This is a genomic window from Streptomyces sp. NPDC047880, from assembly GCF_040706515.1.
Lineage (GTDB): Bacteria > Actinomycetota > Actinomycetes > Streptomycetales > Streptomycetaceae > Streptomyces.
The window spans coordinates 1-57,671 of record NZ_JBEZOK010000013.1; the positions used below are offsets into that span (position 1 = coordinate 1).

At 71.3% G+C, this 57,671-nt stretch carries 50 protein-coding genes, 1 tRNA gene and 2 pseudogenes (1 of these 53 running past the window's edge); 11 read left to right on the top strand and 42 right to left on the bottom strand.

Annotated features, from left to right (window positions below):
• Positions 1-262 precede the first annotated feature (262 nt).
• The 17 genes from nusB to AB0937_RS20335 form a co-directional block, all read right to left on the bottom strand.
• Positions 263-697 carry a transcription antitermination factor NusB gene (gene nusB, locus AB0937_RS20255; RefSeq protein ID WP_366713436.1) on the bottom strand — a complete coding sequence of 145 codons (435 nt, stop codon included), beginning with the start codon at positions 695-697 and terminating at the stop codon, positions 263-265.
• A gap of 2 nt (positions 698-699) precedes the next feature.
• Entirely contained in the window at positions 700-1,266 is a 567-nt protein-coding gene (gene efp / locus AB0937_RS20260; RefSeq protein WP_030843148.1) for an elongation factor P, read from the bottom strand.
• Positions 1,267-1,319: 53 nt separating this feature from the next.
• Complete coding sequence (locus AB0937_RS20265) at positions 1,320-2,435, bottom strand: aminopeptidase P family protein (RefSeq protein WP_366713438.1); 1,116 nt, start codon at positions 2,433-2,435, stop codon at positions 1,320-1,322.
• A gap of 180 nt (positions 2,436-2,615) precedes the next feature.
• Entirely contained in the window at positions 2,616-3,473 is an 858-nt protein-coding gene (locus AB0937_RS20270; RefSeq protein WP_366713439.1) for a Pro-rich N-terminal domain-containing protein, read from the bottom strand.
• Between the two features lie 165 nt (positions 3,474-3,638).
• Entirely contained in the window at positions 3,639-4,730 is a 1,092-nt protein-coding gene (aroB, locus tag AB0937_RS20275) for a 3-dehydroquinate synthase (protein ID WP_366713440.1), read from the bottom strand.
• Positions 4,727-5,242: a shikimate kinase gene (locus tag AB0937_RS20280; protein ID WP_366713441.1), complete on the bottom strand. Its 516-nt coding sequence runs from the start codon at positions 5,240-5,242 to the stop codon at positions 4,727-4,729. The genes aroB and AB0937_RS20280 overlap by 4 nt, the downstream gene beginning before the upstream one ends.
• Complete coding sequence (gene aroC, locus AB0937_RS20285) at positions 5,239-6,423, bottom strand: chorismate synthase (protein ID WP_366713442.1); 1,185 nt, start codon at positions 6,421-6,423, stop codon at positions 5,239-5,241. Before aroC ends, AB0937_RS20280 begins: the two co-directional genes overlap by 4 nt.
• 141 nt (positions 6,424-6,564) lie before the next feature.
• Positions 6,565-6,978 carry a hypothetical protein gene (locus AB0937_RS20290; protein ID WP_366713443.1) on the bottom strand — a complete coding sequence of 138 codons (414 nt, stop codon included), beginning with the start codon at positions 6,976-6,978 and terminating at the stop codon, positions 6,565-6,567.
• Positions 6,979-7,029: 51 nt separating this feature from the next.
• On the bottom strand, positions 7,030-7,857 hold the full coding sequence (locus AB0937_RS20295; protein ID WP_366713445.1) for a shikimate dehydrogenase: 828 nt from the start codon (positions 7,855-7,857) through the stop codon (positions 7,030-7,032).
• 11 nt (positions 7,858-7,868) lie between these two features.
• Positions 7,869-9,587, bottom strand: coding sequence for an endolytic transglycosylase MltG (gene mltG / locus AB0937_RS20300; RefSeq protein ID WP_366713446.1), 1,719 nt, complete (start codon positions 9,585-9,587; stop codon positions 7,869-7,871).
• 123 nt (positions 9,588-9,710) lie between these two features.
• A complete protein-coding gene (gene ruvX / locus AB0937_RS20305) occupies positions 9,711-10,175 on the bottom strand; it encodes a Holliday junction resolvase RuvX (protein ID WP_366713448.1) in 465 nt (154 codons plus the stop codon).
• Positions 10,176-10,192: 17 nt separating this feature from the next.
• A complete protein-coding gene (gene alaS / locus AB0937_RS20310) occupies positions 10,193-12,865 on the bottom strand; it encodes an alanine--tRNA ligase (RefSeq protein ID WP_366713449.1) in 2,673 nt (890 codons plus the stop codon).
• Positions 12,865-13,227, bottom strand: coding sequence for a hypothetical protein (locus tag AB0937_RS20315; RefSeq protein ID WP_362240247.1), 363 nt, complete (start codon positions 13,225-13,227; stop codon positions 12,865-12,867). Before AB0937_RS20315 ends, alaS begins: the two co-directional genes overlap by 1 nt.
• Before the next feature lie 9 nt (positions 13,228-13,236).
• Positions 13,237-13,677, bottom strand: a complete 441-nt coding sequence (locus AB0937_RS20320) for a DUF948 domain-containing protein (protein WP_104778781.1) — start codon at positions 13,675-13,677, stop codon at positions 13,237-13,239.
• Between the two features lie 176 nt (positions 13,678-13,853).
• The gene (gene rpsD / locus AB0937_RS20325; protein ID WP_010046470.1) at positions 13,854-14,468 is read right to left on the bottom strand and encodes a 30S ribosomal protein S4; all 615 of its coding nucleotides are present in this window, start codon (positions 14,466-14,468) and stop codon (positions 13,854-13,856) included.
• 305 nt (positions 14,469-14,773) lie between these two features.
• Complete coding sequence (locus AB0937_RS20330; protein ID WP_366713451.1) at positions 14,774-16,126, bottom strand: replication-associated recombination protein A; 1,353 nt, start codon at positions 16,124-16,126, stop codon at positions 14,774-14,776.
• 56 nt (positions 16,127-16,182) lie between these two features.
• Positions 16,183-16,839 (bottom strand): vitamin K epoxide reductase family protein, encoded by a 657-nt coding sequence (locus AB0937_RS20335; RefSeq protein ID WP_366713453.1) that lies wholly within the window; start codon positions 16,837-16,839, stop codon positions 16,183-16,185.
• A gap of 142 nt (positions 16,840-16,981) precedes the next feature.
• Here AB0937_RS20335 and AB0937_RS20340 point away from each other — a divergent pair.
• Together AB0937_RS20340 and AB0937_RS20345 are read left to right on the top strand one after the other, a co-directional pair.
• Positions 16,982-17,512 (top strand): annotated as a pseudogene (locus AB0937_RS20340) (ABC transporter ATP-binding protein); the annotation flags it as partial.
• A gap of 380 nt (positions 17,513-17,892) precedes the next feature.
• A pseudogene (locus AB0937_RS20345) lies at positions 17,893-18,189 on the top strand (LuxR C-terminal-related transcriptional regulator); the annotation flags it as partial.
• 52 nt (positions 18,190-18,241) lie between these two features.
• On the opposite strand, the gene hisS reads toward AB0937_RS20345, so the two are convergent.
• Both hisS and AB0937_RS20355 read right to left on the bottom strand, forming a co-directional pair.
• Entirely contained in the window at positions 18,242-19,504 is a 1,263-nt protein-coding gene (gene hisS / locus AB0937_RS20350) for a histidine--tRNA ligase (RefSeq protein ID WP_366713454.1), read from the bottom strand.
• A gap of 11 nt (positions 19,505-19,515) precedes the next feature.
• The gene (locus AB0937_RS20355; protein ID WP_366713456.1) at positions 19,516-20,223 is read right to left on the bottom strand and encodes an MBL fold metallo-hydrolase; all 708 of its coding nucleotides are present in this window, start codon (positions 20,221-20,223) and stop codon (positions 19,516-19,518) included.
• Between the two features lie 167 nt (positions 20,224-20,390).
• Between AB0937_RS20355 and AB0937_RS20360 the strand changes: the two genes are divergently transcribed.
• Together AB0937_RS20360 and AB0937_RS20365 are read left to right on the top strand one after the other, a co-directional pair.
• Positions 20,391-21,236 carry a peptidylprolyl isomerase gene (locus AB0937_RS20360; protein ID WP_366713458.1) on the top strand — a complete coding sequence of 282 codons (846 nt, stop codon included), beginning with the start codon at positions 20,391-20,393 and terminating at the stop codon, positions 21,234-21,236.
• A 135-nt stretch (positions 21,237-21,371) separates the two neighbouring features.
• Positions 21,372-22,601: a DUF349 domain-containing protein gene (locus AB0937_RS20365; RefSeq protein ID WP_366713459.1), complete on the top strand. Its 1,230-nt coding sequence runs from the start codon at positions 21,372-21,374 to the stop codon at positions 22,599-22,601.
• A 72-nt stretch (positions 22,602-22,673) separates the two neighbouring features.
• Here the strand turns inward: AB0937_RS20365 and relA are convergent, their stop codons facing one another.
• From relA to pgsA, 15 genes are all read right to left on the bottom strand, one after another.
• Positions 22,674-25,196 carry a GTP pyrophosphokinase gene (relA, locus tag AB0937_RS20370; protein WP_366713460.1) on the bottom strand — a complete coding sequence of 841 codons (2,523 nt, stop codon included), beginning with the start codon at positions 25,194-25,196 and terminating at the stop codon, positions 22,674-22,676.
• A gap of 202 nt (positions 25,197-25,398) precedes the next feature.
• Positions 25,399-25,938: an adenine phosphoribosyltransferase gene (locus tag AB0937_RS20375; RefSeq protein WP_366713461.1), complete on the bottom strand. Its 540-nt coding sequence runs from the start codon at positions 25,936-25,938 to the stop codon at positions 25,399-25,401.
• Positions 25,935-27,038 carry a protein translocase subunit SecF gene (secF, locus tag AB0937_RS20380; RefSeq protein WP_366713462.1) on the bottom strand — a complete coding sequence of 368 codons (1,104 nt, stop codon included), beginning with the start codon at positions 27,036-27,038 and terminating at the stop codon, positions 25,935-25,937. The genes AB0937_RS20375 and secF overlap by 4 nt, the downstream gene beginning before the upstream one ends.
• A gap of 1 nt (position 27,039) precedes the next feature.
• Positions 27,040-28,806 carry a protein translocase subunit SecD gene (gene secD, locus AB0937_RS20385; protein WP_366713463.1) on the bottom strand — a complete coding sequence of 589 codons (1,767 nt, stop codon included), beginning with the start codon at positions 28,804-28,806 and terminating at the stop codon, positions 27,040-27,042.
• 132 nt (positions 28,807-28,938) lie between these two features.
• Positions 28,939-29,430 carry a preprotein translocase subunit YajC gene (gene yajC / locus AB0937_RS20390; protein ID WP_366713464.1) on the bottom strand — a complete coding sequence of 164 codons (492 nt, stop codon included), beginning with the start codon at positions 29,428-29,430 and terminating at the stop codon, positions 28,939-28,941.
• Positions 29,431-29,615: 185 nt separating this feature from the next.
• Entirely contained in the window at positions 29,616-30,686 is a 1,071-nt protein-coding gene (gene ruvB, locus AB0937_RS20395; RefSeq protein ID WP_366713467.1) for a Holliday junction branch migration DNA helicase RuvB, read from the bottom strand.
• 37 nt (positions 30,687-30,723) lie between these two features.
• A complete protein-coding gene (gene ruvA / locus AB0937_RS20400) occupies positions 30,724-31,329 on the bottom strand; it encodes a Holliday junction branch migration protein RuvA (RefSeq protein ID WP_366713468.1) in 606 nt (201 codons plus the stop codon).
• The gene (gene ruvC, locus AB0937_RS20405; RefSeq protein WP_366713470.1) at positions 31,326-31,865 is read right to left on the bottom strand and encodes a crossover junction endodeoxyribonuclease RuvC; all 540 of its coding nucleotides are present in this window, start codon (positions 31,863-31,865) and stop codon (positions 31,326-31,328) included. Before ruvC ends, ruvA begins: the two co-directional genes overlap by 4 nt.
• A 198-nt stretch (positions 31,866-32,063) precedes the next feature.
• Positions 32,064-32,816 carry a YebC/PmpR family DNA-binding transcriptional regulator gene (locus tag AB0937_RS20410; protein ID WP_366713472.1) on the bottom strand — a complete coding sequence of 251 codons (753 nt, stop codon included), beginning with the start codon at positions 32,814-32,816 and terminating at the stop codon, positions 32,064-32,066.
• Positions 32,817-32,864: 48 nt separating this feature from the next.
• On the bottom strand, positions 32,865-33,473 hold the full coding sequence (gene pdxT, locus AB0937_RS20415; protein ID WP_366713474.1) for a pyridoxal 5'-phosphate synthase glutaminase subunit PdxT: 609 nt from the start codon (positions 33,471-33,473) through the stop codon (positions 32,865-32,867).
• A gap of 13 nt (positions 33,474-33,486) precedes the next feature.
• A complete protein-coding gene (gene pdxS / locus AB0937_RS20420; protein WP_361119336.1) occupies positions 33,487-34,392 on the bottom strand; it encodes a pyridoxal 5'-phosphate synthase lyase subunit PdxS in 906 nt (301 codons plus the stop codon).
• A gap of 136 nt (positions 34,393-34,528) precedes the next feature.
• The gene (locus AB0937_RS20425; protein WP_366713476.1) at positions 34,529-35,071 is read right to left on the bottom strand and encodes a hypothetical protein; all 543 of its coding nucleotides are present in this window, start codon (positions 35,069-35,071) and stop codon (positions 34,529-34,531) included.
• A gap of 66 nt (positions 35,072-35,137) precedes the next feature.
• Positions 35,138-36,301 carry a glycosyltransferase family 4 protein gene (locus tag AB0937_RS20430; protein WP_366713477.1) on the bottom strand — a complete coding sequence of 388 codons (1,164 nt, stop codon included), beginning with the start codon at positions 36,299-36,301 and terminating at the stop codon, positions 35,138-35,140.
• The gene (locus tag AB0937_RS20435) at positions 36,298-37,206 is read right to left on the bottom strand and encodes a phosphatidylinositol mannoside acyltransferase (RefSeq protein WP_366713479.1); all 909 of its coding nucleotides are present in this window, start codon (positions 37,204-37,206) and stop codon (positions 36,298-36,300) included. The genes AB0937_RS20430 and AB0937_RS20435 overlap by 4 nt, the downstream gene beginning before the upstream one ends.
• Complete coding sequence (gene pgsA, locus AB0937_RS20440; protein ID WP_366713480.1) at positions 37,203-37,967, bottom strand: phosphatidylinositol phosphate synthase; 765 nt, start codon at positions 37,965-37,967, stop codon at positions 37,203-37,205. The genes AB0937_RS20435 and pgsA overlap by 4 nt, the downstream gene beginning before the upstream one ends.
• A gap of 219 nt (positions 37,968-38,186) precedes the next feature.
• Here pgsA and AB0937_RS20445 point away from each other — a divergent pair, with 219 nt between their 5' ends.
• Positions 38,187-40,385: an elongation factor G-like protein EF-G2 gene (locus AB0937_RS20445; RefSeq protein WP_366713482.1), complete on the top strand. Its 2,199-nt coding sequence runs from the start codon at positions 38,187-38,189 to the stop codon at positions 40,383-40,385.
• Positions 40,386-40,556: 171 nt separating this feature from the next.
• Positions 40,557-42,224 (top strand): hypothetical protein, encoded by a 1,668-nt coding sequence (locus AB0937_RS20450; protein WP_366713484.1) that lies wholly within the window; start codon positions 40,557-40,559, stop codon positions 42,222-42,224.
• Between the two features lie 137 nt (positions 42,225-42,361).
• Here the strand turns inward: AB0937_RS20450 and AB0937_RS20455 are convergent, their stop codons facing one another.
• From AB0937_RS20455 to AB0937_RS20470, 4 genes are all read right to left on the bottom strand, one after another.
• Positions 42,362-42,922 (bottom strand): HIT domain-containing protein, encoded by a 561-nt coding sequence (locus AB0937_RS20455; RefSeq protein ID WP_366713485.1) that lies wholly within the window; start codon positions 42,920-42,922, stop codon positions 42,362-42,364.
• A gap of 66 nt (positions 42,923-42,988) precedes the next feature.
• Entirely contained in the window at positions 42,989-44,965 is a 1,977-nt protein-coding gene (thrS, locus tag AB0937_RS20460; RefSeq protein ID WP_366713487.1) for a threonine--tRNA ligase, read from the bottom strand.
• 167 nt (positions 44,966-45,132) lie between these two features.
• Positions 45,133-46,350, bottom strand: coding sequence for a hypothetical protein (locus tag AB0937_RS20465; RefSeq protein WP_366713488.1), 1,218 nt, complete (start codon positions 46,348-46,350; stop codon positions 45,133-45,135).
• Positions 46,347-46,913, bottom strand: coding sequence for a DUF4365 domain-containing protein (locus tag AB0937_RS20470; RefSeq protein WP_366713490.1), 567 nt, complete (start codon positions 46,911-46,913; stop codon positions 46,347-46,349). Before AB0937_RS20470 ends, AB0937_RS20465 begins: the two co-directional genes overlap by 4 nt.
• A gap of 169 nt (positions 46,914-47,082) precedes the next feature.
• Between AB0937_RS20470 and AB0937_RS20475 the strand changes: the two genes are divergently transcribed.
• Positions 47,083-47,811, top strand: coding sequence for a 3'-5' exonuclease (locus tag AB0937_RS20475; protein WP_366713676.1), 729 nt, complete (start codon positions 47,083-47,085; stop codon positions 47,809-47,811).
• A gap of 85 nt (positions 47,812-47,896) precedes the next feature.
• Here AB0937_RS20475 and AB0937_RS20480 read toward each other — a convergent pair.
• Positions 47,897-47,968, bottom strand: a tRNA-Val gene (locus AB0937_RS20480).
• 39 nt (positions 47,969-48,007) lie between these two features.
• Positions 48,008-48,454: an SRPBCC family protein gene (locus AB0937_RS20485; protein ID WP_366713491.1), complete on the bottom strand. Its 447-nt coding sequence runs from the start codon at positions 48,452-48,454 to the stop codon at positions 48,008-48,010.
• A 97-nt stretch (positions 48,455-48,551) separates the two neighbouring features.
• Here AB0937_RS20485 and AB0937_RS20490 point away from each other — a divergent pair, with 97 nt between their 5' ends.
• The 4 genes from AB0937_RS20490 to AB0937_RS20505 all read left to right on the top strand — a co-directional run bounded on the left by AB0937_RS20490 (position 48,552) and on the right by AB0937_RS20505 (position 54,591).
• Positions 48,552-50,936 carry a hypothetical protein gene (locus tag AB0937_RS20490; protein ID WP_366713493.1) on the top strand — a complete coding sequence of 795 codons (2,385 nt, stop codon included), beginning with the start codon at positions 48,552-48,554 and terminating at the stop codon, positions 50,934-50,936.
• 207 nt (positions 50,937-51,143) lie between these two features.
• Positions 51,144-52,805 (top strand): helix-turn-helix domain-containing protein, encoded by a 1,662-nt coding sequence (locus AB0937_RS20495; RefSeq protein ID WP_366713494.1) that lies wholly within the window; start codon positions 51,144-51,146, stop codon positions 52,803-52,805.
• A gap of 248 nt (positions 52,806-53,053) precedes the next feature.
• Positions 53,054-54,373: a diaminopimelate decarboxylase gene (locus AB0937_RS20500; protein WP_366713496.1), complete on the top strand. Its 1,320-nt coding sequence runs from the start codon at positions 53,054-53,056 to the stop codon at positions 54,371-54,373.
• A gap of 11 nt (positions 54,374-54,384) precedes the next feature.
• Positions 54,385-54,591 (top strand): hypothetical protein, encoded by a 207-nt coding sequence (locus AB0937_RS20505; protein ID WP_366713498.1) that lies wholly within the window; start codon positions 54,385-54,387, stop codon positions 54,589-54,591.
• 52 nt (positions 54,592-54,643) lie between these two features.
• Here AB0937_RS20505 and AB0937_RS20510 read toward each other — a convergent pair whose 3' ends face one another.
• Positions 54,644-57,379, bottom strand: coding sequence for a Tat pathway signal sequence domain protein (locus AB0937_RS20510; protein WP_366713499.1), 2,736 nt, complete (start codon positions 57,377-57,379; stop codon positions 54,644-54,646).
• Between the two features lie 113 nt (positions 57,380-57,492).
• A protein-coding gene (locus tag AB0937_RS20515; RefSeq protein ID WP_366713500.1) for a hypothetical protein crosses the window boundary here: on the bottom strand, positions 57,493-57,671 show its end. Its footprint extends 451 nt past the window's final position; only the last 179 of its 630 coding nucleotides appear in the window; its start codon lies beyond the right edge, outside the window; the stop codon is at positions 57,493-57,495.

The following is a 57,671-nucleotide window of genomic DNA, read 5'->3' on the forward strand; positions in this document are numbered from 1 at the left end:
ACCTCCCCCGAGGCCCTGCGCGGGCCGGTGGGCGTCCCCCCCGCCCGCCGTCCCCCGCGCGGGGGGCCCCCCCCCGCCGCGCCCCGCCCGGCGCGCGGCCCCCCTCACCCCCCGGGCGGGGGGGGCCCACACCCTCTTTGTATCCCCCCCCCCCCCGGCGGCGTTGTGCGGCGCTGACAGGCCTGCGCCGGGCCCAGGACGTCCGGGAACGCCGGAGGGCCCGCAGCGGTGACGCTGCGGGCCCTCCGGCATGTGGTCCGCCTCAGACCTCGTCGCGGCGGAGCGAGGGCTTGAGTTCCTTCAGACGGCCGAGCAGGCCGTTCACGAACGAGGGCGACTCGTCCGTGGAGAACTCCTTCGCCAGCTGCACCATCTCGTCGAGGACGACGGCGTCCGGCGTCGCGTCGACCCAGATCAGCTCGTACGCGCCGAGCCGCAGGATGTTGCGGTCGACGACGGGCATCCGGTCGAGGGTCCAGCCGACGGCGTACTGCGCGATCAGCTCGTCGATGCGCTGCGCGTGCTTCGCGTAGCCCTCGACCAGCTCCATCGTGTACTCGCTGACCGGTGGCTGCCGGGTGTCCGCCCGGGACAGGCGGATCCAGTCCGCGAGGACGGTCAGCACGTCGGCGCCGCGCTGGTCTGCCTCGAAGAGGATCTGGAAGGCGCGCTTACGGGCCGTGTTGCGGGCAGCCACGGTTAGCTGTTCACCCGGCCGAGGTAGTCGCTGGTGCGGGTGTCGACCTTGATCTTCTCACCGGTGGTGATGAAGAGGGGCACGTTGATCTGGTGGCCGGTCTCCAGGATGGCGGGCTTGGTGCCGCCGGTGGAGCGGTCGCCCTGGACGCCCGGCTCGGTCTCCTGGATGACGAGCTCGACGGCGGCGGGCAGCTCGACGAAGAGCACCTCGCCCTCGTGCTGGGCCACGGTGGCGGTGAAGCCCTCGATCAGGAAGTTGGCGGCGTCGCCGACGGCCTTCTTGTCGACGTGGAGCTGGTCGTAGGTCTCCATGTCCATGAAGACGAAGTACTCGCCGTCCATGTAGGAGAACTGCATGTCGCGCTTGTCGACGGTGGCCGTTTCGACCTTGACGCCGGCGTTGAAGGTCTTGTCGACGACCTTGCCGGAGAGCACGTTCTTGAGCTTGGTGCGCACGAAGGCCGGGCCCTTGCCGGGCTTGACGTGCTGGAACTCGACGACGGACCAGAGCTGGCCGCCTTCGAGCTTGAGCACCATGCCGTTCTTGAGGTCGTTCGTGGAAGCCACGGTTGCGGAATCTCCTGGACTGACGTACGACCCCGGGGCACGCACCTGCCTGGCTACAGGGCGAGCAGCTCCTTGGTCGTGATGGTGAGTAGCTCGGGTCCGCCGTCCGCCTCGGGGCGGACGACGAGCGTGTCATCGATCCGGACACCGCCCCGGCCCGGGAGGTGGACCCCCGGTTCGACGGTGACTGGCACGCAAGCGTCCAGTTTACCCATGGCCGCGGGACTCAATTGAGGGTCCTCGTCGATTTCGAGCCCCACGCCGTGTCCGGTCAGGACCGTGAGGCCCTCCGTGTACCCCGCGGAGTCCAGGACCTGGCGGGCGGCGCGGTCGACGTCCCGGCAGGCGGCGCCGGGCACGAGGCTCTCACGCCCGGCCCGCTGGGCGGCGAAGACGAGGTCGTACAGCTCGATCTGCCAGTCCGCGGGAGCGGTGCCGATGACGAAGGTGCGGCCGATCTCGCAGCGGTAGCCGCGGTAGGTCGCGCCGAGGCAGACGGAGAGGAAGTCGCCCTCCTCGACCCGGCGGTCGGTGGGCCGGTGCCCCGGGCGGCCGGAGTTCGGGCCGGTGGCCACGGACGTCGGGAAGGCCGGTCCGTCCGCCCCGTGGTCCACGAGCCGTCGCTCGAGTTCCAGGGCGAGATGGCGTTCGGTGCGGCCGACGAGGATCGACTCCAGCAGTTCGCCGAGGGCCTGGTCGGTGATCTCCGCGCCGATGCGCAGGCAGGAGATCTCCTCCTCGTCCTTGACGACCCTGAGCTGCTCGACCGCGCTGCCGAGGCACGCCAGGCGCAGCGTCGGAGCGACCGAGCCGAGTGCGCGGTGCCGGGCCACGGTGAGGTGGTGCTCCTCCACGGCGAGGGAGTCGGCGTTCTGGCCCTCGGCGAGGCGGGCGGCCGCTACGGCCGGATCACCGCCGTCCGCTCCGGGAAGGGTGTGGACGCGCAGGGCTTCGTCGGGACGCTCCTGCGTGGGGCGGTCGGCCGCCGGTCCGGCACAGACCAGGAGGTCCTGTTCCTCGGTCCGGCCCAGCAGCAGGACGGCGCCGTGCGGGGCGGCGCCCGCGAGATAGCGCACATTGGCGGGGCGGGAGACCAGCGCCGCCGCGCTGCCGCCCGCGTTGCAGTAGTCCCTCAGACGCGTCCGGCGGGCCGCGTACACCTCTGACATGACCCGAGCGTATGAGCTCCGCCGGGTCGGCGCCGGTTGAGGGCGTCTGAGTGGGCGGTGGCTGATGTGTCCGGGTGGGTGGGGACGCTGTCCGGGAGGGGTCGTACCGCGCCGGGGCTGTATGCCGTCCGCGGCGGTGTGCGGGCTTGTCGCGCAGTTCCCCGCGGCCCTACGGGGCGCTCACCATTGGGGTGGGCTGGCGATGGAGCGGGCCAGGACCTCGTCCAGTACGCGTGCCGTCTCCGGGACGTCCAGCTGCGAGTTGTCGATGATCGGCAGCCCGGATCCGTACCAGCCGGCCATGCGGCCGTGGATGCGGGCGACCTCCTCGTCGGACAGCCGTCGGTTGCCCGAGCGCTCCGCGTTGCGTTCGAGGACGATGTCCAGCCCGGGGAGGAGCACGACCGGCAGCAGGCCCGGCCCCACGTGGCGCTTCCAGCCACCGAGGCCGACGACCGGGCGGTCGGGGAAGACCGCGTCGTCGAGGATGCACGAGATGCCGTTGGCCAGGAAGTTGCGCGCGGCGAAGCCGCAGGTGCGGCGGGCCAGGCGGTACTGGGCCTCGGAGTTGTCGTTCCACCCGGACTGGGGGTCGGCGAAGCCGGAGCGGACCCACTCGCGTACGTCGTCGAGGCTGATGTGGGCCGTGGGGACCCGGCGGTGGTCCGCCCAGTACTTGGCCACGCTGGTCTTGCCGGCACCCGCGGGGCCTATGAGCAGCACCGCGAGGGTCGTACCGGCGGGGTCGGGAACCGTCGCGGCGGGCGGAGCCATGGGCATGGCGACCGGGCCGCCCGGAGGCAGCGGTACGTGGCCGGTGGTCTCCGGCGCCGGCGGGGCGGTGGCCGAGGCCGGTCCGGGCGGGGGCGCCGGATATCCCGGGGCAGGGGCCGGGGGCGGCGGGGGGACGGGCACGGAGCCCTGGTGGGCGCCCGCGTTCGGCGGGCCCGGGTGATGTGCGGCCGGCGACCAGCCCGTGGCCGGTCCGTGCCCCGGCTGATGGGGCGGCGGCAGCGGAGAACCCACTGCGTGCTGCATCCGGTGCCACTCCGTCTCGTACAGGCGATGGTCGCTGACAGCGGGGGCGGAACCCGCGTGCTACCGAACGGTACCGCCCCCGGTCGTCGATGTGTGAACGGCCGGGGGCGGCCCGAAGTGCCCGGCGCCGTAAGGTGATTTCGGGCGGAAGGCGCGCCGGAGGACTTACTGCCCCACTTCGCCGTACGCAGCGAGCAGCACGGCCGGGTCGGGTCCCTCCAGGACGGTGGGCTTGGCCAGACCGTCGAGGACGATGAAGCGCAGCAGGTTGCCGCGGGACTTCTTGTCGACCTTCATGGTCTCCAGCAGCTTGGGCCACTGGTCGTAGCGGTAGTGCAGGGGCAGTCCGACCGCTTCGAGGATCGTGCGGTGCCGGTCGGCCGTCGCGTCGTCCAGCCGGCCCGCCAGGCGCCCCAGTTCGGCCGCGAAGTGCATGCCGACGGAGACCGCCGCGCCGTGGCGCCACTTGTAGCGCTCGTTCTTCTCGATGGCATGGCCCAGCGTGTGGCCGTAGTTGAGGATCTCGCGCAGGCCGGACTCCTTCAGGTCCGACGACACGACGTCGGCCTTGACCCGGATGGAGCGCTCGATGAGCTCGGCGGTGTGGGGACCGGCCGGGGTGCGGGCGGCCTGGGGGTCCGCCTCGATGAGGTCCAGGATCACCGGGTCGGCGATGAAGCCGGCCTTGATGACCTCCGCGAGCCCGGAGACGTAGTCGTTGACCGGCAGGGAGTCCAGCGCGGCCAGGTCGCAGAGCACACCGGCGGGCGGGTGGAAGGCGCCGACGAGGTTCTTGCCCTCGGCGGTGTTGATGCCGGTCTTGCCGCCGACGGCCGCGTCCACCATGGCGAGCACGGTGGTCGGGATGGCGATCCAGCGCACCCCGCGCAGCCAGGTGGCGGCCACGAACCCGGCGAGGTCCGTGGTCGCGCCGCCGCCGACGCCGACGATGACGTCCGTGCGCGTGAACCCGGACTGGCCCAGCGCCTTCCAGCAGTAGGCGGCGACCTCGGCGGTCTTGGCCTCCTCGGCGTTGGGCACCTGGACGGCGACGGCCTCGTAGCCCTGCTCGGCCAGGTCGGCGCGCAGCGCCTCACCGGTCTCGGCCAGGGCCTCGGGGTGGACGATCGCGACCCGCTGGGCCTTGTCGCCGATCAGTCCGCCGAGTTCCCCCAGCAACTGCCGGCCCACCAGGACCTCGTAGGGGTCGGTGCCCGCCGTGCCGCCGACCTGGATCCGCGTCACTGCCTCGCTCATGCTTCCTTCAACTCCAGTGCGTCCAGGGCGGCTTCGGTGACCTCTTCGGGCGTGCGCCCGTCGGTGGCGACCACGGCCGTGGCGACCTCTTCGTACAGGTGGCGGCGGGCCTCCATCAGCTCGCGCCACTGCTTGCGCGGGTTGACCGCGAGCAGCGGGCGGGCGGCGTTGAGGCCGGTGCGCTTGACCGCCTCCTCGACGTCCATCGACAGGTACGCCACCCGCTGCCCGGCGAGCAGTGCGCGCGTGCCGGCGTCGAGGATCGCGCCGCCGCCCAGGGCCAGGACGCCGTCGTGCTCGGCGATCGCCCTGCGCACGGCCGCCTTCTCGATCGCGCGGAAGGCGGGCTCGCCCTCGTCGACGAAGATCTCGGCGACGGTCCTGCCCTGCTCGGCGACGATGTCGTCGTCGGTGTCCCGGTAGGAGACGCCGAGCCGCTCGGCCAGCAACTGCCCGACGGTGGACTTGCCGACGCCCATCGGGCCGACCAGGACGACCAGCGGGCCGCTCATCGGATGGCGAGGTTGTCGAGGTACGACGTGACGTTGCGGCGGGTCTCGGCCACCGAGTCGCCGCCGAACTTCTCCGCGACCGCGTCCGCGAGCACCAGGGCCACCATGGCCTCGGCGACGATGCCGGCGGCCGGGACCGCGGACACGTCGGAGCGCTGGTGGTGCGCCTGCGCGGCCTCGCCGGTGGTGACGTCCACGGTCTGCAGGGCGCGCGGCACGGTCGCGATCGGCTTCATCGCCGCCCGGACCCGCAGCAGTTCACCGGTGGTCAGACCGCCCTCGGTGCCGCCCGAGCGGCCGGAGGTGCGCCGGATGCCCTCGCCGGTCTTCACGATCTCGTCGTGCGCCTTGGAGCCGGGGATCCGCGCCAGCTCGAAACCGTCACCGACCTCCACACCCTTGATCGCCTGGATGCCCATGAGGGCACCGGCCAGCCGGGCGTCGAGCTTGCGGTCCCAGTGCACGTGCGAACCCAGGCCGACGGGCACGCCGTACGCCAGGATCTCCACCACGCCACCGAGGGTGTCGCCGTCCTTGTGGGCCTGGTCGATCTCCGCGACCATCGCCTTCGACGCGTCGGCGTCCAGACAGCGCACCGGGTCCGCGTCGAGCTTCTCGACGTCGGCGGGCGTCGGGTACACACCCTTCGGCGCCTTCGCCGCGGCCAGCTCCACCACGTGCGAGACGATCTCGACGCCGGTGGTCTCCTTCAGGTACGAGCGGGCCACCGCGCCGAGGGCCACGCGGGCCGCCGTCTCCCGCGCGGAAGCGCGCTCCAGGATCGGCCGGGCCTCGTCGAAGCCGTACTTCTGCATGCCCGCCAGATCGGCGTGGCCCGGGCGCGGCCGGGTCAGCGGAGCATTACGCGCGAGACCGGCCAGGATCTCCGGGTCGACCGGGTCGGCGGCCATGACCTGTTCCCACTTGGGCCACTCGGTGTTGCCCACCATGATCGCGACCGGGGAGCCGAGGGTGAGGCCGTGCCGGACGCCGCCGAGGAAGGTGACCTCGTCACGCTCGAACTTCATCCGGGCACCGCGTCCATAGCCCAGGCGCCGCCTCGCGAGATGGTCCGCCACCATGTCCGTGGTGATCGGCACGCCGGCGGGAAGGCCCTCCAGCGTCGCGACGAGTGCGGGACCGTGGGACTCCCCCGCGGTCAGCCAGCGCAACCTGCTCAACGGTGCTCCTCAGTGCTCGCGCTCTGGTACTGCCCTGCGTACGCGCCTCGTCGCGTACGGCGACGGCGTGACCGGGTGCGCGGCCCGGTCCACCGTCTCCGATCCTCCCACGCCGGGGCCCTCCGCCCGGCGGCCGGTCCATCAAGCGGACGCGTTCGCGGACGGACCCTCGCCCTGACGCTGCTGCGGCGCGTACGCCCCGAGGAAGTCGGCACCGCTCGGCTGCCGCGCGGGCTCGGCCGGCTGCGGGGCGTACGCCCCCAGGTGGTCGGCACCGCTGCCCTGCCGTGCCGGCTGGGTCTGCTGCTGGGGCGCGTACTGCCCCAGGTAGTCCGCGCCGCACCCCTGACCGTACTGGGCGGCGGCGTGCACCGGCTGTCCGTTCCGGACGGCACGCCGGTAGGCGATCTTGCGCTTGATCTTGACGACCCAGGAGGCCACGACGGCGAGCACGATCAGGGCGAGCACCGTGATCTGCACCCAGTCGGGCAGGAATCCCAGCAGGGACTCGAATATCTGGGACTTTACGGACGCCTGAGGCAGGCCGGTGGACATGACGGACGTTCCCCTCCCCTGTTCCGCCCCCTGCGGAACCGAGAGCGGATCTTATCGGTCGGCGAGAGCGCGCTCGCCCGCTTTTCTCATGGCGTCCAGGGGCGCCGGGGCCAGCCCCGTCATCTGCTCGACCTGGAGCACGGCCTGGTGCACCAGCAGGTCGAGGCCGCTGACGACGGCACCGCCGTACGCCGACCAGCGGGCGGCGAGGTCGGTGGGCCAGGGGTCGTAGAGGACGTCGAAGAGGGCCGCCGGGCGCTCCGGTACGGACCGGGCGAGGGCGTCGGTGACCCCGGCGGGCGTGGTGCTGATCACCAGCGGCACGCGCAGGGCCTGCTCGGCGTCCGCCCAGTCGGCGATGCGGACGGCGACGTCGAGCCGCTCGGCCCACCGCCGCATCTCGGCGGCCCGGGCCTCGCTGCGCACGTAGACGGTGATCTCGCCCGGGCAGATCCGGGACAGCGCGGCCAGCGCGGAGGAGGCGGTGGCGCCGGCGCCGAGCACGGCTGCGGCGTCCACCTTGTCGATGCCGTGCTCGCGCAGGGCCGCGACCATGCCGGGGATGTCGGTGTTGTCGCCGATGCTGCGGCCGTCCTCGGTGCGGACGACGGTGTTGACCGCGTCGACCGAGGCTGCGGTCTCGCTGATCTCGTCGAGCAGGGGGATCACGGCCCGCTTCAGCGGCATGGTCAGCGAGAGCCCGGCCCACTCGGGTCCGAGCGCCTCGAAGAACCCTGGCAGCCCGGCCTCGTCCACCTCGAACCTGTCGTACGACCAGCCGGCCAGGCCCAACTCCTGGTAGGCGGTGCGGTGCAGGACAGGCGAGAGCGAGTGGGCGATCGGGGAGCCGAGCACGGCGGCTCGACGTGGTGCGGCCATCAGGGGCTTCCTCAGTTGTTCCGCGAGGCGTTGAACTGGTCGACCAGCTTCTGGTGTTCGGCGTTCGTCTTCGTGAACTTGCTGGTCTTGCCGTCGAGCGAGATGAAGTAGTACCAGCCGTCGTCCGTCGGGTTCAGGGCGCCCTTGACGGCGTCCTCGCCCGGGTTGTCGATCGGACCGGGCGGCAGGCCCTTGTGGAAGTACGTGTTGTACGGGTTGTCGTAGTTCCGCAGTTCGCTCAGGCTCAGGTCGATCTTGCTCTGGTTCTTGATGTAGTTGTACGTGGAGTCGAACTCCAGCATGCCGTTGGTCTGCGGGTTCCCGGGCTTCATGCGGTTGTAGACGACCTCGGCCATCTTGCGGAAGTCGTCGTGGCTGGTGCCCTCGGCCTGGACCAGGCTGGCGATGGTGACGAGCTGCCACGGGTCCTCGAGTCCGAGGCTCTCGGCCTTCTTCTCGACCCCGAGCTTGTCGTACGTCGCGGTGGCCCGCTCGACCATCTGCTTCAGGACGTCCGCGGGCTTCTGCCCCTCGCTCACGCCGTAGCTGGAGGGGTAGAGGAAGCCTTCCAGCGGGTCCTTGACCTGGGCGTGGTCCTGCGCCCACGCGGGCAGTCCGAGCTTCTTGTAGTCCTTCTTGGCGACCGCTGCCGTGGTGCCCGCCTTGACGTCCAGCCGCTTGTCGATCAGGCGGTAGACGTCGGCGTTGCGCCGGCCCTCGGCGATGATCAGGTTGTCGCGGCTCTTCGGACTGAGCATCAGTTCGACCGCGCTGGCGGCCGACATTTGCTTCTGCAGCGTGTACACGCCGTCCTGGATGCTCCGGCCCTCGGGGTTGCCGGCCTGAGCCGAGACGAAGGCGTCGACGCTCTTGACGACACCGGCGGACTTCAGCGCCCGCCCGATCGCGTACCCGTCCGCACCCTTGGGGATCTCGACGGAGACCTGCTGCCCGTTGCCGCCCCCCGCGAAGTCCGGGGCGTCGCCGAAACGATCCTGGTAGAACTGGTAGCCGAAGTAGCCGGCGCCTGCCAAGCCGCCGCCGAGGATCACGGCGACCAGCAGGCAGGCCATGCCGTTGCGGCGCTTCTTCGGTGTGCCGCCGCCGCGTCCCCGTTTGCCGTCGCGGCCGCGAGGCCCCTCCGGCCCGTCGCCGTCGTCCTCGTCGTCCCCGCCCGCGAAGAAGGCGTGTTCGCCCTGGTCGGGGCCGGGGTCCCAGTCGGTCTCCGGTTCCGACGCGGGTTCGACCCCGCGCCGGCCGGGCGGCTCGGGGGGTGGATAGGCGTCAGGCGTGCCGTAGTAGTCCTGCCGGCCCGCGTCGTACGCACCGGCCTGCTGTCCGTACGGGTCCTGGGGATCACCGGGGTACGAGACCTGCTGGTGAGGGCCGGTGGTCCAGCCGCCGGTGTCGTACTGCTGCTGGTGGTAGCCCTGGTCCTGCTGATGTCCGGGGCCCTGGGGGCCGGGGTACTGCTGGTGCCCGTGGGACTGTGCCGCGTACTGCTGGTCGTAGGGGTACTGCTGCTGCGGCTGACCGTATCCGGACTGCTCACCGGTGCCCCAGTCGCCGTACTGCGGCTGCTGCGGCTGCTCTGGATAGTGCTGCGGCTGGCCGCCGTGGGGGGACTGCTGACCCTGATGGGCCTGCTGGCCGCCCCATCCGCCGTCCCCGTACAACGGGTCCTCCGGATGCCACGGTTCGGAGCCTTGGCCCCGGCCATACTCAGTCATCGATCCCCTAGAGCCGCGAGGCGACGGTCACGCGGCTTCCGGCCCCGGCTCCCGTCCCGCCTCTTTACTGTGCGGCGGCTGTTCGAATGCCGTCGCATCGCGCGGAACGTTACCGTATCGCGATCACATGACCACTTCGACGCCTTCGCCGGGTGCTTCACCTGACATCCGTTCGGATTCGAGGGCCTGTTGCAGGATGATCACGGCTGCTGCCTGGTCGATGACGGACCGGCCCTTCTTGGACTTCACGCCGGAGGCGCGCAGTCCCTGGCTGGCCGTCACCGTCGTCATGCGCTCGTCCACGAGTCTCACCGGAACCGGTGAGATCATGCGGGCCAGTTCCTGGGTGAAGCCCCGGACCTTGACCGCGGCCGGGCCCTCGCCCCCCTTGAGGGAGCGCGGGAGACCGACCACGACCTCGAGGGGCTCGTACTCCTCGACGAGTTGCTTCAACCGCCTCTGAGCTGCGGGGATGTCACGCCCCGGGACCGTCTCCACCGGGGTGGCGAGGATCCCGTCGGGGTCGCACGAGGCGACCCCGATGCGGGCGTCCCCGACGTCGATCGCGAGCCGACGTCCTCTGCGCATGCTGTCCGGCCCGTCTCTTACTTGGCGGTCTCGGTGACCAGACGCTCCACGGCGTCCACGGCGTCACCGATGGCGGCCGGGTTCTGGCCACCGCCCTGGGCGACGTCCGGCTTGCCGCCTCCGCCGCCGCCGAGGGTCTTGGCGGCCGTACGGACGAGGTCGCCGGCCTTCAGGCCGCGCTCACGGGCGGCCTCGTTGGTGGCGATGACCGTGAGCGGCTTGCCGTTCGCCACCGTGAACAGGGCGACGACGGCGGCCCGTCCGCCCTGGATACGTCCGCGCACGTCGAGGACGAGCTTGCGGAGGTCGTCGGCGGTCGTGCCGTCCGGGACCTGACCGGTCACGACAGCAACGCCACGGACGTCCTTGGCGGACTCGGCGAGACCTGCGGCGGCCTGGAGGACCTTCTCGGCGCGGAACTTCTCGATCTCCTTCTCGGCGTCCTTCAGCTTGCCGAGCATGGCGGAGACCTTCTCCGGGAGCTCCTCCGGGCGGCCCTTGATCAGCTCCTGGAGCTGGGCGACGACCGTGTGCTCGCGGGCGAGGAAGTTGTAGGCGTCCACGCCGACCAGGGCCTCGATGCGGCGGACACCGGAGCCGATGGACGATTCGCCGAGCAGCTTGACCAGGCCGAGCTGGGCGGTGTTGTGCACGTGCGTGCCGCCGCACAGCTCCTTGGAGAAGTCGCCGATGGTGACCACGCGGACCCGCTCGCCGTACTTCTCGCCGAACTCCGCGATGGCGCCCTGCTTCTTGGCCTCGTCGATGCCCATGACGTCGGCGCGGACGTCGAGGTCGCGGGCGAGCACCTCGTTGATCTTCTGCTCGACGTCGGTCATCACGGCCGTCGGGACGGCGGACGGGGAGCCGAAGTCGAAGCGGAAGCGGCCGGGCTGGTTCTCGGAACCGGCCTGGGCGGCCGTCGGGCCGAGGGCGTCGCGCAAGGCCTGGTGGGTCAGGTGCGTGGCGGAGTGGGCGCGGGCGATGGCCTTGCGGCGGCGGTCGTCGATGGCGGCGTGGGCCTTGGCACCGACGGTGACCTCGCCGACCTGGACGACGCCCTTGTGGACGTAGACCCCCGGGACCGGCTTCTGGCAGTCGCGAATCTCGATGACGGCACCGGAGTCGACCTTGATCTTGCCGGTGTCGCCGATCTGGCCGCCGCCCTCGGCGTAGAAGGGCGTGCGGTCGAGGACGATCTCGACCTCGTCGCCCTCGGTGGCGGCCGGGGAGGAAGCGCCGTCGACGAGGATGCCGACGATCGTGGACTCGCTCTCGGTGTCGGTGTAGCCGATGAAGTCGGTGGCACCGGCCTGGTCGGCGATCTCACGGTAGGCACCGGCACCGGCGTGCCCGGTCTTCTTGGCCTGGGCGTCGGCCTTGGCGCGCTCCCGCTGCTCCTTCATCAGGCGGCGGAAGCCCTCCTCGTCCACGGAGAGGCCCTGTTCGGCGGCCATCTCCAGGGTGAGGTCGATCGGGAAGCCCCAGGTGTCGTGGAGCAGGAAGGCCTTGTCGCCGGGCAGGACGGTGGAGCCGGCGGCCTTGGTGTCGGTGACGGCCGTGTCGAGGATGTTGGTGCCGGCCTTCAGCGTCTTGAGGAACGCGTTCTCCTCGGCCAGGGCGACCTTCTCGATGCGCTCGCGGTCGGTGATGAGCTCGGGGTACTGCTGGCCCATCATCTCGATCACGGTGTCGATCAGGTCCTTCACGACCGGACCGGTGGCGCCGAGCAGGCGCATGTTGCGGATGGCGCGGCGCATGATGCGGCGCAGCACGTACCCGCGGCCCTCGTTGCCGGGGGTGACACCGTCGCCGATCAGCATGACCGAGGTGCGCATGTGGTCGGTGACCACGCGCAGGGAGACGTCCGAGTCGTGGGCGTCGCCGTAGCGGACGCCGGTCAGCTCGGTGGCCTTGTTGATGACGGCCATCGAGGTGTCGATCTCGTACATGTTCTGCACGCCCTGCAGAATCATGGCGAGGCGCTCGAGGCCGAGGCCGGTGTCGATGTTCTTGCTGGGCAGTTCGCCGAGGATCTCGAAGTTGTCCTTGCCGATGCCCTCACCCCGCTCGTACTGCATGAAGACGAGGTTCCAGATCTCCACGTACCGCTCGTCGTTGACGGCGGGGCCGCCCTCGACGCCGAACTCGGGGCCGCGGTCGTAGTTGATCTCGGAGCAGGGGCCGCAGGGGCCGGGGACGCCCATGGACCAGTAGTTGTCCTTCATGCCGAGGCGCTGGATGCGCTCCTTCGGCACCCCGACGACCTCGTGCCAGATGCGCTCGGCCTCGTCGTCGTCCTTGTAGACGGTGATCCACAGGCGCTCGGGGTCGAGGCCGTAACCGCCCTTGTCCTGGGCGCTGGTGAGCAGCTCCCAGGCGTACTTGATGGCGCCTTCCTTGAAGTAGTCGCCGAAGGAGAAGTTGCCGCACATCTGGAAGAACGTGCCGTGCCGGGTGGTCTTGCCGACCTCTTCGATGTCCGGCGTGCGCACGCACTTCTGCACGCTGGTGGCGCGGGCGAAGGGCGGCTTGACCTCGCCCAGGAAGTAGGGCTTGAAGGGCACCATGCCGGCCGGGACGAGGAGCAGAGTCGGGTCGTCCGCGATGAGCGACGCCGAAGGGACGACGGTGTGACCGCGCTCCTCGAAGAAGCTCAACCAGCGGCGGCGAATCTCAGCCGACTCCATCAGTGGTCCTCATTCCGGTTGTACGGGTACGTCTGGTACGTCTGGTGCTTCGAACCGTCGACGTACTTGGGGTTGTTGCGGTTCTCGATGGCGATGTGCCGCCGGGGCGCGGGGAGTTCGGGATTCTCGTTGATCCCGAGGGCGTCGCCGAGTTCGGCCTCCCGCACGGCCATGTTGTCCCGGACGTCGAGCGCGAAGCCGACCGCACGGTCCTTGATGCGGTGACCGGCCTCGAGCGCCTTGTTCCCGGCGGTTCTGGCAAGGCTTTCGGGGGTCAGCTGCTTCAGCTTGCGATTGACCTTGGTGGTGGCCCACACACCGGCGGCGACGCCCGTGGTGAACCAGAAGGTACGGCGGAACATCGCTGGCTCTCAGTCCCTCTTCCCTCGGGCGCTGCGCCGGGTGACCGTGCGGCCCACGATCACGGTACGCCTGGACGCCTTGGCGGGCACGTCCTCCTTGCCGCCGCCGAGGGCCCGGCGCACGCCGTAGCCGAAGGCCGCGACCTTGACCAGGGGGCCGCCGAAGGTGGAGGCGACGGTGGTCGACAGCGCGGAGGCGTTCGACGTGACCTCCTGGACGTCGGAGGCGATGGAGTCGACCCGGTCGATCTGGGTCTGCGCGGAGCGCACCGCCGCGGAGGCGTCGGCCAGCAGCGGGACGGCCTGGTCGGTCACGTCCGCCACGAGCTTGGTGGTCGCCTTGAGCGTCTGGGCCACCCTCGCCAACGCGACGGCGAGGAAGGAGACCAGGATCGCCCAGAAGACGGCCACCAGGATTCCGGCAACCTCTCCACCGGACACTGTGTGCACCCGCTCCCTGAAACGTGCCTGAACATCGAAAAAGTCGTGCGACGAGCCTATCGCGCCGGGGGTGGCGCTCCGTACCGGATTACCCCCGGCAGCGGGTCCATCGCGAAAGCCCGCCGCCTCGCCCGCCTGGAGGGGCGGGGAGACGGCGGGCTGGGGTACCGCGTGCCTGCCGTGGATCAGCGGGCGTAGTACTCGACGACGAGCTGCTCGTCGCAGATCACCGGGATCTCCTTGCGGTTCGGCTCGCGGTCCAGGCGGAACGCCAGGGCCTTGAGGTTCACCTGGAGGTAGCGCGGGGTCTCACCGTCGGGGGCGAAGCCACCCTCACGAGCGATCGTGAAGAGGGTCTTCTCCTTGGAGCGCTCACGGACCTGCACGACGTCGTCCGGACGGACGCGGAAGGAGGGCTTGTCGACCTTCTTGCCGTTGACCGCGATGTGGCCGTGGACGACCATCTGACGGGCCTGGTAGATGGTGCGGGCGATGCCCGAACGCAGGACCAGGGCATCGAGACGACGCTCGAGCTCGATGATCAGGGCCTCACCGGTCTTGCCCTGGACCTTGGAGGCACGCTCGTAGGCGCGGACGAGCTGGCGCTCGGACACGTCGTACTGCGCGCGCAGACGCTGCTTCTCGAGCAGACGGACCTTGTAGTCCGAGTTCTGCTTGCGGCCGCGGCCGTGCTCACCCGGCGGGTAGGGACGGGCCTCGAAGTACTTGACGGCCTTCGGGGTCAGCGCGATGCCGAGGGCACGCGACTTCTTGACCTTGGGGCGGGACTGGTTCGCCACTGTTTTTCGCTTTCGTTGTATCGGCTTGTCAGGGTTGTGGGAGGTCGCATCCGCAGCCGGGGAAACCCGCCTGGGACCCTGCCGGGCCCGGGTGGGCAGCCGCTCCCCTGGTCTGGGCACATACGTGCAGCACGCGAGTGGCCCACCGACCGCTCCCGTCACACGACGGGTGGTGGTGGGCTGCCCGCGACACCGTTCGACGGTGCGCGACGCTCCTGGAGCCGATCCCGGAGGATCGGGACTCCGGCCGGCTGTCCCGTTCTGACTGCACGGGACGCGGCACTCCGGACGAGTTTACAGGGTGCTCAGGACCGCTTTCGACCGAGGTTCTTCCGGGTCCACTCCACGGCGTCCGCGTAGCGCGCCTCCGCGCCGTGCCGGGTCGGCTCGTAGTACTCGCGGTTCTTGAGCTCGTCCGGGGCGTACTGCTGGGCGGCGATGCCCTCGGGCAGGTCGTGCGGGTAGACGTAGCCCTGGCCGTGGCCGAGCTTGGTCGCGCCCCTGTAGTGGCTGTCCCGCAGGTGGGCGGGCACGGGTCCGGCGAGGCCCTTGCGGACGTCCTCCAGGGCGGCGCCGATCGCGGTGGTGGCGGCGTTGGACTTGGGCGCCAGGGCGAGGGCGATGGTGGCGTGGCTGAGGGTGAGGGCGGCCTCGGGGAAACCGATCATGGCAACGGCCTGGGCGGCGGCGACCGCGGTCTGCAGAGCGGTCGGGTCGGCCAGGCCGATGTCCTCGCTGGCGGAGATCATCAGGCGCCGGGCGATGAAGCGGGGGTCCTCGCCGGCCTCGATCATCCGGGCCAGGTAATGCAGGGCCGCGTCGACGTCGGAGCCGCGGATGGACTTGATCAGGGCGCTCGCCACGTCGTAGTGCTGGTCGCCGTCGCGGTCGTACTTCACGGCGGCCCGGTCGACCGTCTCCTCCAGGGTGGTCAGGCCGATCTCCGCCTCGCCCTTGTCGAGGGCGGCCCCGGCGGCCGCCTCCAGGGCGGTCAGGGCGCGGCGGGCGTCACCGCCGGCGATGCGCAGGAGGTGGTTCTCGGTCTCCTCGGGGAGGGTGACGGCCTCCTTGAGACCGCGCTCGTCGGTGAGGGCGCGGCGGACGAGGCTCCTGATGTCGTCGTCGGTGAGCGGTTCCAGCGTGAGCAGCAGCGAGCGGGACAGCAGGGGCGAGATCACCGAGAAGTACGGGTTCTCCGTCGTCGCGGCGATGAGCGTCACCCAGCGGTTCTCGACGGCCGGGAGCAGGGAGTCCTGCTGGGCCTTGCTGAAGCGGTGGATCTCGTCGAGGAAGAGGACGGTCTCCTTGCCGTACCCGCCGGAGGCGCGGCGGGCGCCGTCGATGACCGCGCGGACCTCCTTGACGCCGGCGGTGATCGCCGAGAGCTCCACGAAGCGGGCGTCGGTCGCCTTGGAGACGACGTAGGCCAGGGTGGTCTTTCCGGTGCCGGGCGGGCCCCACAGGAGGACCGAGGAGGGTCCGGCCGGGCCGGAGGCCTCCCCCACCAGTCTGCGCAGGGGGGATCCCGGCTTCAGCAGATGCTGCTGGCCCACGACCTCGTCGAGGGTGCGCGGGCGCATCCGCACCGCCAGGGGGCTGCTGGACGGCTCCTTCTCCTGGCGTTCTTCGGCTGCGGCGGTGAACAGGTCGGGCTCCACGTCGAAAACCCTAATTCACCGCACTGACAGTGCGCCCGGGGCCCGCAGCGGCCCGGTCAGCTGAGCCAGAAGTCCCACCAGCGGGTCAGGATCAGCATGCCGATGATGCCGATGTGCAGCACGGGCATGACCCAGGTGAACTCGCCGAAGAAGCTCTTGAGCCACTTCGGGGCGGGCAGGAAGCCCTTGCGGATGTTGAACGACGTGACGTACCAGAACATCAGGATCGTGGCGACCCAGGCCAGGCTGCACCACAGGCAGAGCGCGTTGATCCGGTACAGGGACTGGAACATCAGCCAGGCGCAGAAGCTCACACCGAAGAGGCAGCCGGCGTTGAAGGTGAGCCAGTACCAGCGCGGGAAGCGGGCCCGGGCGAGCAGCGCCACGCCGACGCCGATGACGATCCCGTAGCAGACGAGGCCGAGCATCGGGTTGGGGAATCCGAAGACCGCGGCCTGCTTGCTCTCCATGACGCTGCCGCAGGAGACCACGGGGTTGAGGCTGCAGCCGGGTGTGAACGTCTTGCCCTCGACCTTGGCCTCGAGGATCTTGAACTTGTCGATCGTGATGACCCACGCGGCGAGCAGTCCGGCCGCGCCGGTGATCACCAGCAGCAGGGCGAGGGCCCGGCTGCCGCCCTCCGCGCGGGGCGCGATCTCGGCGCGCTGCTGCTCGGGCTCCATGGAGACGTCCTTGACTGTCGTCTTGCTCATCACGCCGATTCCGTCACTTGAGACCTGAACATCTTCGGGCACGGCCATTGTGCCGCACCGGTGCCTGTCTCCACCGTTCAGTGGACATAAGGATGTCCGCCCGGTCGTCCCTGAGGGTTGCGTTCCGGCCGACTCTCGTTGCATGACAGCACAGGGGTACGAACTGGCCGTCGACGTGCGGGGGCTGCGCAAGCGCTACGGGGGTGTGACCGCCGTCGACGGCATCGATCTCGGCATCAGGCGGGGCGAGGTGTTCGGCCTGCTCGGGCCCAACGGCGCGGGCAAGAGCACCACGGTGGAGATCCTCCGGGGCAACCGGAACCGGGACGCGGGTGAGGTGTCCGTACTCGGGTCGGACCCGGCGACGGGCACGCGCGCGTGGCGCTCACATGTCGGGATCGTCCGGCAGGACGAATCCGGCGCCCGCCGAGTTGACGGTCCGGGAGACCGTACGGCGCTTCGCCCGCTACTCCCCCCCGGCCTCGGGACCCGGACGAGGGTTATCGGCCTGGTCGGTCCGGCAGTGAAGGCCGGCAGCCGGATCAAGGCGCTGTCGGGCGGCCGGCTCCGGCGCCTGGACGTGGCGCTGGGCGTGATCGGCGGCCCCGAACTGCTGCTCCTGGACGAGCCGACGACCGGCTTCCATCCGGCGGCCCGGCGGCGGTTCCGGTCGCTGATCCGCGCCCTGGCCGACGAGGGCACGACCATCGTGCTGACCACGCACCACCTGGAGGAGGCCGAGGCGCTGGCGCGCCGGCTGGCGGTCGTCGCGAAGGGCCGGATCGCCGCAGCGGGCGAAACCCGGGGCGCTGCGGGAGCGGTACGGCACCGAGACCGCCGTCCGCTGGACCGAGCGGGACGGCACACCCCGCCCGGAGCACACCGCGACCCCGACCAGGGCGGTCGCCGGGCTCCTGCACCGCTTCGACGGCGAGATCCCGGGGCCGACGGTGAGCCGCCCCACGCCGGCGGACGTGCACCTCCGGCTGACCGGACAGGAGACCGGCCTGGGCAAGATCTGGCTGGTTCTCTGCACCGGTCTGCTGGAGAGGCCTGCCCCGCGCGGAACTGGCGGAGGCCGTCCGGACGGTGGCCCGGGGCGAGACGGTGCCGGCGTCTGCCGTGGCGGCCCGGCTGGTCGACCGGCTGCGGACGCAGCCGGAGCGGCCGCGCCTGTCGGACCGTGAGACAGCCGTGCTGCGGCTGGTCGCCGAGGGGTACGGCGACGCGGAGATCGGACACAGCCCGTACATCGGGGAGTCGACGGTGAAGACGTATCTGCTGCGCGTCTTCGGCGAGCTGGGCGTGGACGACCGGACGGCGGCCGTCACGCGTGCGATGCGGTACGGGCGCTGGAGCAGTGAGGAGGGCGCCGGGAGATCCCGGCGCCCCTCTGCGGCACTCAGCCGAGCCGGGCCTCCAGCTCGGCCACGATCTCGTTGACGCCCACCGCCGTCTGCTCGCCCGACTCCATGTCCTTGAGCTGGACGATGCCCTCGGCGAGGTCGCGTTCACCGGCGACGACCGTGTAACGGGCGCCGCTGCGGTTGGCGTTCTTCATGGCGCCCTTGAGGCCCTTGCCGCCGTAGGAGAAGTCGGCCGCGATGCCGTTCTTGCGCAGCTCGGTGACCTTGGCGAACAGGACGCGGCGGGCGTCCTCGCCGAGCGGGACGGCGAACACGCTGGTGGTGGCGGGCAGTTCGAGCTCGACGCCTTCCGCCTCCAGGGCGAGGACCGTGCGGTCGACGCCGAGTGCCCAGCCGACGGACGGCAGCGCGGGTCCGCCGATCATCTCGGACAGGCCGTCGTAGCGGCCGCCGCCGCCCACCGCGGACTGCGAGCCGAGACCGTCGTGGACGAACTCGAAGGTGGTGCGGGTGTAGTAGTCCAGGCCCCGGACCAGCTTCGGGTCGTCCTCGAAGGCGACGCCCGCCGCCGTGATCAGCTCACGGACCTCCTCGTGGTACGCCTTGCACGCGTCACAGAGGTAGTCCCGCAGCAGGGGCGCGTCCCCCAGCTGCTTCTGGACCGCCTCGCGTTTGTCGTCCAGGACGCGCAGCGGGTTGATCTCCGCGCGCCGCAGGGTGTCCTCGTCGAGGTCCAGGCCGCGCAGGAACTCCTGCAGCGCCGACCGGTACACCGGACGGCACTCCTGGTCGCCGAGGCTGTTGAGCAGGATCCGGAAATCGCGCAGGCCCAGCGAGCGGTACGCCTGGTCGGCCAGGATGATCAGCTCGGCGTCGAGCGCCGGGTCCTCCGCGCCGATCGCCTCGGCACCGACCTGGGAGAAGTGGCGGTAACGGCCCTTCTGGGGACGCTCGTAGCGGTAGTACGAGCCGGAGTACCAGAGCTTGACCGGGAGGTTGCCCGCCTTGTGCAGGTTGGCCTCCAGCGCGGCGCGCAGGACCGAGGCCGTGCCCTCGGGGCGCAGGGCGAGCTTGTCGCCGCCCTTGGTCTCGAAGGCGTACATCTCCTTGGTGACGATGTCGGTGGACTCGCCGACGCCGCGCGCGAAGAGCTCGACGTTCTCGAAGCCGGGCGTCTCGATGTAGCCGTAGCCGGAGTTGCGCAGCGGGGCGGCGATCGCCTCACGGACGGCGAGGTACTTGGCGCTGTCCGGCGGGATCAGGTCGTACGTGCCCTTGGGGGCCTTGAAGGTGCTCACGGAAGGTCTCGTCACATTCCTCGTCGGGGAGCTTCCTGCGCTCCCAGGCCGGCGGCCACCTGCCGCAGATACGGGTTGGTGGTGCGCTCCTGGCCGATGGTCGTCTGGGGGCCGTGGCCGGACAGCACCACGGTCGAGTCGTCGAGCGGCAGGCACACGCGGGCCAGCGAGTCGAGCATCTCGGCCATGTCACCGCCGGGCAGGTCGGTGCGTCCGATGGAGCCGGCGAACAGCAGGTCGCCCGAGAACAGGATCGGCGGGATGTCCGCCGCCTCGGGCATGCCGAAGGTCACCGACCCCTTGGTATGGCCGGGCGCGTGCGCGACGGACAGCTCCAGGCCCGCCAGCTCCAGCTTCGCCCCATCGGCCAGCTCCTTGACGTCGTCCGGCTCCCCCACGGTCAGCTCGCCCATGAGCGGCATGCCGATGGAACGGCCGATCCCCTTCTCGGGGTCGTTCATCATGTACCGGTCGTCGGGGTGGATCCAGGCCGGCACGTCGTGCGCGCCGCACACCGGGACGACCGAGGCGACGTGGTCGATATGGCCGTGGGTGAGGACGACGGCCACGGGCTTGAGGCGATGCTTCCTGATCGCTTCCTCGACGCCGTCGGCGGCCTGATGGCCGGGGTCGATGATCACGCACTCCTCACCGGCGGCGGGGGCGACGAGGTAGCAGTTCGTCCCCCAGGCCCCGGCGGGGAACCCGGCAATGAGCACGATCGTCCTTCGTTGTGTCGATACGGGCGGCTACGGCTGCTCACAGAGCCTACCGGCGCTGCCGATTCCTCAGCGAACCCATATACGGTACGGGGCACACGCAGGCGCTCGGCACTCAGGACGCAGGCGTACCGGTCGACGTTCGAGACCCATGAGGAGAGAACCCGGTGGTCAGCCAGGAACAGCGGCGGCGTCAGCTCGCCCGGGAGAAGTTCTTGCGGCAGCAGCAGCGACGCACGGACGCGCGACGCAAGGCCCGTATCCGCAACTCCGTGATCGCCTCGGTTCTCGGCGTGGTCGTGGTGCTCTCGGTGACGGTCTTCCTGACCAAGCCGTTCGAGGACGACGGCAAGAAGGAGAACGCGAACGCGGAGGTCAGCCCGAGCGCCACGCCCAGCAAGGCGCCGGACCCCTGCGAGAAGCCGGCCCCGGGCAAGGTCAAGTCGGAGACCTGGAAGAAGGAACCGGCGATGACCATCGACGAGTCCGCGAAGTACACGATGAAGCTGGACACGACCTGCGGTGAGATAGACGTCGCGCTGAAGGCGTCGGCGGCGCCGCACACCGTCAACTCGTTCAACTTCCTGCTCGGCAAGGGCTACCTGGACCACAGCAAGTGCCACCGGCTCACCGACCAGGGCATCTACGTCCTGCAGTGCGGCGACCCGAAGGGCACCGGCATGGGCGGACCGGGCTACACCATCCCCGACGAGAACCTCAAGGACAAGAGCCTCAAGGGCGGGACGTACCCGGCGGGCACGGTCGCGATGGCGAACCAGTACAACGCACAGACGAAGCAGGGCCGCAACAGCGGCGGCAGCCAGTTCTTCCTCGTCTACCAGGACAGTCAGCTGCCGCCCGACTACACACCGTTCGGCACGGTGTCCGAGGCGGGCATGAAGGTCCTCAAGAAAATCGCGGACGCCGGGGCGCAGGCTCCCGACCCTCAGACGGGCAACACGGCGCCCAACGCGACGGTCGTGATCAACAAGGCCACGATCACGAAATCCTGACCCCCAACTGCGAAATTTCGGTCGCGCGGGATGCGGACACGCCCCCCGCCGGTCGCCTATGTTGGCCGTGACGAAACTGTGGACGATGCCCGGGGGAGCTGAGGCCCCTCGCAGGCATCATGTGGAGGAGGCGCTGTGAGCAGCGACCCGTGGGGCCGCGTCGACGAGACGGGGACCGTGTACGTGCGTACGGCCGACGGCGAGCAGGTCGTCGGTTCCTGGCAGGCAGGCTCCCCCGAGGAGGCGCTGGCCTATTTCGAGCGCAAGTACGAGGGCCTGGTTGTCGAGATCGGCCTCCTCGAGAAGCGAGTGAAGACCACCGACCTGTCCGCCAAGGACGCCCAGGCCGCCATCGACCACATCCGCGAGCAGGTCGACGCGCACCACGTGGTGGGCGACCTGGACGCACTGCGGGTCCGGCTGGACAAGCTCGTGGAGCTGGTGGAAGCGCGCCGCGAGGAGCGCAAGGCGCAGCGGGCGAAGCAGTCCGACGAGGCGCGCAAGTCCAAGGAGGCGCTGGTCGCCGAGGCGGAGCAGCTGTCGCAGTCCGACCAGTGGCGGGCGGCCGGTGAGCGGCTGCGGGCCCTGGTGGACACCTGGAAGGGGCTGCCGCGCCTGGACCGCAAGTCCGACGACGAACTGTGGCACCGGTTCTCGCACGCGCGGTCGGCGTTCTCCAAGCGGCGCAAGCAGCACTTCGCGCAGCTGGACGCGCAGCGCGAGGAGGCACGCCGCACCAAGGAGCGGCTGGTCTCCGAGGCCGAGGCGCTGTCGAACTCGACGGACTGGGGCGCGACGGCGGCGCGCTACCGCGAGCTGATGTCCGAGTGGAAGGCCGCGGGCCGCGCTCAGCGCGAGCACGAGGACGACCTGTGGAACCGCTTCCGCGGCGCCCAGGACGTCTTCTTCGCGGCCCGCAGCTCGGTCTTCGCCGAGCGGGACGCCGAGCAGTCGGAGAACCTCAAGCTCAAGGAGGAGCTGGCCGAGGAGGCCGAGAAGCTCCTGCCGATCACGGACCTCAAGGCGGCCCGCGCCGCCTTCCGGAACGTGAACGAGCGCTGGGAGGCCATCGGCCATGTGCCGCGCGACGCCCGGCCCAAGGTCGAGGGCCGGATGCACGCCGTCGAGCGGGCCATCCAGGAGGCCGAGGAGGCCGAGTGGCGCCGGACGAACCCGGAGGCACGCGCGCGTGCCGAGGGTCTGACCGGCCAGCTGCAGGCCGCCGTGGACAAGCTCCGGGGCCAGATCGAGCAGGCCCGCGCGCAGGGCAACAACGCCAAGGCCGACAAGCTCCAGCGTGAGCTCGACGGCCGGCAGGCGCTGCTGGACCAGGCGCTGAAGGGCCTGCAGGAGTTCGGAGGCTGATCAGCCGACGCGAAGGGGGGCTCCCGTACACCTCGTACGGGAGCCCCCCTTTCGTGTGGCCGCTGCGGGCCGCTACGACCGGCTGCGCGCCGACGTCACCCGGTACACGTCGTAGACGCCCTCCACGCCACGGACCGCCTTGAGGACGTGACCGAGGTGCTTCGGGTCGCCCATCTCGAAGGTGAAGCGGGAGGTGGCGACGCGGTCGCGGGAGGTCTGGACGGCCGCGGAGAGGATGTTGACGTGCTGGTCGGACAGCACGCGCGTGACGTCCGAGAGCAGTCGGGAGCGGTCCAGGGCCTCGACCTGGATGGCGACCAGGAAGACCGAGGACTGCGTGGGCGCCCACTCGACGTCGAGGATGCGCTCGGGCTCGCGGGAGAGCGAGTCGACGTTGACGCAGTCGCTGCGGTGCACCGACACCCCGCTGCCGCGGGTGACGAAGCCGATGATGGGGTCGCCCGGGACGGGCGTGCAGCAGCGGGCCAGCTTCACCCACACGTCCTCGACGCCCTTGACCACGACGCCCGGGTCGGCGCTGGAGCGGCGCTTGCGGCTGCGGCCACGGGCCGGCGGGACCGACTCGTCGATCTCCTCGGTGGCGGCCTCCTCCCCGCCGAGGGCCTGGACCAGCTTCTGCACGATGTTCTGCGCGGAGACATGGCCCTCGCCGATCGCCGCGTACAGCGCGGAGATGTCGGCGTAGCGCATCTCGTGCGCGAGGGTCACCAGGGAGTCGCCGGTCAGGATGCGCTGGATCGGCAGGTTCTGCTTGCGCATCGCGCGGACGATGGCGTCCTTGCCCTGCTCGATCGCCTCGTCGCGGCGCTCCTTGGAGAACCAGGCCCGGATCTTGTTGCGGGCGCGCGGTGATTTGACGAAGCCGAGCCAGTCCCGGGAGGGGCCGGCGCCGGCCGCCTTGGAGGTGAAGACCTCCACCAGGTCGCCGTTGTCGAGGGTGGACTCCAGGGGGACCAGCCGGCCGTTGACGCGGGCGCCTATCGTGCGGTGCCCGACCTCGGTGTGCACCGCGTAGGCGAAGTCCACCGGGGTGGCCCCGGCGGGGAGTGCTATGACATCGCCCTTGGGGGTGAAGACGAAGACCTCGTTGCGGGACAGGTCGAAGCGCAGGGACTCCAGGAACTCGCCCGGGTCCTCGGTCTCCTTCTGCCAGTCCAGGAGCTGGCGCAGCCAGGCCATGTCGTTGAGGTGGTCGTCCTTGCTCTTGCCGGACGACTTGGGGGCGTCGGTGCGCACCTTGGACGCGCCGGCGACGGCCTCCTGCTTGTACTTCCAGTGCGCGGCGATGCCGTACTCGGCGCGGCGGTGCATGTCGAACGTGCGGATCTGCAGTTCGACCGGTTTGCCGCCGGGGCCGATGACCGTCGTGTGCAGCGACTGGTACATGTTGAACTTGGGCATCGCGATGTAGTCCTTGAACCGGCCGGGGACCGGGTTCCATCGCGCGTGCACCGTGCCGAGGGCCGCGTAGCAGTCGCGGACGGTCTCCACGAGGACGCGGATGCCCACCAGGTCGTAGATCTCCGCGAAGTCCCGGCCGCGGACGATCATCTTCTGGTAGACGCTGTAGTAGTGCTTCGGGCGGCCGGTGACGGTCGCCTTGATGCGGGCCGCCCGCAGGTCCTGCTGGACCTCGTCGGTGACGATGGCCAGGTACTCGTCCCGCTTCGGTGCCCGCTCGGCCACCAGCCGGACGATCTCGTCGTACATCTTGGGGTAGAGGATCGCGAAGGCGAGGTCCTCCAGCTCCCACTTGATGGTGTTCATGCCCAGGCGGTGGGCGAGCGGCGCGTAGATCTCGAGGGTCTCGCGCGCCTTCTTCTCCTGCTTCTCGCGCTTGAGGTAGCGCATGGTGCGCATGTTGTGCAGGCGGTCGGCGAGCTTGATGACCAGGACGCGCGGGTCCTTGGCCATGGCGACGACCATCTTGCGCACGGTTTCGGCCTGCGCGGCCTCACCGAACTTGACCTTGTCCAGCTTGGTGACTCCGTCGACGAGCAGGGTGACGACGTCGCCGAAGTCACGGCGCAGGTCGTCGAGGCCGTACTCGGTGTCCTCGACCGTGTCGTGCAGCAGACCCGCCATGAGCGTGGCCGGATCCATGCCCAGCTCGGCGAGGATGGTGGTGACGGCGAGCGGGTGCGTGATGTACGGGTCGCCGCTCTTGCGCTTCTGGCCGCGGTGCCAGCGCTCGGCGACCTGGTAGGCGCGCTCGATCTGGCGGAGCGTGGCCGTCTCGATCTTCGGGTCGTTGCCGCGCACTATGCGCAGCAGCGGCTCGAGCACCGGGTTGTACGGGTTCGCGCGCTGCACACCGAGGCGGGCCAGACGGGCGCGGACGCGATTGGAGGAGCCGGAGCGGGCCTGCTGGCCGGCCGCCTGACGGACCGCGGGGGGCGGGGTGGGCTTGGGCCGCGACTGCTCGGCGGGCTTGTCGACCGGCGCCGCCTGGGCGTGCTCGACCGGCCCACGGGTGTCGTTCTTCGCGTGGGGCGCGCTCGGCGCGGGCTTGGCCGCGGCTGCCGAGGCGGACTCGGGCTTGGCGGCGGTCAGGTGCTGGGCCTCGTCTGGCAAGAGGACTCCTCGTGCGCGATCCGGGTCCCCCGGTCAGGCTCCGGACCCCCATGGTAGCGATCCCGGGCTCCGGGATCGCCTTCAGGCCAATGTGAGGACCGTCTACCCGGGAAACGTCTGTAACGCACGAGGCGGGCGCCGGATTCCTCCGGGCCCGCCTGCGTGGTGTCGTGCCGGTGTCCGACGGCCGGCCGTGCGGCTGTCAGACCGTGAGCAGCGCCTCCAGCGGCGCGCCGGCGAGCACCGGTTCCAGGCGGGCGCGGCCACCCAGGAAACCGAGCTCCATGAGGACGGCGAGACCCGCGACCTCGGCGCCGGCCCGGCGGATGAGCTGGACCGAGGCCTCGGCGGTGCCGCCGGTGGCGAGGACGTCGTCCACGATCAGCACCCGGTCCCCGCCGGCGAGGTCCTCGGCGTGCACCTCGATCTCGGCCGAGCCGTACTCCAGGTCGTAGGCCTGGGCGAGGGTGGCTCCGGGGAGCTTGCCCGCCTTGCGCACGGGGATGAAGCCGAGGCCGGCGCGGACGGCGACCGGGGAGCCGAGGATGAAGCCGCGGGCCTCCAGTCCGACGACCTTGGTGGCGCCCGTGCGCTCGGCGATCTCCGCGAGGGCGTCGGTCAGGGCGGTGAACGCCGAAGGGTCCGCCAGAAGCGGGGTGATGTCCTTGAACATCACGCCCGGCTCCGGGTAGTCCGCGACGTCCCTGATGCGGCTGAGGAGGAGGTCCCTGATCTCGGTCATCGGCGCTTCCCCGAGGGACGGCCGCGGCCGCGGCTGCGGGAGGCGGGCTGGTGGCGCGGCCCGACCACCGCGGGCGCGGCGTCCTCGGGCTCGTCCGTGTACACCTCGTCGTCGCCCTGGACCTCGGCCTCGCCCTTGGCGCGCTTGGCCAGGACGCGCTTCTTCAGGGCCTTCATCGCCGGCTCGCGCTCCTTGAGGTCGGCGACGAGCGGGGTGGCGATGAAGATCGAGGAGTACGCACCGGCGGCCAGGCCGACGAACAGCGACAGCGAGATGTCGTTCAGCATGCCGGCGCCGAGGACACCGCCACCGATGAACAGCAGGCCCGCGACCGGCAGCAGTGCGACCACCGTGGTGTTGATGGAGCGGACCAGGGTGCTGTTGATCGAGCGGTTGGCGACGTCGCTGTAGGTCCAGCGGGTCTGCTTGGTGAGGTCCTTCGTCTGTTCCTTGAGGCTGTCGAACACCACGACCGTGTCGTAGAGCGAGTAACCGAGGATGGTCAGCAGACCGATCACCGTGCCCGGTGTGACCTCGAAACCGACGAGGGCGTAGATGCCGACGGTGATGGTGATGTCGTGGATCAGCGCGACGAACGCGGCGAGCGCCATGCGCCACTCGAACGCGATCGCCAGGTAGATCACCACGAGGAACAGGAAGATGCCGAGGCCCTGCCAGGCCTTGTCGGCGATCTGGTCGCCCCAGCTGGGGCCGACCAGTTCCGCGTTGATCTGCTCCGAGTCGATCTTGAGGTCGCCGGCGAGGGTGTTCTTGATCTTGTTCGCGGCGTCGGTGTCGATGCCCGCGACCTGGATGCGCAGGCTGCCGTCGCCGAGCTTCTGGACGATCGCGTCGTGGCCGGAGGCCGTCTCCGCGTACTCCTCCGCCTGGGACACCGAGGCGCTGGTGTTCTTCGGGGTGTTGAAGACGGCGCCGCCCTGGAACTCGATGCCCATGTTCAGGCCGCGGACCGCCAGGCCGACGATGGCCGTGATGGTGATCAGGATCGACAGGCCGTACCAGATCTTGCGGTTCTTGATGAAGTCGTAGCCGATTTCGCCGCGGTGCAACCGGGCGCCGAGGGTGCCGAGCTTCGACATCTCACGCCTCCTTCGTCTCGACGGGGGCGGAGGGACGGCGGGTGCGGCGCAGCGGCGGCTGGGCACCCAGGCTCTTCGGGTCGAGGCCGGACCACTTGTGGCCGTTCGCGAAGAACGGGCGACGGGCCATCAGCGTCAGCAGCGGCTTGGTGAAGAGGAACACGACGACCACGTCGAGCAGGGTGGTCAGGCCGAGCGTGAACGCGAAGCCCTGGACCTTGCCGACGGTGACGAGGAACAGCACCGCGGCGGCGAGGAACGACACGAAGTCGGAGACCAGGATGGTGCGCCGGGCGCGCGGCCAGGCCCGCTCGACGGCGGGGCGCAGGGTGCGGCCTTCCCGGATCTCGTCGCGGACGCGTTCGAAGTACACGATGAACGAGTCCGCCGTGATACCGATCGCGACGATGGCACCGCACACCGCCGGCAGGTTCAGCGCGAACCCGATGGCCGGGCCGAGCAGGGCCATGAGCGTGTAGGTGAGGGCGGCGGAGACCACCAGCGAGAGGATCGCGATGAACGCCAGGCCCCGGTAGTAGGCCAGCAGGTAGATGACCACGAGCGCCAGACCGATCGCACCGGCGATCAGGCCGGCCTGCAGCTGGTCACCGCCGAGCGCGGCGGTCACGGTCGTCATGCTGTCGACCTTGAAGGTCAGCGGCAGGGCACCGTAGCTCAGCATGTTGGACAGGTCCTGGGCGGACTGCTGGTTGAAGTTGCCGGAGATCTCGGCGTTGCCGCCGGTCAGGGCCTGCCTGACGGACGGGTCGGAGACCACGTCGCCGTCCAGGACGATCGCGAACTGGTTCTGCGGCGGCTGGTTCTGGGCCAGCTTGCCGGTGATGTCGCCGAACTTCTTGGCGCCGGCGTCCGTGAAGTCCATCGTGACCGTCCAGCCGGCACCGGTCTGGGTGTTCAGGACGGCCTGGGCCTTGTCGACGTCGGTGCCGTCGACCTCGGCGGGGCCGAGGATGTACTTCTGCCACTGGCCCCCCGAGTTCTTGCCGCAGGCCAGGGTGGGCTGGGAGGCCTTGACGCCGTCGCCCACGCTGGAGCGGGTCTTGGCGTCCGTGCAGTCGAGCTTGGCGTACTTCTCCTGCAGCGCGGCCGCGTCGGCCTGGGCGCTGCCGCCGCTCGCCGACGGGGAGGGGCTGGTCCCGGGCTTGTCCGAGGCGCTCGCGGACGGCGTGGCGTCGGCCTTCAGCCCGTCGGTGACCGCGCGACCCTGGGTGGTGGGCGTGGCGGACGGGGAGGCGGAGTTCTTGTCGGTGGCCTCGGGCTTGCCGGACGCCTTGCCGGACGGCTTGTCCGAGGGGCTGCCGGTGGGGCTCGGCGAGGGGCTGGCCGTGCCCTTGCCGCCGGAGACCTCGGTGGCGATGACCGGACGGAAGTAGAGCTTGGCGGTGGTGCCGACCTGCTTGCGGGCCTGTTCCGAGTTGGTGCCCTTGGGAATGTTGACGATGATGTTTTCCCGGCCCTGCGTCTGGACCTCGGACTCGGAGACGCCCAGACCGTTGACGCGGCGCTCCATGATGGAGACGGCCGTGTCCATGTTGGTCTTGTTGATCGCCGACTCGTTGCCGGCCTCGGGGACCGCGCGGAGCGTGATGCTCGTGCCACCGGCCAGGTCGATGCCCAGACGTGGCTTGGTGTGTCCCGAGGCGAACATTCCACCGGTGAGCGCCGCGATGGCGATCAGGATCAGGGCCAGCGAGCGCCCCGGCTTGCTCTGGGCGCTCGCGTTCCTGCCCTTTTTAGGTGTGGCCACCTTCTCGTACTCCCTCTCGGGCCACCTCGCTCCGGATCGGCGGACGGGCGGCCATGACATGGTGTCGGGATTCCGTGCGAGCTGGGCGTGTCCCGGGGTGCGCGGGCCGGGCCCGCGCACCCCGGGACACGACTACTTCGCCTCGGAGTCGCCGTCGGTCTTCTTCGGCTCTGCGTCCGTCTTCGCCTCGGTCGCCTCGTCGGCCGGCTCGTCGGCCGCGTCCTTCTTGCCGAGGTCGACGGCCTTGTCGTCAGCGGGGGCGTCGGCGGCGGAGTCGTCGGACCCGGTGAGGGAGGAGGCGTCGTCCGGGACGATGTCGGCGTCGGACTTCAGGTCGTGCTCGACGCCGTGGACGATACGGTTGTACTCGTCGTCCGTGAGGACGGCGCCGATGGCGTTCTTGGCGAAGAGGAGCTCGACGCCGGGACCGGCGTCGACGAGGACGGTGTCCTCGTTCACCTCTTTGACCGTGGCGTACATGCCCCCGATGGTGCGGATACCGCTGCCGGGCTGCATTTGGTTCCGCATCTCCACGGCCTGCTGCTGCTTCTTCTTGGCCGATCGGGTCATCAGGAACATGGCCCCGATGAGCACGATGAACGGGAGGAGGGTCAGGAGACTCACGGGTCGGTACTTCCTTCACACGACCGCGCTGTGAGCGGCCAGATGGTTGGGGGTGTGTACGCCGCCGACAAAGGCGGCATCGGCGGAGTCTAAGCGAGTCCGCGCGCATGGAACAACGCTCAGCATGGCACCGGGGTTCCCCCTCCGGCCACTGACCTCGCCGCCCCGGGGGCGTGACGGCGTCGTCACGCCCCGAACAGGTCCCCTTGTCCGTTTCCGGCGCTCTGGGAGCGTGGCGGGGTGAGGCCGAGGTGCGCCCATGCGGCGGGTGTGGCCACCCGGCCGCGGGGGGTCCGGGCCAGCAGGCCCTCCCGTACCAGGAAGGGCTCGGCGACCTCCTCCACGGTCTCACGTTCCTCCCCCACCGCGACAGCGAGCGTGGAGAGACCGACCGGGCCGCCGCCGAACAGTTTGAGGAGGGCCTCCAGCACGCCCCGGTCGAGGCGGTCGAGGCCGCGCGCGTCCACCTCGTACACCGCGAGGGCGGCCGCCGCGATGTCCCGGGTGATCAGCCCGTCGGCCTTGACCTGCGCGTAGTCGCGGACGCGGCGCAGCAGGCGGTTGGCGATACGGGGCGTGCCGCGGGAGCGTCCGGCGATCTCGGCGGCGCCCTCCGGCTCGACCTCCACCTCCAGGAGGTTGGCCGAGCGCTGGATGACCCGCTCCAGTTCGGCCGGTTCGTAGAACTCCATGTGGGCGGTGAAGCCGAAGCGGTCGCGCAGCGGGGGCGGCAGCAGACCGGCCCGGGTGGTGGCGCCGACCAGCGTGAAGGGCGGGAGCTCCAGGGGGATGGCCGTGGCGCCGGGGCCCTTGCCGACGATGACGTCGACGCGGAAGTCCTCCATCGCCATGTACAGCATCTCCTCGGCGGGCCGGGACATGCGGTGGATCTCGTCGAGGAAGAGGACCTCGCCCTCCTGGAGCGAGGAGAGGATCGCGGCGAGGTCGCCGGCGTGCTGGATGGCGGGGCCCGAGGTGATGCGGATGGGGGCGCCCATCTCGGCCGCGATGATCATCGACAGCGTGGTCTTGCCGAGGCCGGGGGCGCCGGAGAGCAGCACGTGGTCGGCCGTGGCGCCGCGCGCGCGTGCAGCGCGCAGGACGAGGTCGAGTTGTTCGCGGACCTTCTCCTGGCCGATGAACTCGTCCAGGTCCTTGGGGCGCAGGGCGGCCTCGACGGCCTGGTCGTCACGGTCGGCGACGGAGTCCACCAGCCGCTCGCCGGCGGGGGTGTCGGTCGTGTCGTCCCAGTTCATGAATGTGCCTCAGAGGGTCGTGGGTCGGCGGGCGCGGTCAGCGGGCGCGGTTCAGCGTCTGCAGGGCCGCCTTCAGCAGCTGCCCCACCTGGGGCGTGCCCCCGGCGGCCTCGGCCTGCGGGGCCACGGCGGTCACGGCCTCGTCGGCCTCGCGCGTCGCGTAGCCGAGGCCGATCAGGGCGGCGTGCAGCTGGTCCCGCCAGCCGGTACTGACAGGTGCGCCGACGGCAGGGGCGCCGAGCGGCTCGCCCAGCCGGTCCTTCAGCTCCAGCAGCAGCTTCTGCGCACCCTTCTTGCCGATGCCGGGGACGGCGGTGAGGGCCTTCTCGTCGCCGGTGGAGACGGCCCGGCGCAGGGCATCGGGGCTGTGCACGGCGAGCATGGCCTGGGCGAGCCGGGGACCGACACCGCTGGCCGTCTGGAGCAGCTCGAAGACCTGCCGCTCGTCGTCGTCCGCGAAGCCGTACAGGGTGAGGGAGTCCTCGCGGACGACCAGGGAGGTGTGCAGCTTGGCCGGCCGGCCCATGCGGAGCGTGGACAGCGTGTTCGGCGTGCACTGGACGGCCATGCCGACGCCGCCGACCTCGACGACCGCGGCGTCCGGGGCGAGTGCGGCCACTGTGCCGCTGACGAAGGCGATCATGCCGTTCGGCCTTTCGGTGCTTTGGCGGTGTGCAGGGCCACGGCCTGCTGGAGTCGGTTCTGCGCGGGAGCGCGCCAGATGTGGCAGATGGCGAGGGCGAGGGCGTCGGCCGCGTCGGCGGGCTTGGGCGGTGCGCTGAGCCGGAGCAACCGGGTCACCATGGCGCCCACCTGTGCCTTGTCGGCCCGGCCGCTTCCGGTGACGGCCGCCTTGACCTCACTGGGGGTGTGCAGCGCCACGGGGATCCCGCGGCGGGCGGCGCAGAGCATGGCGACCGCGCTGGCCTGGGCGGTGCCCATCACCGTACGGACGTTGTGCTGGCTGAAGACGCGCTCGACGGCGACGAACTGAGGCCGGTGCTCGTCCAGCCACTGTTCGATGCCCTGCTCGACGGCGACGAGGCGGTGGCCGAGGTCGGCGTCGGAGGGTGTGCGGACGATGCCGACGCCGATCATCGTGAGCGGCCGTCCGGCGACGCCCTCCACCACGCCGACACCACACCGGGTCAATCCCGGGTCCACCCCCAGTACGCGCACGCGCCCTCCCCTCTTTGCGGCTAAACCGCCGCCGCTCTCGCGGATCTGGCTGAGCACCGTCGTGGTTCCTCAATTGAGGGTCGCGGTCCGTGGACGGTGATCTTTGGCTACGCCAGGCTATCCGCTGCCACCGACAACGACAGCGGGCCGGAGGACGTATGTCCTCCGGCCCGCCGAGATCGCGGCATTCGCGGCGCGTTACGCGTCGACCTTCTCCATGACCTCGTCGCTGACGTCGAAGTTGGCGAAGACGTTCTGCACGTCGTCGCTGTCCTCGAGCGCGTCGATCAGCTTGAAGATCTTCTTGGCGCCCTCCTCGTCCAGCTCGACCTGCATGGTCGGGACGAAGTTGGCGTCGGCGGAGTCGTAGTCGATGCCCGCGTCCTGGAGGGCGGTGCGGACGGCGACCAGGTCGGTCGCCTCGCTGAGCACCTCGAAGGACTCGCCGAGGTCGTTGACCTCCTCGGCGCCCGCGTCGAGCACGGCGGCGAGCACGTCGTCCTCGGTCAGCTCGCCCTTGGGGACGATCACGACGCCCTTGCGGTGGAACAGGTAGGACACCGAGCCCGGGTCGGCCATGGAGCCGCCGTTGCGGGTCATGGCGACGCGCACCTCGGAGGCCGCGCGGTTGCGGTTGTCGGTGAGGCACTCGATGAGCACGGCCACGCCGTTCGGGCCGTAACCCTCGTACATGATCGTCTCGTAGTCGGCGCCACCGGCCTCGAGACCACCGCCGCGCTTGATCGCGGAGTCGATGTTCTTGTTCGGGACCGACTGCTTCTTGGCCTTCTGGACGGCGTCGTAGAGCGTCGGGTTGCCCTCGAGGTCCACGCCGCCCATCCGCGCCGCGACCTCGATGTTCTTGATCAGCTTCGCGAAGAGCTTGCCGCGCTTGGCATCGATGACGGCCTTCTTGTGCTTCGTCGTGGCCCATTTAGAGTGGCCGGACATCTGCCTGTCTCCTTCGCGTAACCCATCTCAGCAACGAACGCAGGAATCCTACAAGGAGTCCGCTGTCCGGTTCGCCCGCACCATGTCGACGAACAGGGCGTGGACGCGGTGGTCGCCGGTCAGTTCCGGGTGGAACGACGTGGCCAGCGCGGTGCCCTGGCGGACCGCGACGATGTGGCCGTCGTGCTCGGCGAGCACCTCGGCGCGGGCGCCGACGGACTCCACCCAGGGGGCGCGGATGAACACGCCCTCCACAGGATCGCCCTCGATGCCCCGGATGTCGACGGCCGCTTCGAACGACTCGTTCTGCCGTCCGAAGGCGTTGCGGCGCACGATCATGTCGATCCCGCCGATGGTCTCCTGGCCCGAGCGCGGGTCGAGGATCTTGTCGGCGAGCATGATCATGCCGGCGCAGGTGCCGTAGACGGGCATGCCGTCCCGCACGCGTGCGCGCAGGGGCTCCATCAGGCCGAACAGGACGGCCAGCTTGGAGATGGTGGTGGATTCGCCGCCGGGGATGACGAGGCCGTCGACCTCGGCGAGTTCTTCGGGGCGCCGCACCGGCCTGGCCACGGCGTCGGCCGCGGCCAGGGCGACGAGGTGCTCCCGTACGTCGCCCTGGAGGGCCAGGACGCCTATGACGGGGGTGTCGCTCATGGATTCCTGTGCCTTACCAGCCGCGGTTGGCGTAGCGCTCGGTCTCGGGGAGGGTGTCGCAGTTGATGCCGACCATGGCCTCGCCGAGGTTGCGGGACGCGTCGGCGACGATCTTCGGGTCGTCGTAGAAGGTGGTGGCCTTCACGATGGCGGCGGCGCGCTTGGCCGGGTCGCCGGACTTGAAGATGCCGGAGCCGACGAAGACGCCCTCGGCGCCGAGCTGACGCATCAGGGCCGCGTCGGCCGGGGTGGCGACGCCGCCGGCGGAGAACAGCACGACCGGGAGCTTGCCGAGCTCGGACACTTCCTTGACCAGCTCGTACGGGGCGCGCAGCTCCTTGGCCGCGGCGTACAGCTCGTTGTTGTCGTAGCCGCGCAGGCGGGCGATCTCGTTCTTGATCTGGCGCAGGTGGCGGACGGCCTCGACGACGTTGCCGGTGCCGGCCTCGCCCTTGGAGCGGATCATCGCGGCGCCCTCGGCGATGCGGCGCAGGGCCTCGCCCAGGTTGGTGGCGCCGCAGACGAACGGCGTGGTGAAGGCCCACTTGTCGGAGTGGTTGACCTCGTCGGCCGGGGTGAGGACCTCGGACTCGTCGATGTAGTCGACGCCGAGGGACTGCAGGACCTGGGCCTCGACGAAGTGGCCGATGCGGGACTTGGCCATGACCGGGATCGAGACGGCGTCGATGATGCCCTCGATCATGTCCGGGTCCGACATGCGGGCCACGCCGCCGTCCTTGCGGATGTCGGCCGGGACCCGCTCCAGGGCCATGACCGCGACGGCGCCCGCGTCCTCTGCGATCTTCGCCTGCTCCGGCGTGACGACGTCCATGATGACGCCGCCCTTGAGCTGCTCGGCCATGCCGCGCTTCACACGGGCGGTACCGGTCTCGGGAGCCTGGTTTTCGGAGATGGACACGGGTGACCTCGCTGGTGGGAAAGAGGATTTCTGCAGCACTGAGGAAACGTGAGAGAACCAGGCCACAGCAAGGGCCAATGGGAACGTCGTGGATCCTTTTCGGGCGGACGGCCGGAGAACGCCAGGTGAACGGGGCTCAGGCGGCCCGGTCCACCAAGGCCGAGGGAGGCTCGTCGTCCATTTCGAAGGCCATCGGGAAGGGCGCGTGACCGGCCAGGCGGAACCAGCGGACCTTGCGGTGCCGGCGCAGGGCCCTGGCAGCCCGTACGGCGTCGTTGTGGAAGCGCCGGGCCATGGGCACCCTGCGGACCGCCTCGGTGAGTTCCCGGGCGGCCTCCTCTCCCCCGGGCGCCTCCCGCACGGCCTCCACCTGCGGGGTCTCCCCGAAGACCGCCCGCAGCGCCTGGCTCAGTTCGCTCTCGGCGACCTCCCGCTGCTCCTCCTCGGCCTGCCGGGCGGCGTGCGCGGCCTCGTACAGCACGATCGAGGCGGCCGGGTCCAGGACCCCCGAGGTCGCCAGCTCCTGCGCCACCGACGCCCTGCGCAGCAGCTGCGCGTCGAGGGCGGCCCGGGCGGCGTCGATCCGGGCGTGAAGACGGTCGAGCCGGCCGGCGGTCCAGCTCAGGTAGAGCCCGATCGCGACCAGGGCGACGGCGATCCAGATGAGAGTGGTGGTCACGGGCGGCAAGGCTAGCGGCACGAGCGGCCACGCCGTTCACCCCGCCCCGCCCGTGACAGGCCCGGCTCAGTCCCGGGCGAACCCCAGCCGCCCCCACAGTCCGGTCGTGCGCTCGTCCTCGGCGACCGCTGCCGATCCGGCCGTCACCGTCTCGTAGACGGACAGGATGTCCGCGCCGACCGTGGACCAGTCGAAGCGCCGGACGTGGGCGCTCCCCCGCGCGCGCAGTTCCGCCCGCCGCTCGGGGTCCGCCAGGAGCCGTACGGCCGCGTCGGCCAGGGCGTCCGCGTCCTCGTTGGGGAACAGTTCGCCGGCCGCTCCCCGGTCCAGGACCTGGGCGAAGGCGTCCAGGTCGGAGGCGAGGACGGGGGCGCCGGCGGACATGGCCTCGACGAGGATGATGCCGAAGCTCTCGCCGCCGGTGTTGGGCGCGACGTACAGGTCGACGCTGCGCAGGAAACGGGCCTTGTCCTCGTCGCTGACCATGCCGAGGAACTCGACACGGGAGCACAGATCGGCCGGCAGGGACGCCACGGCCTCCTCCTCGTCTCCGCGCCCGGCGACCAGCAGCCGGGTCTGCGGGCGCGCGGCGAGGATCTTCGGCAGCGCCTTCATCAGCACCGGGAGTCCCTTGCGGGGCTCGTCGATGCGCCCGACGAAGCCGATGGTGTCGCCCTGCCACTCGGCCTTGGGCTCGGCCTCGGCGAAGAAGTCGACGTCGACGCCGTTGGGGATGACGACCGCGTCGCCGCCGAGGTGCTCCACCAGTGTGCGGCGGGCGTACTCGCTCACCGCGATCCGGGCGCTGATCTTCTCCAGCGCGGCCTGGAGGATCGAGTACGCGGCGATCATCGCGCGCGAGCGCGGGTTCGACGTGTGGAACGTGGCGACGATCGGCCCCTGGGCGGCCCAGCACGTCAGCAGACCCAGCGACGGGGAGGTCGGCTCGTGGATGTGGATCACGTCGAACGCGCCGTCGTGCAGCCAGCGGCGCACCCGGGCGGCGCTCAGGAAACCGAAGTTCAGCCGGGCCACGGACCCGTTGTACGGCACCGGCACCGCCCGCCCGGCGGAGACCACGTACGGCGGCAGCGGGGTGTCGTCGTCGGCCGGGGCGAGCACGGACACCTCGTGACCGAGGCGGATGAAGTACTCGGCGAGGTCACGGATGTGGAACTGGACGCCGCCCGGTACGTCCCAGGAGTACGGGCAGACGATGCCGATTCTCACGGGCGCCCCTTCGTGGGATCGAGGTCCGCGAGCCACAGGCGCTGCAGCATGTGCCAGTCCTCCGGATGGTCGGCGATCCCGGTGGCGAAGGCGTCGGCCAGCGCCTGTGTCATGACGGACGTCTTCTCGGCGCGCGTACCCGACTCGGGCACCTCGACCGGCGGGTGGACGCGACCGCGCATGACGGGCGAGTCGTCGTACCAGAGGGTGACGGGAAGCAGCAGGGCGCCGGTCTGCTGGGCGAGCAGGGCCGGTCCGGCCGGCATCCGGGCCGTGTCACCGAAGAAGTCGACCTCGACGCCGGAGGCGGACAGGTCGCGGTCGGCGACCAGGCAGACCAGGCCGCCGTCGCGCAGCCGCCGGGCCAGGGTGCCGAAGGCGGTGCCGCCGCTGTGCGGCAGGACCTCCATGCCGAGGCCCTCGCGATAGGCGACGAAGCGGTCGTAGAGCGTCTCGGGCTTCAGCCGCTCGGCGACGGTGGTGAAGGGGATGCCGAGCTTCGTGGTGACCCAGGCACCGGCGAGGTCCCAGTTGGCCAGGTGCGGCAGGGCGAGGACGACGCCCTTGCCGGCGGCCAGGCCCTCGGTGAGGTGGTGCAGGTCCTTGCCCTCGAAGCCGCCCTTGATCCGCTCCTCGCTCCAGGCCGGGAGGCGGAAGGACTCCATCCAGTAGCGCAGGTAGGAGCGCATGCCCGCGCGGGACAGCTCGGCGAGCCGCTCGGGGCTCGCGCCGGGCACCACGCGCGCGTAGTTGCTCTCCAGGCGCTGGACGCCCTTGCCGCGCTGTTTCCAGGCCAGGTCGGCGATGGTCCGGCCGAGCCGTGCGGCAACCGGCTCGGGGAGCTTCTTGACCGTGCTCCAGCCGAGGCCGTACAGCGCGTCCGTCAGCCGGTCCTGCGCGCTCACGTGGCCGCCTCGCTCCCGTGAGAGGCGTTCTGCTGCTCGTCCCCATTGTCCTGCCCGTCCGGCGTGGCCGCCGCGGCCTCGGCCTCCGCGGATTCCCGGCGGACCGTGACGACCCGCTGGATGAGCGTGACGAGGCTGCCCACGGCGACGATCCACAGGGCGACGGGCAGCAGGTACTGGATGCCGGGCACACCGAACGTGTGCAGGCCCGCGAGTCCCGCCGCGACCAGGGAGATCACCAGCCGCTCGGCCCGCTCGACGAGCCCGTTGACCGCGACCGGCAGGCCGATCGACTCGCCCCGGGCCTTGGTGTACGACACCACCTGCCCGCTGGCCAGGCAGAAGATCGAGACCGCGCACAGCACGAGATCGTCGCCGCCTCCGGCGTACCAGAGGATGAAGCCGCCGAAGATCGCCCCGTCGGCGACCCGGTCGAGCGTGGAGTCCAGGAAGGCGCCCCAGCGGCTGGAGCGGCCGAGCTGACGGGCCATGTTGCCGTCGACGAGGTCGGAGAACACGAACAGCGTGATCACGACCGTGCCCCAGAAGAACTCGCCCATGGGGTAGAAGACCAGCGCGCCCGCGACCACACCGGCGGTGCCGATGAGCGTGACGGTGTCGGGGCTGACGCCCCGCCGGATCAGAAACGCGGCGAACGGTGTGAGGACACGCGTGAAGAATGCACGCGCGTACTTGTTCAGCATGGCCTTCCCGAGGGTCGGTGTCGCCGTCTGGCCCCTGCTGGCCACCGGCTGGCCCATCGTAGTCACGCCCGCGCGCGGGCGAGGTGCGGGCACCCGGACCCCTTTCGGGGGAACCCGCGAGCCGCTGGTGGGCGGCGGGATCACGTCGTTCGTATGGACGCACCGTGACGGGAGTGGGAAGGTCGAAAGACCGCGGGCGTCGCCGGAGCCGCCACCGCACGCGGCTCCCGCGAGTCCGCGCCCACAGTGACCTCACCGTGCACGGGAGGCAGGATCATGGGCGACAAGGCACAGACACACCCTGGGGCCGCCGGCAGGGCGCAAGCGGCCGACCACCCTCAGTCCGTACGGAATGTGGTGCTGGTCGGCCACTCCGGATCGGGCAAGACCACGTTGGTGGAGGCCCTCGCACTCACGGCGGGGGCGGTGAACCGGGCGGGCCGCGTGGAGGACGGCGGCACCGTCTCCGACTACGACGACATCGAGCACCGGCAGCAGCGCTCGGTCCAGCTCTCCCTGGTGCCCGTCGAGTGGGACGGCATCAAGGTCAATCTCCTCGACACCCCCGGATACGCCGACTTCGTCGGTGAGCTCAGGGCCGGTCTGCGCGCGGCGGACGCGGCCCTCTTCGTCGTCTCGGCCTCGGACGGCGTGGACGGCTCGACCCGCATGGTGTGGGAGGAGTGCGCGGCCGTGGGGATGCCCCGGGCCATCGTCGTCACGCACCTGGAGTCGGCGCGTTCCGACTTCGAGGAGATGACGCGCACCTGCGCGGAGGCCTTCGGCGGGGACGACCCCGACGCGGTCCTGCCGCTCTACCTGCCGCTGCACGGCCCCCAGGCACCGGACGGGCACGCGCCCGTGACCGGGCTGATCGGGCTGCTGTCGCAGAAGCTGTTCGACTACTCGACCGGCGAGCGCAAGGAGTCCGAGCCAGTCGAGGACCAGCTGCCGTTGATCGACGAGGCCCGCAACCGGCTCATCGAGGGGATCATCGCCGAGAGCGAGGACGAGACCCTCATGGACCGCTATCTCGGCGGGGAGCCGGTCGACGTCGCAACGCTCGTCCAGGACCTGGAGCGGGCCGTCGCGCGGGGCGTCTTCTTCCCCGTCCTGGCCGCCGCGCCCGCGGCCGAGGGCGCCCGGCAGGGGCTCGGCACCCTGGAGCTGCTGGAGCTGATCACGCGGGGCTTCCCGACGCCTCTGGAGCACGAGACGGTGCGGGTCACGACCGTCGACGGCAGGCCGCGCGAGCTCAAGCCGTGTGATCCGGACGCTCCGCTGGTCGCGGAGGTCGTGAAGACCTCCTCGGACCCGTACGTGGGCCGGCTGTCGCTGATCCGGCTGTTCTCCGGCACCCTGCGCGCCGACCAGACGGTCCACGTGTCCGGGCACGGGCTGGCCGACCGCGGACACGAGGACCACGACGTCGACGAGCGGATCGGCGCCCTGTCCACGCCGTTCGGCAAGCAGCAGCGGCCCGTGTCGCACGTCATCGCGGGCGATCTGGCGTGCGTGGCGAAGCTGGGCCGCGCCGAGACCGGCGACACCCTGTCCGCCAAGGACGACCCGCTGCTCATGGAGCCGTGGCAGATGCCCGACCCGCTGCTGCCGCTGGCCATCCAGGCGCACAGCAAACCGGACGAGGACAAGCTGTCCCAGGGCCTGGCCCGGCTGGTGGCCGAGGATCCGACGATGCGGCTGGAGCAGAACCAGGACACCCACCAGGTGGTCCTGTGGTGCCTGGGCGAGGCGCACGCCGACGTCGCCCTGGAGCGGCTGCGCAGCCGGTACGGCGTCCAGGTCGACGTCGTGCCCCACCGGGTGCCCCTGCGCGAGACGTTCGCGACCAGGTCGGCGGGCCGCGGCAGGCACGTCAAGCAGTCCGGCGGGCACGGGCAGTTCGCGATCTGCGAGATCGAGGTCGAGCCGCTGCCGGGCGGGTCCGGCATCGAGTTCGTCGACAAGGTCGTGGGCGGCGCGGTGCCCCGGCAGTTCATCCCGTCGGTGGAGAAGGGCGTACGGGCGCAGGCGGCCAAGGGGGTCGCGGCCGGGTATCCGCTCATCGACGTACGGGTGACCCTGCTGGACGGCAAGGCGCACTCGGTCGACTCCTCCGACGCCGCTTTCCAGACGGCGGGCGCGCTCGCGCTGCGGGAGGCCGCGGCCGACGCGAGGATCCATCTGCTGGAGCCGGTGGCCGAGGTGTCGGTGCTGGTCGGCGACGAATTCGTGGGCGCCGTGATGAGCGACCTGTCGGGGCGGCGCGGGCGGGTTCTCGGCACCGAGCAGACGCCCGGCGGGCGCACGCTGATCAGGGCCGAGGTGCCCGAGATCGAGATCGGCCGGTACGCGATCGACCTGAGGTCGATGGCGCACGGCACGGCCGGGTTCAGCCGGCGCTACGCGCGGCACGAACCGATGCCGCAGCAGGTCGCGGACCGGGTGCGCGAAGAGGAGCGCGTGGCCTCGTAGTTGGCGCCGGGAGCCACCAAGTTCCCTCCTGGGGGCTCCCTTCCGCGGGGGCGGACTGCTTGACGGGCCGCCCGCCCCCGCTCGCCGGTGCGGACGGATACGCTGATGACCTGATCAACAGGTGTGCGGAGCGCGGAAGTCGGGAAGGCCGCAGATGCGGATGCGGCAGCGATGGGGGCGGCAGTGACGGACGGATTCGACTTCAGCCCGGGGGCCCAGGTGCCTCTCGCGGGTGCGAGCGGCCAGACGGCGGCGACCTATGCGCTGGCCGCCGCGGCGTACCGCGACGACGAGGTCACCAAGATCCTGGCCGCCGACAACGAGTGGCACCAGTCGAAGGTGACTCCCCCGCGCTCCTGGGCGAAGATCTTCCGCCCCAGGTTCGGCGAGGCCTTCTCCCGCGCGGTGATCGACCGGATGCTGGGTGCCGGGCGCAAGCCGGTCATCCAGTCGTTCGGCATCGAGCCCCAGGTCGTCGTGGAACACTGCCTGGCGGCCCACCGCATCCGCCGCGACCGTGACAACTGGCTCTCGGCGATCACGGTGATCTGCGGGTTGCTGTTCCTGCCGGGCTTCCTCGTGTGGCTGCTGGTGTTCACTCTGCGCACCACCATGACCAAGCGGGAGGACAAGCGGGCGGGCGCCCTCGCCACGACCCTGCTCGTCGCCGTCGGCGCGCTCGCCGTCCTCTTCCTGATCCGCATGCCGTTCACCGGCTTCTGGGCCCTGTACGGCCGCGCCGCGGTGATCATGCCGGTCGTCGGCTGGTTCTGGGCCAAGCAGATCTGCGAGCGGACCGCCCGGGACCTGCGGGAGCGCTGGTCGAGTCTGCTGTCGGGCGGCGGTGTCGGCGCCAAGATCCCCGAGGCGGTCCCCGGCAACCCGGGTGACGCGGCCGAGCAGGTCCGCAAGGAGCTGGCCCGTCTGGCCGCCGAGCAGCGTTCCAACTCGGTCTTCTACGCCGGCCCCAAGGGCATACTCGGCATGGGCACGCGGTGGGGCAGCTGGCAGCTGGCCGAGGAGCTGGTCTCCGCCGAGCCGGGCAAGGAGTTCCATCCCTTCCGCAGCTGGGACGTCATCGTGGCGATCCAGGGCGGACTCGGCATGCTGGAGCGTACGTCCATCAACACCGGCGGCTTCCCCAAGCCGTCCATCACGCACTGGGTCGTCACGCCGATCGGCGAGAAGGCGACGGAGGTGTCCCGGCCGAGCGGTACGGACGTCGACGCGTACACGGTGCGGACGCACGCCGTACAGGACATCTGCAACAAGCAGCAGTTCGGCAGCGGTGACCGGCACTACCTGGGCGTCCAGTGGACCCTGTGGGACGGTCATCTGGTGATCACGATGCTGATCACGGTGACCGTGCTGCACGACACGCTCCGCATCGAGGTCACCGGGCACGCCCTGGGGCCGGTCAACTCCCTGTTCAACGAGAAGCCCGCGGCCAAGGAGAAGGCGGTGCAGAAGGCCTTCCGGTTCTGGGAGACCCGCACCGTGAAGCTGCCGCTGATCGACGCCGACGAGGTGGTGCGGCTGGCCGCGCGCGCCCCGCTGACCTGGTACCCGCCACTGCTGAACTGGCTCGGCGGCAGTCTGACGCTGCCGGAGCCGTTCGGTCTGCGGCACGCGTGGGCCGACCAGCCGTGGCGGCACCGGTTCATGGCCGACGACGCGCTGCGGGCTGCGACGCCTGTGCTGCGGGTGGTGCACGCGGCGGCGCTGAAGGTACTGCGGGAGAACGGGGTGGACGTGGAGAAGTTCGGGTCCAGGTCGGCGGCGCTCAGTGGGGCGGTTCAGGAGGCTGCGCCGAGGAAGGCCGACGTCTACGACGCGTAGGCCTCCGGCGGTCGAGCCGATCAGCCGCGGACCGGTGGGGGCGGGCGTTGCCGGGGGTGCGCCCCCGGACCGCCCTCGGCCTGAACGGCCTCGTCCTCCAGCGCCGGACGGGCCGGGAAAGTCCGCCCCTGCCGGGATCAGACGGCCGGCCAGGCGTCCGCCAGCATCTTTCTCGTGTCGGCCAGGAGCTGTGGCAGCACTCGCGTGTGTCCCACCACCGGCATGAAGTTCGTGTCCCCGCCCCAGCGCGGCACGATGTGCTGGTGGAGGTGTGCGGCGATGCCCGCGCCGGCGACCGTGCCCTGGTTCATGCCGATGTTGAAGCCGTGCGCGCCGGAGGCCGTGCGCAGGGCCGTCATCGCCTGCTTGGTGAGTTCGCCGAGCTCGGCGGTCTCCCCCGCCGTGAGGTCGGTGTAGTCGGCGACGTGCCGGTAGGGCACGGTCATCAGGTGGCCGCCGTTGTACGGGTAGAGGTTGAGCACCGCGTAGACCTGCTCGCCGCGCCGGACGACGAGCCCGTCCTCGTCGGACTTGGCCGGGATCGAGCAGAAGGGGCAGCCGTCGCCGGCGCCCGGGCCGGTGGGCTTGTTCTCGCCCTGGATGTAGGCCATCCGGTGGGGCGTCCACAGACGCTGGAACGCGTCCTGCGTCCCCACTCCCAGCTGCTGCTCCGGCTCACTCGTCATGCAGTGCAGCATATGGCGTCGAGCTGGGGGGACGGCAAAGGCCCCCGGGAGCTCCCCGGGGGCCCGTGCACGGTCCGGTCAGACCTGAGCGCGTTCCTCGACGACCTTGAGGATCTTCGCGATGGCCTCGTCGAAGGGGATGCCGTTCTCCTGCGAGCCGTCGCGGTAGCGGAAGGACACGGACTCGTGAGACATGTCCTCGTCGCCCGCGATGACCATGAAGGGCACCTTCTGCTTCTGGGCGTTGCGGATCTTCTTCTGCATGCGGTCGGAGGAGGAGTCGACCTCGACGCGCAGGCCCTTCTTCCTGGCCGCGGCGGCGAACTTCTCCAGGTACTCCACGTGCGCGTCGCCGATCGGGATGCCGACCGCCTGGACCGGGGCCAGCCACGCCGGGAAGGCACCCGCGTAGTGCTCCAGGAGGACCGCGAAGAAGCGCTCGATGGAGCCGAACAGCGCGCGGTGGATCATGACCGGGCGGGTCTTGGTGCCGTCCGCGGCGGTGTACTCCAGGTCGAAGCGCTCGGGCAGGTTGAAGTCGAGCTGGATGGTCGACATCTGCCAGGTGCGGCCGATGGCGTCCTTGGCCTGGACGGAGATCTTCGGGCCGTAGAAGGCGGCGCCGCCCGGGTCCGGCACCAGGGGCAGGCCCTGCTTCTCGGCGACCTGGCGCAGCGTCTCGGTGGCCTCCTCCCAGGCCTCGTCCGAGCCGACGAACTTCTCCGGGTCCTTGGTGGACAGCTCCAGGTAGAAGTCGGTCAGGCCGTAGTCGCGCAGCAGGCCGAGGACGAAGGTGAGCGTCTTGTCGAGCTCCTCCGACATCTGCTCACGGGTGCAGTAGATGTGCGCGTCGTCCTGGGTGAAGCCGCGGGCGCGGGTCAGGCCGTGCACGACGCCGGACTTCTCGTACCGGTACACCGTCCCGAACTCGAAGAGGCGCAGCGGCAGTTCACGGTAGGAACGCCCGCGCGCGTCGAAGATCAGGTTGTGCATCGGGCAGTTCATGGGCTTGAGGTAGTAGTCCACGCCCTCGTCGAGCTGCATGGGCGGGTACATGCCGTCGGCGTACCAGTCCAGGTGGCCCGAGGTCTCGAAGAGCTTCCCCTTGGTGGCGTGCGGGGTGTAGACGAACTCGTAGCCCTCTTCCTCGTGGCGGCGGCGCGAGTAGTCCTCCATGACCCGGCGGATGATGCCGCCCTTGGGGTGGAAGACGGCGAGGCCGGAGCCGATCTGCTCGGGGATGGAGAACAGGTCGAGCTCGTTGCCCAGCTTGCGGTGGTCGCGCTTCTCGGCCTCGGCGAGGAACTCCAGGTGCGCCTTCAGCTCGTCCTTGGTGGGCCAGGCGGTGCCGTAGATGCGCTGGAGCATGGGGTTCTTCTCGCTGCCGCGCCAGTAGGCGGCCGCGTTGCGCATCAGCTTGAACGCCGGGATGTTCCGGGTGGTGGGCAGGTGGGGACCGCGGCAGAGGTCCTTCCAGCACAGGTCACCGGTCTTGGCGTCCAGGTTGTCGTAGATCGTCAGCTCGCCGGCGCCGACCTCGACGTCCGCGCCGTCGTCGTGCGAGGCGGAGCCCTTGAGGCCGATCAGCTCCAGCTTGTACGGCTCGTCGGCCAGTTCCTCGCGGGCCTCGTCGTCGGTGACGACACGGCGGGAGAAGCGCTGGCCGCGCTTCTGGATCTCCTGCATCTTCTTCTCGATGGCCTTGAGGTCATCGGGGTGGAAGGGCTTCTCGACGTCGAAGTCGTAGTAGAAGCCGTCCTTGACGGGCGGGCCGATGCCGAGCTTGGCCTCGGGGAAGAGCTCCTGCACGGCCTGCGCCATGACGTGGGCGGTGGAGTGGCGCAGGATGTTGAGGCCGTCCTCGGAGGAGATCTCGACGCCCTCGACCTCGTCGCCGTCGGACAGGGCGTACGACAGGTCCTTGAGCTCGCCGGCCACGCGCGCGGCGATGATCGAACGCTCGCCGGCGAAGAGCTCGGCGGCCGTAGTGCCCGTCGTCACCACGCGTTCTTCCCGCTCGGAATCGCGCTGGATGATCACACGGACGTCTGACACCGGTCTCTCCTGACTGAAGGGGGCTGCGGCGCCATACCCGAGCGCGCGCACGAGTAAGGATCGTACCGACCCGGGACCGCCCGACGCGAAATCGATCTCCGCGGTCCCCTGCCCGGGCTTCGCCGGTGCCCTCCCCGGGCCTCGTGCGTCCTCTCCCGCGGGCTTCCTCACTCCCCTCCGCAGGCGCCCTCGAAGAAGTCGAGGTTCTCGTGGAGCTCCTTCATCATGCGGTCCCGCTCGGCGTCGTCGACCTGGACGGGTACGACGCCGTGGGCACCGGTGAGGCGGCGGAATCCGCCCCGGCTCTCCAGCCGCCCCTGCACCCGGACCGGGAGCCCGACGAGGTGGGCGTGCCCGGCGATCCGGTACGCCTCCTCGTCGAGGGTGATCCTCACGTTCGGCACGTCGGCACCGGCCAGCACGCGCAGCCGTACCGTGCCCTCGCCGCGCGGCCCGGACCTGCGCAGCCGTACCACCGCTCCCGTGATCCGCACCGGCACGGCGGGTTCCTCGCGGAGATAACGGGCTCCCGCCTCGCGCAGCACCGGCAGGTCGCCGGGTGAGAACTCGACGGGCTCGGCGGAGGGGGCGCACCCCTCGGGCACCCCGGCCGCCGGTGCCCACTCGACGGCGATCCGGGCGCCCTCCGTGCCCCGGACGAGCGCCACCAGGGCCTCGGTGAGCTCGTGGCTCACCCCTGCCTCCACCGCGGTGCCGAAGCCGTCCATGCCGCCGGTGGCCCGCTGGTAGTCGATGGCCTCCCGGGCTGCGAACAGGGCCTGGTGGAGGCGTACGGCGAGGGGGCGGCCGCCGGCCACCGGCACGAACGCGGTGAGGCGGCCGTCGGCGGCGGAGCCGACCAGGACGCTCTCCAGGGCCGCGGCGGCGGCGCGGCGGTGACGGGCGCCGTGGTAGCCGGCCCGGGCGCGGGTGGCGAGGGCCGCGGCGAGCAGCATCCGTCGGGCGGCGCCGCGCAGCCGGTCCTCGACGGTCCAGGCCGCCGCGCCGGCGGGCCCCGCGGGGACGTCGTGCCACCAGCGGATCTCGTCGCTGGGCACGGCGAGGGAGACGAGCACCTCGCGGGCGGACGGCGAGCCGCTGCGGGACAGGGCGAGCAGGGCCTCGCCGAGCAGTTCGTCGCTGTCGGGGAAGGCTCGGCTCTCCGGCACCAGGAGGCTGGTGCCGCCGGCGCCGGGGCCGGGCGGGGTCCAGCGGCCGTAGCGTCCGGGAGCGCCGCCGCGCCGCTGCCAGCCGTGCCGGCGCAGCAGGGTTCCCAGTACGGCCGGGTCGATGTCGGCGGGCTCGGGCGGGGCGCCGCTCCAGGTGGTGTCGACGGGGTGCGGCCGGACCTGCCTCAGTGGTTCCTCGGTCGGGCGGTGCGTCACGGTTTCCCTCCCGTCCCGACCCGCGTCATGATCTCGCAGAGGGCCCGGTCGTCGAAGATGCGTGAGGTCGGTATGCGCACGGTCGTGCGGCGGCGGCCGGTGATCGGCTGTCCGGCGAGGTTGGTCCAGTAGCAGCAGTGCCTGAGGTCGAGCCGGTCGTGGCCGGCGCGCAGCCAGTCGTCGCGGGAGCGCGGCACCAGCATCACCACGAGGATCTTGTGCACCGACACGGGGGTGCGGGCGAGCTTCGCCAGGTGGTCGTTGTCGAGCGTGAAGGAGAAGGTGCGGCCCGGGGGGTTGGGCGGCACCTGGTAGGTGGCCTTGAGCTGCACCTTGATGGTGACCTCGTCGTCGACCGTGTGCCCGGGGGCGCTGTGGCTGACGTGCCAGTCGATGCCGTTGTCGGGAAAGGGCTGGGACAGCGAGCAGCCCGCTGCAGCCGCGACGGCGTGCAGATAGCCGACCTGCAGTGTCTCCATGCAGGCGGTGGTGGCGAGAGTGCCGCGAGAGGGAGCCGTGCGCTCGGGCAGCAGCCCGCCCCGTTCGGGCTGCGCAATGGCCATGGCCGACAGCCTTCCAGAACAAGTGATTTCCCGCTGCGGGCCGCTGAACTGCAGCGACCCGTACTCCTGTTGTCTCCTTCCGGCGTACGGCGCAAACAGCCCGGGTATCACCGGATCGGGCAGCGGACGGTGCGTCAACTGCCGAGAGTGAACGAGGGGTTGTGTGGCGATGACGACGTGCTGGTACGAAGGGCCGCTGGCCGCCTTCGACACGGAGACGACGGGTGTGGACGTCGAGACCGACCGGATCGTGTCGGCCGCCGTCGTGGTGCAGGATGCCCCGGGCATCCGGCCGCGGGTGAGCCGCTGGCTGGTGAACCCGGGCGTGCCGGTGCCCGCGGAGGCGACGGCGGTGCACGGGCTGACGGAGGAGCACCTGCAGCGCAACGGCCGGTGGCCAGCGCCGGTGGTGTACGAGATAGCGCAGGCGCTGGCCGAGCAGGCGCACGCGGGGCGGCCGGTGGTGGTGATGAACGCGCCGTTCGATCTGACCCTGCTCGACCGGGAGTTGCGCCGCCACCGCGCCTCGGCGCTCGGCCGCTGGTTCGAGTCGGCGCCGCTGTCCGTGCTGGACCCGCGGGTCCTGGACAAGCACCTGGACCGCTACCGCAAGGGCCGCCGCACCCTGACCGACCTGTGTGCGCACTACGGCGTCGCCCTGGAGGGCGCGCACGACGCGGCGGCCGACGCGGTGGCGGCGCTGGAGGTCACCCGGGCGGTGGGCCGCAGGTTCGCGTCCCGGCTGGAGCGCCTCGCCCCGGGTGAGCTGCACACGCTGCAGGCGGTGTGGCATGCGGCGCAGGCGCGGGGCCTGCAGGCGTGGTTCGCGCGCAGCGGTGTGGACGAGGCGGTCGACCCGGCATGGCCACTGCGTCCGGATCTGCCGGCGGCGGCCTGAGCGTCCGGCGCGCCGGACTCCGGGCCCACAGGGGCGCGAGGGCATGAAAAAACCGGTCCGTCTGCGACGGACCGGCTGTTTCCGGTGGGCGATACTGGGTTCGAACCAGTGACCTCTTCGGTGTGAACGAAGCGCTCTCCCACTGAGCTAATCGCCCGGGAACGCACTGAACCATACAGGCCCGGGCACGTTTCCTTCAAACCGCTCGGAGATGCCTGAGGAGCCCGCGCCGCCCGGACCGCATCATCAGCGCGTGGTTGGCGCGGAAGAGGGGGCGTCCCGGCACGGCGAGCCGCCGCAGCAGCGGCTTGTGCACGCGGACGACCTGGTCGTACCGCGCGAGGCTGCCCGGCCCGCACGGTGTCACGGTCCAGCGCGCCCAGCCTTCGATGTCCCCGGCCAGGGACGTCTCCAGCACGCCGGCCTCGGGGTCGTGCCGCACCTCGCGCGCCGTGAAGGTCATGTCGTACGGCAGGACGGAGCGGACGCGGATCACGCCGGTGGTGTCGTCGAGCCGGGTCACCTCCCGTACCTGGCGCCACCAGTGCGGGTAGCCCTCGGGGCGTTCCAGCACGCCGTACACGGTGGCGGGGGGTGCCGGCAGGGTCCACAGACTCCGGAAACGGTAAAGGTTCCAGTCCATTCCGGCAGTCTGCCCACTCGTGACGTGGGCTGTCTGAGTACGCGCCTGAGTACCGGCACTCATGCCATGCGGGGTGACCCGGACCACACTGCGGTCCATGACCCACCTTCCGCCCCCGGCCGAGGAGTTGCGGCTCCTCGATGCCGAACTCCGGCAACTGGACGCCCGGCGCGCCCAGTTGCTGACCCGCCGCGCCTGGCTGGTCGCGGCCCTGCACCAGGCGCAGCAGCGCCCGCACGCCCAGGCTTCGCCACGGCCGCCGCACGCCGCACCGGCCCGGCCGGAGACGGCCGCGCCCAGCGTGCAGAACGTGCTGCTGGTCCTCGGCGGTGTCCTGCTCACGCTCGCGGCGGCGGTGTTCACCCTGGTCAGCTGGGGGCACATGGGCATCGCCGGGCGGGCCCTGGTGCTCGGCGCGGTCACGCTGGCCGCACTCGCGGCGCCCGTGGCCCTGCTGAGGCGGGGGCTGCGGTCGACGGCCGAGTCCGTGGCGGGCCTCGGGCTCGCCCTGACCGTCCTGGACGCCTACGCGCTGCACGCGGCGGCCCTCGCCGGGACGGACGGGACCGGGTACGCGGCCGCCGCGACGGCGGTGCTCGCGGTGGCCTGGACCTCGTACGGCCTGCTGCCCGCCGCGTCCGCGCTGCGTCTGCCCCTGCCCTGCGCCCTGGCGGCGGCCCAGGCCCCGCTGCTGCTGTGGGCCGTGGCCGCCGATGCGGGTCCCTACGTGATCACGGCCGCGCTGCTGGTGACCGCGGGGCTCGACGCGGTGGCGGTGGCGCGGTTGACGGCCGGGGCGGTGCGGATCACCGCCGTCGTCGGCGCCTACGGCATGGGCTGCTGGGGCGTGCTGGGGGCCGGCTGGCTGTCCCTGACGGCCGGCGGTCCGGGTGACGCCTCCCGCGCCGGGGCGCTGCTGCTGCTCGCGGTGGTGATCGCCGTGGGTTCGGCCCGGCGAGGTCCGGGCGCCGGGCACGCCCTCGGCCTCGCGGTGACGGCCGGGCTGCTCGTCGTGGGCGCGCTCGGCGGAGTGGTGCGTTCCGTGGTGCCGTCGGAGTGGGTGGGCCCGGCTCATCTCGCCGTCGGCATCGCCCTGCTGGCGGCGGTACGGGCCGAACGGCTGCCCGACGCGCTGCGACGGGGGTTCGGGTGGGCCTCCGGTGCCGTGCAGGCGCTGGCCGTGCTGACGACGCTGCCCGTGGTCGTGGTGGTGCTGCTGGGTCCGGCCGGCCGGCTGGGCCGGGTGTGGAGCGGTGCGCCGTCGGACGCCCGTGCGGCGGTGGCCGTCGACGTGCCCTGGCCGCCGCACGCGACGGTCGCTCCGGCGGTGCTGGTGGCCGTGGCGGCGGTGCTCGCCCTGGCGGTCCGTACGGAGGTGTGGCGTCCGCGGGCCCGGCTCGGTGCTGCCGGCCTGCTCTGGGCCACGGCGTTGATCCTCCCGGCGATCCTGGAGATCCCGTACGCCGCGGGCCTGTCGGTCCTGGGTGTGCTGACGGCGGCGGCCCTGTACGCGTGCCGGATCACGGCCTCCGCCGCGCAGGTCACCGCGCTCGTCCTCGCCCTGGTCACGGCGGCCGGTCTCACCCTGGTCTCCCTCGCGTCCCAGCCCGCGACCCTCGCCGTGCTGTCCGCGCTGACGACGCTGTTCGCCGCTGCCTCGTGGCGGGCGGGCGTCGCCCCGTTCACGACCCCGGCTGCTCTCGTGTACGCCGGCGCGCTGGCCTCGGCGTCGGGTGCCGCCGCGGACTGGGCGCCGGCCCGGACCGCCCTGCTGGTCCTGCTGGTCGCCGCTGCCGCCGCCCTGCTGGCGCCGCGTCTCGGTGCGTCCCGGGCGACGGTGCCGGTCGAGGCCGTGGGAGCCGCCCTCGGGCTGTTCGCCGTGGCTCTGGCCGTCACCGACCCGCCGATGCTCGCGCTGGTGCTGGCCCTGTGCGGGGTGATAGCCGCGGGCACGGCCCTGCGCGCCGGGCGCCGTCCCGCCGGCTACGCGGCCACAGCCCTCTTCGTGCTGGCCGCGTGGGTCCGCCTGGCCGCCTGGGACATCGGCACGCCCGAGGCCTACACCCTTCCCGTGACCGTGCCGGCGCTGCTCGTCGGAGCGCTGCGGCGGCGCCGCGACCCGGAGGTCTCCTCGTGGACGGCGTACGGCCCCGGGCTCGCCGCGACCCTCCTGCCGAGCCTGGTCGCGGCCTGGGCCGACCCCCGGTGGACCCGGCCGCTGCTGCTGGGCGTCGCGGCGCTGCTGGTCACCCTGCTGGGCGCCCGGCACCGGCTGCGGGCACCGCTGGTGCTCGGCGGCTGGGTGCTGGCCCTGGTCACCCTGCACGAACTCGCCCCGTACGTCGTCCAGGTGACGGGGGCCCTCCCCCGCTGGGCGCCTCCCGCCCTGGCCGGCCTCCTGCTGCTGGCGCTCGGGGCGACGTACGAGCAGCGGATCCGGGACGTCCGGCGGATGCGGGAGGTCCTGGGGAGGATGAACTAGTGCCGCGGCAGGCACCGTTTGCCCGTGAAGGAGCGGCGTGGCGAACGGTGCCGGCCGCGGCAGTAGTGCGACTCCCCGCGGTTCGCGCCGTCAGCGCCTCCGTGTGCCCCGAAGTCCCCTCGACGGCGGTCCGGGCCCGTGATGTCATACGTGGTCTCCGAACGGCCGCCGGACGGCGGGGCGGTCGGGCTGGGACGGGGAGGCACCATGACGGACCTGGGGGAATCGTCGGGCCGGGGCCCGGGCGCCGAGGAAGAGGGGACGCTGGAGCGTCTGCTCTCGGTGGTGGGGGCGGGAGCCGTGGAGTTGCACACGGCCCCGGCGGGGCTGCGGACGAAGGTCACCGGTGTCCATGTGCTGGACGCCCTGGAACCGGTGATCCGAGCGCGGGAGTTACTGCTCGCGGTCGGCGTGGACCCGCGTTCCGCGCACGCGGTCGACGTGGTGCGCCGGGCCGGTGAGGCGGGTGCGGCGGGCGTGGTGTTCGGTCCGGGGCGGGCGGAGTCCACCGTGCGGGCGTTGCAGGCGGCCGCGGAAGAGACCGGCACGGCGGTACTCTTCCGCACCGCCTGGTGCACGTGGGCACAGCTGGTGGGGGTGCTGAGGGCGGGGCTGGCCGCGGCGGGCGCGCCCTTGGTGCCCACGGCCGGCGATCTGCGCCTGGGCGACCTGGACTCGCTGGCCGACGCGGTGGCCGCCCTGGTGGGAGGCTCGGTGACGATCGAGGACACGGAGTCGCGGGTGCTGGCCTACTCCTCCACGGAGGAGAACGTGGACGAGATGCGCCGGCTGACCATCCTCGGCCGTCGCGTGCCGCCCTGGCGGGTGGCGGCCATGCGGGAGGCGGGGTTCTTCCAGGCGCTGTGGGGTGCGGACGACGTGCTGCACCGGCCCGCCCGAGGACAGGATCCGGAGCGTCTGGTCGGTGCCGTGCGGGCGGGCGGAGAGGCGCTCGGGTCCATCTGGGTGGCGGCGGTGGCCGGCCGTCCGCTGTCGCCGAACGCCGCGGAGACGCTGCGCGCGGCGGTCCGGGCCGCCGCCGCCCATCTGCTGCACCACCGCACCCACAGCTCCGACGGCCGGCTGGTGGAGGACGCGGCCCGGGCGCTGCTGGAGGACCGCGGCTCGGTCGAGGTGCTCGCGGAGCGGGCCTGGCTGCCGCCCCGGGAGCCGTGTGCCGTCCTGGCGGTGGGGACCGGCACCGGCCGCCCCGCGGGCGACGAACCGGCCGGGCTCCACGGCCTGCTGACCTTGCACTGCGCGGCCCTCGGCCACCGGGTCGTGGTGGTCCCGGCGGGCGGCAGGACCCTGGTGCTGCTGAGCGGGCTGGAACGCGACCCAGGGCGGGCCGACGCCCAGGTGAGACGGCTCGGGAACGCCCTGGCCGAGCAGCTGTCGGCGACGCTCGGCTCGACGGTGAAGGCAGGGCTCGGTGACGTGGTCCCCGGCCTGGCCCGGGCGCCCGAATCCCGCAGGTCGGCAGAGCAGGCCCTGCAGGCGCTCATCGCGTCCGGCGGGCCGCACACCGTGGCGCGGAGCGAGGACGTCGCGGACACCGTGGGCATCCTCCAGGTCGTCGACGCCCTGCGCGAGTTGGCTCTGCCGGCGCGGACGTCGGTGGCCCGGCTGCGGGAGTTCGACGCCGGCCACAGCGGCAGTTGCCTGGTGGAGACCCTGCGCGCCTACCTCGACCACTTCGGTGACGTGTCCGCCGCCTCGCGCGCCCTGGGCGTGCATTCCAACAGTCTGCGCTACCGGTTGCGCCGCATCACGCAGGTGTCCGGGCTGGACCTGGACAGCCCCGACGCCCGGCTGCTGGCCCAGGTGCAGTTGCGTCTGGGCGGCGAGGCCGACGGCACCCATCGCTGAGCGCCTTGCACCGGGGCTCGACGACGTAGGCGGTCCCTCGTTTGACCGCGGCCACCATCGAGGGGGCTCCCCGTTGTCGTATCGGACAACGGCTCTGCCCAGCAAGCGAGTTGTCGCCGCCGAACGTCTTCCGTGCGGCCCGCGCCTTTGACGATTCGACGAAGACGCCGGCCGGGTGCGGACCGCAGCCTGGTGGTCCACCCCGGGCGGTCCGGGGCGCCGCGCCTACGACACCGGAAGGGCACATCATGACCGGACTGACTGCCGCCGCCGAGCGACGCGAACGGATCCTCCAGGAGGCGGTGCGGCAGGGACTGCTGCATGCCGAGCGGTCCCCACTGGCCGCTTTCGTCGACCTGGACGGCGTCGCGGCGACCGTCGCGTCCCTGCACCGCGCCTTCCCCTCCTCCCCCGGTGTCCTGCACGCGTTCGCGGCCAAGGCGAACTGTCTGGTGCCGGTGCTGGCGGAACTGCGGCGGCTCGGCATGGGCTGCGAGGTGGCCACCCCGGGCGAGCTGGCCCGCGCACTGGCCGCCGGGTTCGCGCCGGAGCGGATCGTCTTCGACTCACCGGCCAAGACGGAGGCCGAACTGCGGCACGCCCTCGACCTGGGGGTGACCGTCAACGTGGACAACTACCAGGAACTGGCGAGGATCGACCGGGCACTCGGCGACAGCGTCCCGGTCTCGCGGATCGGAGTGCGCGTCAACTCCCAGCTCGGCGGCGGCAGCATCGCCGCGATGAGCACGGCGACGAGCACGTCGAAGTTCGGCGTGCCCCTGGCGGACCCGGGAAGCCGGCAGCGGTTGCTGCGCGCCTACCACGACCACCCGTGGCTCACCTGGGTGCACACGCACGCCGGTTCGCAGGGCTGCCCGCTCGACCTCATGGCCGGCGGGGTCGCGCAGGCCGTGGCGTTCGCCGAAGAGGTCAACGCCTCGCTCGGACGGCGCCAGGTCGTCGGCATCGACATCGGCGGCGGACTGCCCGTGAACTTCGCCGACGACGAGACCACACCGACGTTCGACACCTACGTCCGGCAGTTGCGGGCACAGGCACCCGCCCTGTTCTCCGGCCGGTACGGGATCGTCACCGAGTTCGGGCGTTCCGTCCTGGCCAAGAACGGCTTCACCGCCGCGTACGTCGAGTACACCAAGAGCATGGGCGGCCGGCCGATCGCGGTCACCCACGCCGGTGTGCAGGTGGCCACACGGACGGTGTTCAACCCCGACGCCTGGCCCCTGCGCATCGAGGCGCACGAGCCGAGCGGCAGGGCCAAGCGGGGCGGGCCGGTCCGCCAGGACATCGCGGGACCGGCCTGTTTCGCCGGGGACCTGCTGGCGCGTGACCGTGCGCTGCCGCTGCTGGAACCCGGTGACCTCATCACCGCCCCGGACACCGGCGCCTACTACTTCTCGACGCCGTTCCACTACAACAGCCTGCCCGAACCCGCCGTGCACGGGGTCCGGACGGACGGTGACGGCGGGGGTGTCCGCTTCGAACTCCTGCGTCCCGCGCAGGACCCCTGGGACGTACCCGTGCTCGAGCCCGCTGTCGGAGTGAGGTAGGGAGCACTCCGGTGGCACAGGCCAACCGTCGGCGCACCGGCCGGGACGGACCGCTCCTCAGCCAGCGCGCCGCCATCGTCTTCCTGCTGGCGGCCCTGGTCGGCATCGGTGCCACCGTCCTGGCGGCGCTGGCCGGCAACACCTGGCCCGTCGCGGTGAGCGCCGGCGGCGGGGTGACGGCACCTGCCGTGCTGTTCTTCCACCAGATCATCGACTAGTCGGCCGGGTTCCAGGGGCGGCGTCCGTGGAACCCGGCCGGGTCAGGGCCCGCTAAGGCATCTTGTCGCCGAGCAGGGCCAGGTTCTCGATGGCGGCGAGGCCGTACAGCGCGGTGTCGTTGGTGGACACCCAGGTGGCCTCACTGCCCGGCACCAGCGCGGCCGGACCGCTCACCTTCTCCGTCCGCCAGGGCGCCGACTCCTTGTAGCCGTCGGAGTTGTAGAACTTCTCCCAGGCCCGCGCCGCGAGCTTCTCGTCCCCGGTCTTGACGGCCGCGTACGCGTCCAGGCGCGAGTGGCCCTGGAACAGCAGCAGACTGCCGAAGTCGGAGCCGTAGCGGGCCTTCTGTTCGGCCTTGGTGGCGTTGAAGAACCGGCAGTAGTCTAAGTACGCCTCGTTGAACTTCGGCATGTCGACGAGGTCGATGAGCTCGGCGCACAGCTCGTTGAGACCGAACACCGCCGACAGGTGGGAGACGCTCACCACGGGCTGGTCCGCGACGGCGAACCTCCCGGTGTCCAGGTCGTAGAGCCCATTGCCCTGGACGAAGCCGTTGGGCTGGGCCGCGATGGTCTCCATGGTGGACAGCACGCGCGCCTTGGCCTTCTCCCACTTGGGGCCCTTGCGCTCCCACTCCGTCAGCCAGGCCGACACCAGGCCGCTCCAGTCCGTGCCGAAGCCGATCGACAGGGCGTGCCGGTCCGGGGTGTACGGCTCGGTGCGGATCTTGCGGATCGGGTCGAGGACGAGGAACGTCTCGTCGGAGTCGACGTTGGCGTGCATGAGGTCGCCGACGCGTTCGTCCGCCGTGAGGTAGTAGTAGTAGCGCCGGTAGGTGGTGTTGGCGATGCGCTGCTGCTTGGCGCTGTCGGCGAAGTGCTGCACACCGTGCCGGGTGCCGAGACCCGCCCATGTGCCCAGGTGGTAGACGTCGACCTCGCCGGTGTGCCGGGTCATCGCCTCGGCGAAGCGGAAGATGTCGGCGCGGCCGGAGCGCAGGTAGGCGAACCAGAGCCACAGGTCCGGCGACAGTTCGGAGTTGTCCCACGCGTAGCCGCCGATGTCGTACCGCCACTGGTGCCGGTACGTGTCGTAGGTGTGCATGATGTCGCCGTAGTCCCAGAAGCCGTACCAGCGGCGCTGCTCCACCTGGTCCTTGTAGTAGGTGAAGAGGAAGTCGAGGTGGTCCTCGATCTTCGCCTTGGCGGGGGTGGAGCGGTCCGGCTCGGAGTACAGGCCCGGCCCGAAGACCTTGGCCCTGATGAGCTGTCCCGGCGGGGCGGCCAGCTGCGGCAGCACGCGAACGGCCTGGACCTGCTCGGCGAAGCGGTCGGGGGCCGGGGTCGACTCGTTGGCCCAGAAGAGAAGTTCGGAGGTGCGGGCGATGCCGTACGGGGTGCCGAACTCCGGCTCGTAGTCCTCGTAGGTGATGTTGAGGCCCTCGAGCTGCTCGGGGTAGGTGTCCTGGCCCATGCCGTCGTGGTAGAAGCGCATGTCCATGGGCTGTGCCTCGGGTGACCAGAGCCAGAGGGTCACCTCGGCCTCGTCGGTGTGGGCGTCCCGGATGTCGAGCTGCGCGGGGAACTTCTCCCAGAAGTCCCGCAGCCCGAAGGAGAATCCGCCGCTCGCCCCGCCCACGTAGCCGAAGCCGGAGGCGCGTCGGCCACCGCCCGCGGCGACCCAGCCGTGCCCCTTCTTGGTGCGCTTGCGCAGCGTGAAGCCGTCGGCGGACAGCTGCGCGAGGGTGTAATCGCCCCACTCGGGGATGTACCGCAGCCGGGTCGTCACCCGCTGGTCCCAGGTGGCGGGGTCGGGCAGCTTCCGGCCCTCGAACTGGGCCGCCTGCACGGCCGCGCCCGGGTCCCGGCGCAGTCCGGTGATGCCCTTGACGGCCTCGCGCAGCAGCCCGGTGCCGTCACCGCCGATGCGGATGTGGCGGTCGTGCGACTCGTCCCGCATGGGCACCGTGAAGCGGATTCCGAGGCCGCGGATGAAGTCGCCACTGGCCTTGCCCGGCTCCTGCTTGCCGTCGTAGGTGATGGTGTGCACCATGCGGAAGGAGTCGGCGCCGGCGTGGAAGTAGAGCCTGATGGAGAAGGGCAGCCAGCTGCGTCCGCCCTTGCGGTGCTTGCCGTCGATGCGGACGACCGCGCGGACCGGGCCGGCCTGTTCGACTTCGACCTTGGAGATCGCGCCGTCGAAGCGCTCGGTCCTGACCGCGCCCTGGTCCTCGTCCTCGATCTCGGGCTGGCGGATCAGTACGAGCCGGCCGTTCTTCGCGATATCGGTGGAGCCGCGGCTGACGGACTTGACGAGGGTGGAGCCGGACGTGCCGATCCTCGCGGAGATGACGCCGGTCGAGATGTCGATGGTGCCGCCGCGCTTCTGCACGGTGACCTTCTTGACGGGTGCGGCAGGCGTCCCGGCGGCGAGGGTGAGCCTGCCGTCGCCCGAGGCGACCGCGTGCGCGGTCCACTTGAGGGAGCCGTCGGGCCAGTAGGCGAGGGGCCAGGACTGCACGGGTACGGCCTTGCCCGAGGCGTCCGTCAGCGCGAAGGTCTGGTCCTTCCGGTACGCGCCCTTCGGCCAGGGCACGCCGACGGTGGAGCCGGGTGCGGCGCCGAGGCCGCCGTCCTCCAGCCAGTCCAGGGTCACGGGGTCGGCGTCGGCGGGTTCGGCTCTGGGCGCGGCGTGAACGTCCTGCGCCCCCGGCGCCCAGCTGAACTGGGCGGCGGCTCCGGTGACGGCGGCCGCCTTGAGGAGGGACCTGCGGGGGATGGGAGACATGGCGATGCTGCCTTTCCTTGTCCGTGCGGGAAGCGAATCCATGCGCTGGCCAGGGGCATGACAGAGAGAGGTGCGGCGCCGGGCGCCGACCTTGGACATGAGGGCACCGCCGTTCAGCGGTGCCGGTACCGCTCCTCCACGGCGACGGCCGCCGCCGCGACGGCCCCGAGGACGGCGACCGCCAGCGGCGCGGCGAACCGGGCGGACACCACCACCACGGCCAGTCCGCCGACGATCAGGAAGGAGCCGGCCGGATCGAGCACCGTCCGCCTTCCGGCCCCGGCCAGCAGCG

Bases quoted from the DNA above. Each gene is read 5' to 3' on its own strand.
- AB0937_RS20265 (WP_366713438.1), bottom strand. From the start codon at position 2,435: ATGTCAGAGGTGTACGCGGCCCGCCGGACGCGTCTGAGGGACTACTGC.
- AB0937_RS20270 (WP_366713439.1), bottom strand. From the start codon at position 3,473: ATGCAGCACGCAGTGGGTTCTCCGCTGCCGCCGCCCCATCAGCCGGGG.
- aroB (WP_366713440.1), bottom strand. From the start codon at position 4,730: ATGAGCGAGGCAGTGACGCGGATCCAGGTCGGCGGCACGGCGGGCACC.
- AB0937_RS20280 (WP_366713441.1), bottom strand. From the start codon at position 5,242: ATGAGCGGCCCGCTGGTCGTCCTGGTCGGCCCGATGGGCGTCGGCAAG.
- AB0937_RS20290 (WP_366713443.1), bottom strand. From the start codon at position 6,978: ATGTCCACCGGCCTGCCTCAGGCGTCCGTAAAGTCCCAGATATTCGAG.
- AB0937_RS20295 (WP_366713445.1), bottom strand. From the start codon at position 7,857: ATGGCCGCACCACGTCGAGCCGCCGTGCTCGGCTCCCCGATCGCCCAC.
- mltG (WP_366713446.1), bottom strand. From the start codon at position 9,587: ATGACTGAGTATGGCCGGGGCCAAGGCTCCGAACCGTGGCATCCGGAG.
- ruvX (WP_366713448.1), bottom strand. From the start codon at position 10,175: ATGCGCAGAGGACGTCGGCTCGCGATCGACGTCGGGGACGCCCGCATC.
- alaS (WP_366713449.1), bottom strand. From the start codon at position 12,865: ATGGAGTCGGCTGAGATTCGCCGCCGCTGGTTGAGCTTCTTCGAGGAG.
- AB0937_RS20315 (WP_362240247.1), bottom strand. From the start codon at position 13,227: ATGTTCCGCCGTACCTTCTGGTTCACCACGGGCGTCGCCGCCGGTGTG.
- AB0937_RS20335 (WP_366713453.1), bottom strand. From the start codon at position 16,839: ATGAGCAAGACGACAGTCAAGGACGTCTCCATGGAGCCCGAGCAGCAG.
- AB0937_RS20375 (WP_366713461.1), bottom strand. From the start codon at position 25,938: ATGACCGAGATCAGGGACCTCCTCCTCAGCCGCATCAGGGACGTCGCG.
- secF (WP_366713462.1), bottom strand. From the start codon at position 27,038: ATGTCGAAGCTCGGCACCCTCGGCGCCCGGTTGCACCGCGGCGAAATC.
- ruvB (WP_366713467.1), bottom strand. From the start codon at position 30,686: ATGAACTGGGACGACACGACCGACACCCCCGCCGGCGAGCGGCTGGTG.
- ruvA (WP_366713468.1), bottom strand. From the start codon at position 31,329: ATGATCGCCTTCGTCAGCGGCACAGTGGCCGCACTCGCCCCGGACGCC.
- AB0937_RS20410 (WP_366713472.1), bottom strand. From the start codon at position 32,816: ATGTCCGGCCACTCTAAATGGGCCACGACGAAGCACAAGAAGGCCGTC.
- pdxT (WP_366713474.1), bottom strand. From the start codon at position 33,473: ATGAGCGACACCCCCGTCATAGGCGTCCTGGCCCTCCAGGGCGACGTA.
- pgsA (WP_366713480.1), bottom strand. From the start codon at position 37,967: ATGGGCCAGCCGGTGGCCAGCAGGGGCCAGACGGCGACACCGACCCTC.
- AB0937_RS20445 (WP_366713482.1), top strand. From the start codon at position 38,187: ATGGGCGACAAGGCACAGACACACCCTGGGGCCGCCGGCAGGGCGCAA.
- AB0937_RS20450 (WP_366713484.1), top strand. From the start codon at position 40,557: ATGGGGGCGGCAGTGACGGACGGATTCGACTTCAGCCCGGGGGCCCAG.
- AB0937_RS20455 (WP_366713485.1), bottom strand. From the start codon at position 42,922: ATGCTGCACTGCATGACGAGTGAGCCGGAGCAGCAGCTGGGAGTGGGG.
- AB0937_RS20470 (WP_366713490.1), bottom strand. From the start codon at position 46,913: ATGGCCATTGCGCAGCCCGAACGGGGCGGGCTGCTGCCCGAGCGCACG.
- AB0937_RS20475 (WP_366713676.1), top strand. From the start codon at position 47,083: ATGACGACGTGCTGGTACGAAGGGCCGCTGGCCGCCTTCGACACGGAG.
- AB0937_RS20485 (WP_366713491.1), bottom strand. From the start codon at position 48,454: ATGGACTGGAACCTTTACCGTTTCCGGAGTCTGTGGACCCTGCCGGCA.
- AB0937_RS20490 (WP_366713493.1), top strand. From the start codon at position 48,552: ATGACCCACCTTCCGCCCCCGGCCGAGGAGTTGCGGCTCCTCGATGCC.
- AB0937_RS20495 (WP_366713494.1), top strand. From the start codon at position 51,144: ATGACGGACCTGGGGGAATCGTCGGGCCGGGGCCCGGGCGCCGAGGAA.
- AB0937_RS20500 (WP_366713496.1), top strand. From the start codon at position 53,054: ATGACCGGACTGACTGCCGCCGCCGAGCGACGCGAACGGATCCTCCAG.
- AB0937_RS20510 (WP_366713499.1), bottom strand. From the start codon at position 57,379: ATGTCTCCCATCCCCCGCAGGTCCCTCCTCAAGGCGGCCGCCGTCACC.